This window comes from Bacillus sp. FSL H7-0578 (assembly GCF_038630855.1).
Taxonomy (GTDB): Bacteria; Bacillota; Bacilli; order Bacillales; family Bacillaceae; genus Bacillus; species Bacillus safensis.
Genome location: NZ_CP152045.1, coordinates 2,477,651 through 2,535,321, shown reverse-complemented (window position 1 = coordinate 2,535,321; position 57,671 = coordinate 2,477,651). Strand labels below are relative to the sequence as shown.

Genomic DNA, 57,671 nt, shown 5'->3' with positions numbered 1-57,671 from the left:
CTTACGTCTGCTGGAAGAAGCGAAAGAACGCGATCACCGTAAGCTTGGAAAAGAGCTGAAACTGTTTGCGAATTCTCAAAAGGTTGGTCAAGGACTTCCGCTTTGGCTGCCAAAAGGCGCTACAATCCGCCGCGTCATTGAGCGTTACATTGTCGATAAAGAAGTGCGTCTTGGCTATGAACATGTGTACACACCAGTTCTTGCAAGTGTTGAATTGTATAAAACATCAGGACACTGGGCGCATTATCAAGAAGACATGTTCCCAGTAATGGAAATGGACAACGAAGATCTTGTTCTTCGTCCGATGAACTGTCCGCACCATATGATGATTTACAAAAACGAGCCGCACAGCTATCGCGAATTGCCAATTCGTATTGCAGAGCTTGGTACAATGCACCGCTATGAAATGTCAGGTGCCTTATCCGGCCTTCAGCGTGTTCGCGGTATGACATTAAACGATGCACACATCTTTGTTCGTCCAGATCAAATCAAAGACGAGTTCATCCGTACAGTTCGTTTAATTGAAGAAGTGTATCAAGACTTTGGCTTGAATGACTACACATTCCGCTTATCTTATCGTGATCCAGAAGATACTGAGAAGTATTTCGATGACGATGCGATGTGGAATAAAGCACAATCGATGCTGAAGGATGCAATGGACGAGCTTGGTCACGACTACTATGAAGCAGAAGGCGAAGCGGCATTTTATGGGCCGAAGCTTGATGTACAAGTGAAGACAGCTCTTGGAAAAGAAGAGACATTATCCACTGTACAGCTTGATTTCTTACTTCCAGAACGCTTTGATCTCACATATATCGGAGAAGATGGAAAGCACCATCGTCCAGTCGTGATTCATAGAGGCGTTGTTTCTACAATGGAACGTTTCGTTGCCTTCTTAATTGAAGAATACAAAGGAGCCCTTCCAACATGGCTGGCACCTGTACAATTCCAAGTCATCCCAGTTTCACCGTCTGTTCATTTAGACTATGCGAAAAAAGTACAAGAACGTTTGCAGCTTGAAGGTCTTCGTGTAGAGCTTGACAGCCGCGATGAAAAAATTGGGTACAAAATTAGAGAAGCGCAAATGCAAAAGATTCCGTACATGCTTGTCGTCGGAGATCAAGAAGCAGAAAATGGCGCTGTCAATGTAAGAAAGTACGGGGAACAAGATTCAGAAACAATGGATCTTGAAGCCTTTGTGAAACATGCAGTAGCAGAAGCAAAGAAATAATAAGCACAGCCAGTGATTCTCTTTAGGTCACTGGCTTTTTTCTTTTTGGAAAACACCTCCACTAGTGATCCAATTCCTAAAAAGAGACGTTTAGATAGTACAAAAGTAAGGGTAAGTATGTACTATTGGTTCGAGACAAATTGGGGGAATGAAAGCGATGATGCAAACAACAAACAATTTATCGTCACATGTATTGGAGCAATCAGCTGTTCTTCGTGCATTAGAGCACTCGCTGGCAATGATTGAATTTAATGTGACAGGTGAAGTTCTATGGGTGAACAATATTTTTGCAAAAGCCATGGGATATTCTAAAGAAGAGATGATCGGTCTTCAACATAGACAGTTCTGTCCTCCGCATATTACAGAACACACGAGCTATCACATGTTTTGGAAGCGTTTGAGAGAAGGTCAAGTTTTTCAAGAAAAAGTGCAGCGGATCACGAAAAACGGCAGCAGCTTATGGCTTGAAGCGACATATTCACCTGTTCGAGATGAAGAAGGAACTGTAGTAGGTGTTGTGAAAGTGGCGACAGATATTACGGAGAGAGAACATACAATGAAGCAAGTCGTAGAAGACTTAAAGGAGATGTCTGCAAAATTAATGGAACGAGCAGAAGTTGGCATTCAGCATAGTCAAAGTGTCAATGCCTCCTTTGATCATATAGCAAACGAAACCGATCAAAATATGAGCTTGCTAAAAGGATTAACCGAGCGGGTAGAGTCCATCAGCTCCATTGCTGCAAGCATTAACAGCATTTCTTCACAAACCCAGCTGCTCGCCTTAAATGCGGCAATAGAAGCGGCACATGCGGGTTCCTATGGAAATGGCTTTAGTGTAGTGGCAGCAGAAATTCGAAAGCTAGCGACAAATTCAAAAGAAGCGATCGTCAAGGTAGATCAATACGTGAAGGCGATTCATGCAGAAGTAGAGAAAGTCAGCAGCGGAACAAGCCGGGCAAAGACAACCGTGTTTACTAACCGGGATCTTGTAAAGCAGGCAAGTGAGGAATTCATCATTGTAGGAGAAGCAGCACGCGGCTTAGACCGGCAAGCGCAAAGTCTAGCGGCAATCATATAGCTCTAAGACTACAAAAACACCCAATCTCGTCGTCAGGAGAAGGGTGTTTTTTTGTTCTATTTTAATATATCAAACAATTCATGTAAGTCTTTGATTTCATAATCAGGCGTCACATCTGTTTCGTTTTTCTTGCCATGGCGATTGATCCAAACGGTTTGGATGCCAGCGCGAGATGCGCCGAGAATATCTGTTTTCGGATTATCTCCAACCATGATCACTTCGTCTTTTGTTAAGTTTAACAGCTGAAGGCAGTGCTCAAAGATACCCGGATCAGGTTTGCCTTTCCCGTAGTCTCCTGAAATCACAATTTCGTTAAAATAAGGGGCAAGCTCAGGAACACCTGCCAGTTTTTCCTTTTGAAGGCTAGGATCTCCGTTTGTTAAAAGGAGCAATTCGTAGCTGCCTTTCAGGCGGTTTAAAACAGGGTATGTTTCTTCATAGACATATGGGCGTTTTCTGCGCTCTGCTGCAAAGAAATCAGCCAAATATTGTCCAAATGCCTCATCGTCAATTCCCGCTGCCCTTAAGCCATTGGTCCAAGCGTTTTTGCGATACTCAGGTGCAAGGGCGTTCAGCTTTTGAAAGCCTTCGCTAATCGGTTCACTAAAATTCGACCACAGTCCTTCGAAAGGATTAATGCCGATCATGACAGTATAATCATATGTTTCATAGGAAGAGTACAGCTTTCTTGCTTCTTCACGTACAAGCTGTTCAAACGATTCTGGATCAAGTCCATATTTCTTTTCCGCTTCCCGGCAAGTTTCCTGAAAAGTTGTGTGAATGCTTTTTTCATCCCAAAGCAAAGTATCATCTAAATCGAAAAATACGGCTTTCATGATCTTCTCCCTTGTTATGTATGTGTTACCTTCAATTGCAAGTGACAGGCTCATGTTCATTTTACAATAGAAGAAGAGGGCAATAAAGAAAAGATTTGAGAGATATTTGATCATTGACCGCACATGATAGAATAGAAAGACAGTAGATATGACATACATCATTTGAGGTGGCCAGTTTGCTTCATTTAATTATCATGATGATCGAGCGTGTGGGGATCATCGTTATTTTAGGATTTGTGCTTGCCCATGTGAAGGGTTTTCGCAATCTATTGCTACATAATCAAGGGGTTCGGAAAAAGGCAATTCTTGTCTTCATTTTTGCTTCTTTTAGTATTATCAGCAATTACACAGGAATTGAAATTCAGCAGCAAATTGTCATGAATCATGAGTTTTCTTATCACCTTGGCTCGTCAAGCTCTATCGCCAATACGAGAATTATGGGGATCGAAATGGGTGGTTTAATCGGGGGGCCGTTTGTAGGGATTGGCGCAGGGCTTTTAGCTGGAATTCATCGCTATTCCTTAGGAGGAAGCACCGCGCTCAGCTGTGCGATTTCTTCCATTTTAGCGGGTGTCATTGCAGGCTATGTCGGCAGCAGGTTTAAGCGGAGGAATCGAATGGTGACACCTCGCCAAGCAGCTCTTTTTGGGGTGGCGATGGAATCATTACAGATGATCATTATCCTTCTGTTTGCAAAGCCATTTGCGGATGCATGGGGGCTTGTCAGTATCATCGCCCTGCCGATGATCTTTGTGAATGGAATCGGCAGCTTTATCTTTTTATCTATTTTACAGTCAGTCATTCGGCAAGAAGAGCAGGCAAAGGCGATGCAGACACATCGTGTATTTTCGATCGCCGATCAAACACTGCCTTTTTTCCGCCAAGGGTTAAATGAACAGTCATGTAAAAGTGTGGCGGAGATCATTCATCGGTTGACTGAAACAGATGCGGTCTCCTTAACAGACACAGAAAAGATTTTAGCGCATGTCGGAGATGGAACAGATCATCATATTCCATCTAAAAGCCTGATTACAGGGCTGTCGAAACAGGTCTTGATGAGCGGCAAGATTATGAAGGCGCATTCGAAGGGCGAAATCAATTGTTCAGTCGCCCATTGCCCTCTTGAAGCGGCCATCGTGCTGCCGCTCACTTCTAACGGTCAAACGATCGGAACGTTAAAAATGTATTTCAATTCTCCGGTCGGATTAAGCAGGGTGGAAGAGGAGCTTGCAGAAGGTTTGGCGATGCTGTTTTCCACACAGCTTGAGCTGGGGGAGGCGGAAACTCAAAGCCGCCTCTTAAAAGATGCAGAGATCAAAGCACTTCAAGCACAAGTGAACCCGCACTTTTTATTTAACGCTATTAATACCATCTCTGTTTTATGCAGAACCAATGTGGAGATGGCAAGGAAGCTGCTGCTTCAGCTAAGTATTTATTTCCGTTCAAATATGCAAGGCGCCCGCCAGCTGCTGATTCCAATGCAGAAGGAGATTCAGCATGTGGAGGCATATTTATCACTCGAACAAGCAAGGTTTCCAAATAGATACCATGTGACCTTTCAAATCGAAAAGGAGCTGGAGCAGGTGATGATTCCGCCCTTTGTGCTTCAGGTGCTTGTTGAAAACGCAGTGAGGCATGCTTTTCCTAAACATCAAAAGAATTGTGAAGTCATCGTATCCGCTTTGATGAAAGATGGGCATGTTTATATGAAAGTGACAGATAATGGACAAGGGATTGATGATGACAAGATGGCTCAGCTATTAAAAGCGCCTGTCGAATCACTAGAAGGAACAGGAACAGCCCTTTTTAATTTAGATCAGCGGTTAAGAGGGATTTTTGGCAGACAAGCCGCTTTATCCATTCATAGTGACAAAGGCACTGACATCTCATTTCGCATTCCGATGGACTATGTAAAAAAGGATGATTCTCGTTGATGAAAGTATTAATCGTAGATGATGAAGTGTTAGCAAGAGATGAATTAAAATACTTATTACGAAGAACGAAAGAGGATGTTCAAATACAGGAAGCAGAAAATATAGAATCTGCTTTTGACCGGATGGTCGATCATAAGCCGGATCTGCTCTTTTTAGACATTGATTTATCTGGTGAGAACGGATTTGATATTGCGAAAAGGCTCAACCGGATGTCTGATCCGCCAGCGGTTGTATTTGCGACAGCCTTTGATCAATATGCGCTGAAGGCGTTTGAGGTAAGTGCCCTTGATTACTTAACAAAACCATTTGATGAAGAGCGGCTGCTCCAGACCATTCAAAAGTTTAAAAAGTGGAAATCTGTTGAGACGCAAGAGCACCAGCTGTCAGATGAGAAAGCGCCCCACCAGCAAAAATTAGCGATCTCAGTCGATGACTCAATTGTGATCCTGCGAGTTGAAGAGATCATGTATGTAGGACTCAGCGAGGGGAAAAAGGTCGTGAAAACAAAGGATCACATGTATGAGGTCTCAGAACCGCTGGTGGTCATTGAAAAGAAACTTCCTGAGGCTTACTTTATGAGGGTCCATCGCAGCTATATCGTGAATACCTCTCATATGAAAGAAGTACAGCCTTGGTTTAATTCGACGTATAATCTGCATATGACAGACGGGTCGATCATTCCTGTCAGCCGCACATACGCCAAAGAATTAAAGAAGTCACTCCTGCTAGAGTAGGAGGGCTTTTTTTGTTTGTATTTCAATACTCGTATTTTGCATTTCAGTCATTGAATCCAGCGAGTTTTATTGTAAACGCTTTATTCGTTTATTTCATGCCTTATACTGAGGGCAGTCGAAGAAAGAGGTGAAGCGGCATGAGTGCCACGAAAGTATATGGATTTCTATCTCAAGCATTTATTTTTGCAACCGTAATGTTTGTTTCTAATCTCATTTCAATGTATTTACCGATTCCGATGCCCGCATCTGTCATTGGTTTGGTTCTATTATTTGTTTTGTTAACAACGAAAATCGTTAAACTGGAGCAGGTGGAGCAATTAGGAACATCATTGACAGGACTCATTAGCTTTCTATTTGTTCCCTCTGGAATCTCAGTCATTCAATCACTAGGTGTCATGCAAGAAGTAGGTGTGCAAGTAGTCGGCGTCATTATCATTGCAACCATTATGCTACTTGCAGCGACAGGGCTGTTTTCGCAGCTTCTCATGAAATTATCAGAAAGACCGCAGAAACGTAAAGAGACAAAGGAGAGTAAATCTGCTCCTTCTCATTCAAATAAACCAGCTTCAAGTACGCATTAAAGGAGAGATGCAAAATGGGTACAAGTACAATGAGTCCTTATTTTGGCATTGTCGTCTCATTAGTCGCCTTTGGGATAGGGACATTCTTATTTAAAAAATCAAAAGGTTTCTTCTTGTTCACCCCGCTGTTTGTGGCGATGGTACTAGGCATTTTATTTTTGAAAGTTGGCGGTTTTTCCTACGCAGATTATAATGAGGGCGGCAAGATTATCAAATTTTTCTTAGAGCCTGCCACGATTGCTTTCGCTATCCCGCTTTATAAGCAGAGAGCCTTGCTTAAAAAATATTGGTGGCAAATTTTATCTGCCATTTTTGTCGGTTCACTTTGTTCCATTACGATCGTATATCTCGTAGCGAAAGGGATTCATTTAGATGCGGCTGTGATGAAAAGCATGCTTCCACAAGCAGCGACAACAGCGATTGCTCTTCCGATTGCAAAGGATATTGGCGGAATCGCAGATATCACAGCCTTTGCGGTCATATTTAACGCAGTCATTGTCTATGCACTAGGTGCCTTCTTCTTAAAATTATTTCGCATTAAAAACCCAGTGGCAAAAGGTCTTGCACTTGGTACATCAGGACATGCGCTTGGGGTTTCTGTTGGAATTGAGATGGGAGAAGTAGAAGCAGCGATGGCAAGTATCGCCGTTGTGGTCGTAGGAGTTGTGACCGTTATCGTCATCCCAATCTTTATGCAGTTGATTCTTTGATGGTGTCATTGTGTGAAAAAGTCTTGCCCAATTCGTCTCATCATGTTAAACTGAAAAAGTTGTTTCAAGAGTTCGGTTACTTGACGGACGAATGAAAATTGTGTAGAATAATTAACGAATTGAATAGATATCACAAGCAGAAGCACCCGCTTCTCACCTGATTGACACATGTTTGTAGTTGACAGGTTGACCGTACATTTATTTTTTCATGCAAATGTTCGCAGTGTGGGTGTTTTATATGCCCACACTTTTTGTTTGCCTGTAAAACATACAACGAAATGGTCAAATGAATTGTGAACTCAATTCAAAATCTCATGGAGGTGGCTCACTATTAGCAAAGATCAATTAGTTAATGAAGGTATTCGTGCGCGTGAAGTTCGTTTGATCGGACAAAATGGCGATCAGCTTGGGATTAAAACCCGCCAGGAAGCTCTGGAAATTGCTGCTAAAGCCAATCTTGACCTTGTGTTAGTTGCTGCAAATGCAAAACCACCTGTTTGCCGAATCATGGACTATGGTAAGTTCCGATTCGAACAGCAGAAGAAGGAAAAAGAGGCACGTAAGAATCAAAAAATCATTAGCTTAAAAGAAGTTCGGTTGAGCCCGACAATCGATGAACATGATTTTAACACGAAGCTCCGTAATGCAATCAAATTCCTTGAAAAGGGAGATAAAGTGAAAGCTTCTATCCGCTTTAAAGGCCGTGCGATTACGCATAAAGAAATCGGACAGCGCGTGTTAGACCGTTTCTCTGAAGCCTGCGCTGAAGTAGCAACAGTAGAAACAAAACCTAAGATGGACGGACGCAGCATGTTCCTCATGCTTGCACCAAAAGTCGAAAAGTAAAGTAACAGAGGGAGGAAACATCCAATGCCAAAAATGAAAACTCACCGCGGATCTGCTAAACGTTTCAAAAAAACAGGTTCTGGTAAACTTAAACGTTCTCATGCGTACACAAGTCACTTGTTCGCTAACAAATCTACAAAGCAAAAACGTAAATTGCGTAAGAGTGCAATCGTAAGTGCTGGAGATTTCAAACGTATCAAACAACAACTTGCAAACATTAAGTAATTTGGAATAGGAATCATAGGAGGGAATTACAATGCCAAGAGTAAAAGGCGGAACTGTGTCGCGTCAGCGTCGTAAAAAGGTTCTTAAATTAGCAAAAGGTTATTTCGGTTCAAAACATAGATTATACAAAGTAGCAAACCAACAGGTGATGAAATCTGGAAACTACGCTTTCCGTGACCGTCGTCAGAAAAAACGTGACTTCCGTAAACTATGGATCACTCGTATCAACGCTGCAGCTCGTATGAACGGTCTTTCTTACAGCCGTTTAATGCATGGCTTAAAGCTTTCTGGTATCGAAGTAAACCGCAAAATGCTTGCTGATCTTGCTGTGAATGACCTAAGTGCATTCAATCAGCTTGCTGATGCTGCAAAAGCACAACTAGACAAGTAAGTTCTATAAAAGATCATTCCTTCGAGGGGTGATCTTTTTTTCTCATCATGTGAGGTGAAATGAATGAATATGGCTTTGATCCTGCTGCTTATTTTGGTGAATGGCTATGGCTTTTTTCTCATGGGTGAAGACAAACGCCGGGCCAAAGCACATAAATGGAGAATTTCAGAGGCGCATTTATGGAGTGCTGCGGTTCTTTTTGGCGCTGCCGGGTCGTATCTAGGAATGCAGTATTTCCGGCATAAAACAAAGCATCCTGCCTTTCAAATCGGCATGCCTTTATTAATTATTTTGCAGTTGATCCTATTGGGATATATCCAAGTTATTTGAAAAAGGAGCAGACGCCATTAGGACGGCGTGTCTGCTCCTTTTTTTTGTTTGATTTTTTTTATGGGCTGATCCCAATCAATTTTTGTTTGAGGATAACGCTCGATAATGTTTTCCTCCAGTTTTTCAAAGTCTTCTAATGTAAATTCACTCAGCTTCTCAGGTGACTCCGTCCAAACGTAAATGGAGTGGACAAACAGAGGATGATCCTTAGAAGGAACATGCTTCTCCCCTTCAAACAAGACACCTTTATAGACGAAATTAAAATTTTTGCGCGCATTTTGCTGTTCGTCCATAAAATAAAAGCCTTCTTTTAATTGTGCTTGTTTCAGCTTTCTTCTCGGATTTGAGAAGAATTTTACCGCCATGTAGAAGATGTAGACAAGCAGTGCAACAAGAGCTAGTCTCATGAGGATTACAAACATGACAGGATGCACCTCCAATACCGTTATCTGATGTACTACGAATGAAAACGCCAAAAGGTTTCAACTTTTTTTAAAAAAATATTTCGTAAAACGAAAAAATATTCATAAAAAGATCGTATTGAACGAAAGAGGTTTTGTATAATAAGAATGCACCATGAAGATAAAGGAGGATAAATGGAATGACAAAGCTCGATCAAACATTAACTATGCTCAAAGACCTAACGGATGCAAAAGGGATTCCAGGAAATGAACGTGATGTCAAAAAAGTCATGCAGACATACATAGAATCATATGCAGATGAAGTCTCTACAGACCGCCTTGGCAGCTTGATCGCTAAAAAGGAAGGAAACGCTAACGGACCTAAAATTATGCTCGCTGGTCACTTAGATGAAGTAGGATTCATGGTGACAAAAATTGATGACAAAGGCTACATTCGTTTTCAAACAGTCGGCGGCTGGTGGTCACAAGTCATGCTCGCCCAGCGTGTCACCATTGTGACGAAAAAGGGAGAGATCACAGGGGTAATTGGTTCAAAGCCACCACACGTCTTGTCACCTGAAGCTCGTAAAAAGTCAATTGAGATTACGGATATGTTTATTGATATTGGGGCGTCAAGCAAAGAACAGGCAATGGAGTGGGGCGTGCTGCCTGGAGATCAAATCGTTCCTTACTTTGAGTTTACAGTCATGAATGATGAAAAAATGCTCCTTGCAAAAGCATGGGACAACCGCATTGGCTGTGCAGTCGCCATTGATGTCATGAAAAATTTGCACAATGCTCAGCATGAGAATATTGCTTACAGCGTCGCAACTGTCCAAGAGGAAGTAGGCCTGCGCGGAGCTAAAACAGCAGCGGCTACGATTCAGCCTGATATTGGATTTGCCATTGATGTAGGTGTAGCAGGAGATACACCGGGCATCACTGAGAAAGAAGCAACTAGCAAACTTGGCAAAGGCCCAACGATTGTTGTATTTGATGCTTCAATGGTCTCCCATAAAGGACTTCGTGATTTTGTTGTCCAAACAGCTGATGAACTGAACATTCCTTATCAATATGACTCAATGCCTGGCGGCGGGACAGATGCTGGCGGTATTCATTTAACAGGCCATGGTGTTCCATCACTATCTATCGGAATTCCGAGCAGATATATTCATACCCATGCCGCAATGATTCACCGAGATGATTATGAAAATGCAGTGAAGCTTTTAACAGAAGTGATCAAAAGACTTGATCAAAAAACCGTTGAACAGATTACGTACGGTTCTTAAGTAAGAAAGCCTTTCCTCAGTACAGGGGAAAGGCTTTTTTATTGAATTTCCCAGGAAATGAACGGTGTGTTCAAAGAGAGTCAAAAGAACTGTTTTCAGTAAAAGAGGAGAATGTTTCCTAGTGAATAAGGCACATGTGATCGAGCGTTTATTTTTGTAAGATGAAAGCAATAAAAAGGACAGAGCCATAGAATGCCCTGTCAAAAGAGAGTTTATGGAAGTAGGTGAAGCTACCTTAAGAATAAACATATTATTCTTATTTGTCAACTTGGTTTTAAAAGAAAGAAAAATCAATCAATTTATGTTATATTTGTAACAAATTGTTTATACAAAGGGGATGGTTAAATGAATGCGGTTACAATTGTCATAGGATCTATGTGTATTTTAGCGATTGCCTATCGTCTTTATGGCACATTTATGATGGTCAAGGTATTAAAGGTCACAGATGATCATCCTACACCGGCTCACACGCTAGAGGACGGGAAAGATTATGTGCCGACAAATAAATGGGTCACATTTGGGCATCACTTTGCTGCCATTGCAGCTGCTGGTCCGTTAGTGGGTCCGATTTTAGCCGCTCAATTTGGGTATTTACCTGGTCTCCTTTGGCTTTTAATTGGAGCAGTCATAGGCGGAGCTGTACATGATCTAGTCGTCTTATTTGCATCGATGCGAAAAAAGGGGAAATCATTATCAGAGGTAGCGAAGGAAGAGCTGGGACCTGTTGCCGGGTTTTGTACAGGGCTTGCGATGCTGTTTATTATTACCATCACAATGGCAGGTTTGTCTATGGTTGTGCTTCATGCTTTAGAACGTAACCCTTGGGGGACATTTGCAGTTGGAATCACGATTCCGATTGCGATGGGGGTTGGTCTGTATTATAAAAAAACAGGCAATTTAAAGCTGGCGACATCTGCGGGATTTATTTTGCTGATGTTTGGGGTATTCCTTGGTCCAAATATTCAAGGAACGGCACTAGGTGATTTTTTAACACTTGATACAAAAACGCTTGCTCTTGCCCTGCCGATCTATGCCTTTTTTGCTGCGGCTCTGCCAGTTTGGCTGCTGCTTGCACCGAGGGACTATTTAAGTAGTTTTATGAAAATTGGTGTATTCATTGCGCTGATTGCTGGTATCTTTGTCGTGAATCCGTCCATTCAATTCCCCGCGTTTACAGAGTTTGTGAATGGAGGAGGACCTGTATTAGCTGGTCCTGTCTGGCCATTTATTTCGATTACCATTGCTTGCGGTGCCATTTCTGGTTTCCACGCATTTGTTGGTTCAGGGACAACACCTAAGATGCTGGACCGATGGAGTGATATGAAGCCTGTTGCGTTTGGCGCAATGCTTGTGGAATGCTTAGTTGGGATTATGGCTTTAATTGCAGCTACTGCTCTGCATCCAGGAGATTATTTTGCGATAAACAGTACACCCGAAGTGTTCCGTACACTCGGTATGAGTGTCGAAAACCTTCCGCAGCTGAGTAAGGAAATCGGCCTTGACTTAGAAGGAAGAACGGGTGGTGCCGTAACATTAGCGGTAGGGATGGCGTATATCTTTACGGGGATTCCGTTCTTTAGTCATTTGGCTTCTTACTTCTTCCAGTTCGTCATTATGTTTGAGGCTGTCTTTATTTTAACTGCTATTGATGCGGGGACACGTGTGGCACGCTATTTGATTCAAGACTTCTTAGGTGAAGCATATAAACCGCTTAAACGAACTGACTGGATACCTGGTTCGGTGTTTGCAAGTGCGCTTGCTTGTTTTATGTGGGGATACTTACTTTACTCAGGGGACATCGGGTCTATTTGGGCGCTGTTTGGGGTTTCAAATCAGTTAATGGCCTCGGTTGGGTTGATCATCGGGGCAACCGTTGTATTAAAAATTGCAGATAAAAGACGATATATGCTGACTTGTTTAATTCCGCTTGCTTACTTATATGTGACGGTGAATTATGCAGGCTATTGGATGGTAGCAAATGTATATCTCAATCCTGAAGCATCCGGTTACAGCGTGCTGAATGCGGTACTGTCGATCATCATGCTGATCTTAGGTTTTGTGATTATTGTGTTTGCGATAAAAAAATGGGTCGAAATCTGGCGTGATCCAGCGCTTCGAATGGAAACGCCTATCACTGGCTAAATGAAAAAGGCCGGTTTGCTTATATAAGCAAACCGGCTTCTTTTATTGCTGCTGCTGAGGCTTTAAGCCTTGCTCTAATGTTTCAAGGATCTCATTTTTCTCGTTTTCTGATGCTTCTTGCCATAGCACTTCGAACAACACGCCAAGGCCTGGCAGCATTTTTTCCTCGCCGCTTTGAATAGCATCTAAAATCGTATGTTCAAGCTGTTCTTGATTATGGCCAGTAATGTTTTGAATGACTGCGCCTCTTAAATTAAAATCCATTGCCCACACTCCTTTTTTGATGGTAATAGCCCTATTCTGTCTCAAAGACAGGTTTATTATGTAGGGTGCATGAGATATAATAAATTCATGATAATTAAAGGAGTTAACGTCGCTTGAAATATATAGAATCAGCTAAAAACACAAACATTAAACAGTGGAAGAAGCTCCATACGAAAAAAGAACGAACGAAAACGGGGCTGTTTCTCGTTGAGGGAATACATTTAGTCGAAGAAGCATTAAAGAGCGGGATCGTGAAGGAATTAATGGTCACCTCGCCCGATATGCTTCCTTCTCATATCCAGCCTGACATTGAGCTTTATGAACTGAGCGAAGAGGCCTTTTCTGCCATGACAGAAACGGAAACGCCTCAGCACATTGCCGCAGTCTGTACAGTTCCTGTTTTTGAAGAAAAGAAGGTTGAACGAATTCTTCTATTAGACGCAGTGCAGGACCCGGGGAATTTAGGCACACTCATTCGAACAGCAGATGCCGCTGGTCTTGATGCTGTGATCTTAGGAGAAGGAACAGTTGATGCGTTTAACGGAAAAACGCTCCGTTCGGCACAAGGGTCTCATTTTCACCTGCCTATCTTAAAGCAAACTCTTCAACAGGCGATCACCGAACTGAAAGAACGAGGCATACCTGTATACGGGAGTGCCTTAAAAGATGCGAAAGAGTATAGAAGCGTAACGGCAGAAGGTCCGTTTGCATTAATTGTTGGAAATGAGGGAGCAGGTATTGATCCAGCGATTCTGCAAATGACAGATCAAAATTTATATGTGCCAATGTATGGGCAGGCAGAATCATTAAATGTCGCTGTTGCAGCAGCTGTTCTTGTCTATCATTTGCGCGGATAGTGTTGCATCAAGTGCTCATTTTCACTATAATGAAACTAATATTTTAAAAACCATGATAGAGGAAGATTGTTTCAAGAAGCGGCCTTTTAGGGAGAATGCATCGTAGACTGAAAGTGCATTTAAGGAATGCTGAAACAGGAATTCACCTCTGGAGTTGTCACCGGGACCGCAGGCTTTGCGTAAAGGTGAACCGGATTCGTTTGATTCCGTTATGTCAATGAAGCTTATTCGCACATGCATTTGTGCTTAACAAGGGTGGTACCGCGACCACAACTCGTCCCTTCTTTTATGGAGGAACGGGTTTTTTTATTGTCTTCAAACGATCAAACAGCCGTTTATCCGAGCGGTTTTGTATATCAAAAGGAGGATTACACTCATGCAAGAAACGTTAAAACAGCTTGAAACAGAGGCGATAGCGAAGGTTGAAGCAGCTAGCTCGCTCAAAGAGGTCAATGACATTCGTGTTCAATACTTAGGGAAAAAAGGACCGATTACAGAAGTACTTCGCGGAATGGGCAAGCTCTCCGCAGAAGAAAGACCGAAAATGGGTGCACTTGCTAACGAAGTAAGAGAGCAGATTGCTGGTGCCATTGCTGAAAAAAATGAACAGCTGGAAAAAGAAGAAGTGAAGAAAAAACTTGCGTCTCAAACGATCGATGTTACTTTACCGGCAAGTCCAATCAAAATGGGAGCAAGACATCCATTAACGATTGTTGTCGAAGATATTGAAGATTTATTTATTGGCATGGGCTATACCGTTGAGGAAGGTCCTGAGGTAGAAACGGATTATTATAACTTTGAAGCGCTGAATCTTCCAAAGGAGCATCCGGCACGTGATATGCAGGACAGCTTCTATATTACCGAAGATACACTGATGAGAACACAAACATCACCAGTACAAGCACGTACACTTGAGAAATATAAAGGACAAGGTCCTGTGAAGATCATCTGTCCTGGGAAAGTATATAGACGTGACAGTGATGACGCGACTCATTCACATCAATTTATGCAAATTGAAGGGCTTGTCGTCGATCACAATATTAGCATGAGTGATTTAAAAGGAACACTGGAGACAGTCGCAAGAAAAATGTTTGGTGAAGATCGTGAAATTAGACTGCGTCCAAGCTTTTTCCCATTCACAGAACCATCTGTCGAAGTCGATGTGTCTTGCTTTAAATGCGGCGGGAAGGGCTGCTCTGTATGTAAAGGAACAGGCTGGATTGAGATTTTAGGTGCAGGAATGGTTCATCCGAATGTCCTGAAAATGAGCGGGTTTGATCCAGAAACTTACCAAGGCTTTGCTTTTGGAATGGGTGTGGAACGGATCGCGATGCTGAAATACGGCATTGATGATATTCGCCATTTCTACACAAATGACATTAGATTCACAAAGCAATTCAAGCAGGACTAAGAGGAGGAAATCAACATGTTTGTTTCATATAAATGGTTAGAAGACTATGTCGATTTAGAAGGCATCAAGCCGGCTGAATTAGCAGAAAAAATCACAAGAAGCGGAATTGAAGTGGAAGCCGTTGAATATAAAGGCGAAGGCATCAAAGGAGTTGTCGTTGGACACGTCATTGAACGTGAACAGCATCCGAATGCAGATAAATTAAACAAATGTCTTGTTGATATCGGCGAAGAAGCACCAGTGCAAATTATTTGCGGGGCTCCGAATGTGGAGAAAGGACAGTATGTGGCCGTCGCAACGGTGGGCGCAGTCCTTCCTGGCAACTTTAAAATTAAAAAAGCAAAACTGCGCGGTGAAGAGTCTCATGGCATGATTTGTTCTCTGCAAGAATTAGGCGTAGAGAGCAAGCTCGTACCAAAAGAATATGCAGAAGGCATCTTTGTTTTCCCGAACGACGTGAAACCAGGAGATGATGCCCTTCAAGCACTTCAATTAGATGATGCGGTGCTTGAGCTTGGCTTAACACCAAACCGTGCCGATGCCCTGAATATGCTAGGTGTCGCTTATGAGGTTGCGGCCATTTTAGGAAGAGACATCAAGCTTCCTGATACAGCACATGACACTTCTTCCGAAAAAGCAGCAGACTATATTTCTGTTAAAATTGAGGATCAAGAAGCGAATCCACTTTATGCAGCAAAGATCATTAAAAATGTAAAGGTTGGACCAGCACCGCTTTGGATGCAAACAAGATTGATGAATGCAGGCATTCGTCCAATTAACAACGTTGTGGATATTACAAACTTTGTACTGCTTGAATACGGCCAGCCGCTTCATGCCTTTGATTATGACCGCTTTGGTTCAAAGCAGGTGGTCGTTCGTAAAGCGTCTGACAGCGAAATCATTCAAACACTCGATGAGCAAGAGCGTACATTGTCATCAAAGCACCTTGTCATCACGAATGGAACGAAAGCACACGCGGTAGCAGGCGTCATGGGCGGCTTTGAATCAGAGGTACGGGATGAGACGACGACGATTCTTTTAGAAGCGGCATATTTCAACGGTCAAACAGTCCGTCAAGCATCTAGAGACTTAGGGCTTCGCAGTGAATCAAGCACACGATTTGAAAAAGGCCTCGATCCGCAGCGTACGAAACCGGCAGCAGAAAGAGCAGCTCAATTGATCAGCATGTATGCAGGCGGTGAAGTGCTAAGCGGTACAGTTGAGGAAAATCACCTTGAAGCAAGTATGAATGTCATCCACGTATCAACTGAGCGTGTGAACAAGGTGCTTGGAATGAGCATTTCAAAAGAAGATATGATTCAGATTTTCAACAAACTAGGATTCACAGTGGGCGAATCAAATGATGTTCTTGTCGTAACAGTTCCTTCCCGCAGAATGGATATTACGATTGAAGAAGACCTCATTGAAGAAGTGGCAAGATTATATGGCTACGATAATATTCCATCTACACTGCCTAGGACAGCTGGCACCGTTGGCGGCCTCACGCCATACCAAGTGAAGCGCAGAAAGGTGAGACGTTTCTTAGAGGGGGCAGGACTTTCTCAAGCGATTACGTATTCATTGACGAATCAGCATAAGTCCACAGCTTTTGCACTGCATCCAGCCTATGAAACGAGACTTTCTCTGCCAATGAGTGAGGAACGCAGTGTGCTGAGACAAAGTCTTCTGCCAAACTTACTTGATTCTGTTGCATATAACTTGGCAAGACAAGCTGACTCATTTGGATTTTATGAAACGGGCTCTGTTTTTTTAGCAGAAGCTGAAGGGGCAAAACCAGTGGAAAAAGAACATGTCGCTGGTGCGCTGACAGGCTTATGGCATAAAAATCTTTGGCAGGGCGAGAAAAAAGCCGTCGATTTTTATGTAGCGAAAGGAATTGCTGAAGGATTGTTCGAAAAGCTTGGTGTGTCAGACCAAATCACTTATGTTCAAGCAGAGCGTGAGGGTCTTCACCCAGGGCGAACTGCAGATGTTCACTTAAATGGTCAAGTCATTGGCTTTGTTGCCGCACTGCATCCAGTCGTTGAAAAGGAATTGGATTTAAAAGAAACGTATGTCTTCGAGTTTGATTTAACAGATGTAATGACATCTGAAACGAAGGATATGAAATATACAGCGATCCCGAGATTCCCTGCTGTGACAAGAGACATCGCACTTGTTGTCGATCAGCATATCTCAAGCGGACAGCTGGAGCGTGTCATCTATGAAGCAGGCGGTCATCTACTCACAGACCTATCTGTATTTGATGTGTACGAAGGGGAACATATGGAAGAAGGCAAAAAATCTGTTGCATTCTCTCTTCAATATTTAAATCCTGAACAAACGTTGACCGAGGAAGAAGTTACAGCTGTTCATACAAAAGTTTTGAAAGCACTAGAAGATACGTATCAAGCCGTCTTACGCGGTTAAAGGAAAAAAAGCTAGGACCTCATGGGCTCTAGCTTTTTTTATAGCATTTTTTTCGCTTTTTGTGTGTTGGCAAAATGCAGCTTTGTAAATTGACGTAAAGCATCTTCACCGTGCAGCTTGATGAGCTTGGCGGCGGCCTTGTCTACATGAGGACCGGCTCCTTTTGGGATGTCAAAGCCTGCAGCCTGTGATAATTTGTCCATTTCAATTAAAAAGGCGTACCTTGCGATAATGGAAGCTGCAGCGACTGACAAATGGATGCCTTCTGCTTTTGTACTAAAATACGTCCGCTCCCGGATGATTTTTTTCCCGGCAAGATGCTTGAAATAAATCCCTGGTTCTGCAAATTGGTCAATCAAAATGGCTTCAGGCTGCTGTCCGTCCAGTTTTTCTAGCACAGAGGTGATGACTTGGTTATGAAGCAGTGCCTTCATTTTTCCTTGACTCATGCCCTTTTCCTGCATCGTATTGTACTTTTCATTTCGGAGAACGAGAAGGCTGAACGGAATGGTTTTGATGAGATCCTTGGCAATGTTGATAATTTGCGGGTCCTTTAGCCCTTTTGAGTCTTTTACGCCAAGCTCTTTCATTAAAGCAAGCTGGCTGGCATCAACATAGGCCGCACAGACTGTGATCGGTCCGAAATAATCACCTGTACCTACTTCATCTGAACCGATGACCGACATGGAAGCAATGCCGGGCGGCGGACTGTATTTTGTAACAGCAGGTGATTTTTGACTTTTCGTATCAGCTGCTTGCAAGTGGCTGAATTGACTGGCTTCAGCTTCTGCCTTTTGTCCTTGAAACAATACTTTTCCAGATCGATAGGCTGTAATCGTACAGCCAGGGACTTTTGCTTGAAAGAGGGCGCCTGGTGGCAAATTGTCTGTTAAATGCTGCGCATACGCGCTCTTCATTTTTTTAAGGTCTTCTGATGTTGCTTTTAAAACGGATTGGGGCACAGTGGATAACTCCTTTTTACCTTGATATCATTGATTTCTAAAGTGTACCATAACAGGGAAGGGCTCGTCTTTCCATTCAATGTCTAAACATGTTATGATAGAGACTAGGATTCTCGTGGAATGGAGGAGAAACGTTGTCTGACGGCGGTAAAACGAAAACAACAGTTGAGATTTACGGACAGTCCTATACGATCATCGGACAAGAAACGAAGATGCATATGCGACATGTTGCGTCAATTGTTGATGATAAAATGAGAGAAATAAATGAAAAAAATCCATACCTTGATATAAACAAATTAGCTGTACTGACAGCAGTCAATGTCGTCCACGACTACTTGAAATTAAAAGAGCAATACGAAAAATTAGAGATTCAGCTAAAAGAAAAGGAATGAAATTACCGTGATCGATATCATCATTTTGTTTTTGCTTCTTATGGGAACGCTTGTCGGTCTAAAGCGCGGGTTTATTCTTCAATTTATTAAATTGATCAGCTTTGTTGTTTCTATCTTAGTGGCTTCTATGTTTTATCAGTCACTTGCACCACAGCTTACGTGGATTCCGGCACCTAATTTTAGCGGCGGTCAACCGCAGCTCGCTTTCTTTAGCGGGAATCTAGAAACAGCTTATTATAATACCATTGCGTTTATCATTCTGTTTATCTTGACTAAAATCCTGCTCGCCATCATTGGCGGATTGCTCACAACCATTGCAAGTATACCTGTGATTAAACAGGTGAACAAACTGCTTGGCGGTGTTTTAGGATTTCTTGAAACCTATTTATTTGTGTTTATTCTATTGTTTGTGGCTGCACTACTTCCAGTAGATGCGCTGCAAACAATGATGAGCAAATCAATGTTAGCAGATGTGATCGTAAACAACACCCCTTACCTGTCCGGTCTTGTCAAAGACCTATGGTCGACGTATGGAGTTTAAAAACTTCTCCTTTTCTGGAGAAGTTTTTTCTCATTACATGACAGAAAGTTGTAGGATGAAGGGAAAGTTTGTATATTTATATAGGAAGATGCCAAAGCGGCTGGAGGATGAGAGATGAATAAAAAAGATATTATCAAACTTCTTGAAACAATTGCAGTATATATGGAACTAAAAGGAGATAATCCTTTTAAAATTTCTGCCTTTCGTAAAGCAGCAGCGGCACTGGAACAAGACGACCGCAGCCTTTCTCAAATAGATGATTTATTAGCATTACCCGGCATTGGAAAAGGAACCTTTGCTGTGATCACAGAGTATATCGAAAAAGGACAATCAGAAACACTCGAACAATTAAAAAAGGAAGTGCCTGAAGGGCTTGTCCCGCTCTTAAAATTGCAAGGGCTTGGCGGGAAGAAGATTGCGAAGCTTTACCAAGAGCTTGGCGTCCATGATGCACAGTCATTAAAAGAAGCATGCGAAGCGGAAAAAGTACAAGCGCTTGCAGGCTTCGGTAAAAAAACCGAAGAAAAGATACTCGCCGCTCTTGAGGAGGCTGGAAAACAGCCAGAACGACTGCCAATTGGCTTTGCATTAGATGTGGCAGAGCGGATTGATCATGCGCTTGAACAGATGAAGGGGATTCTTCGTTTTTCTAGAGCTGGCAGTTTAAGACGTGCACGAGAAACTGTCAAAGATTTAGATTATATCATTGCGACCAGCGATCCTGAACAAGTCAGAGAGCAGCTCGTTGCACTTGATGATGTCAAAGACGTCATCGCAAGCGGTGATACGAAGGTATCTGTCATTCTTGCCCTTGATTTTGAGATCAGTGTAGACTTCCGGCTTGTGACAACAGACCAATTTGCAACAACGCTGCACCATTTCACTGGCTCAAAAGATCACAATATTCGCATGCGACAGCTGGCGAAGGAACGCGGAGAGCGTATTAGTGAATATGGTGTGGAAACAATTGAAACTGGAGAAGTCAAAACGTTTGAAGACGAGGCCGCTTTTTATGCGCATTTTCAACTTCCGCTCATCCCGCCAGAAATTCGTGAAACCGGAGCGGAGATTGATACGTATAAAGAAAGTATGCAATTTGTAGAGTTAAAAGATATCAAAGGCGACCTTCATATGCACTCAACATGGAGTGACGGCGCATTTTCTATTCGCGAAATGGCAGAGGCATGTATCGCAAAAGGCTATGAATACATGGCGATTACAGACCACTCGCATTATTTAAAAGTAGCAAACGGTTTAACAAAAGAACGTTTACGTCTGCAAGCAAAAGAAATTGACAAGCTGAATCAAGAATTCGAGCATTTTCACATTTTCAAAGGGGTCGAAATGGATATTCTCCCGGATGGATCATTAGATTATGATGATGACTTTTTAGCAGACATGGATTTTGTCATTGCGTCTATCCACTCGAGCTTTTCTCAGCCGGAAGAAGTCATTATGGAGCGCCTTGAAAATGCCCTGCGGAATCAGCATGTGGATTTAATTGCACATCCAACAGGCCGTTTGATCGGCAGACGGGACGGTTATGCCTTAAATATAGATCAGCTCATAGAGCTTGCGAAGAAAACGGGAACTGCACTAGAGCTCAACAGCAACCCGTCAAGACTTGATTTAAAAGCAGAGCATTTAATGAAAGCAAACGAAGCAGGTGTGAACATCATGATCAATACAGATGCACACAATATCACCATGCTGGATCATATGGAAGTTGGTGTAACAGCTGCAAGAAAAGGCTGGACACCAAAAGCAAATGTCGTGAATACTTTTTCTCTAAACGAGATCAAAAAGTTTTTAACGCGTGACAGGTAGTCGTTAGGAGGCTGGACCATGCTGCAACAAAAAGTGTTAGCATCATTAGAATTTCATAAAGTAAAAGAAAAAGTCATGTCCTATACCGCATCCTCATTAGGAAAAGAAAGAGCGCAGGATTTAACGCCGCTGACGGATATAGAAACCATTCAGCATTTGCTGGAAGAGGTAGCAGAAGCACAGGATGTCATCCGCTTAAAGGGATCGGCGCCATTTGGCGGGCTGACGGATATTAGACGCGGGGTCAAACGGGCAGAAATCGGCAGTACATTAAGCCCATCTGAGCTCATGGAAATTGCAGCGCTGTTATACACTGCGAAAAATATGAAGCACTTTCTCACGTCCCTGTATGAAGATGGTGTAGACATACCTCGCCTTCATACATATGCAGAGACGCTGATATTACTGCCTGAAGTCAGAAAAGAAATCGAAAGCTGTATTGGTGATAATGGAGAAGTGCTTGATCACGCAACTCCGGCGCTACGAACAATACGTACGCAATTACGTTCATTAGAATCAAAAGTTCGAGATAAATTAGAATCCATGATTCGCTCACAATCTGCTTCAAAAATGCTGTCAGACACGATTGTCACCATTCGTAATGATCGGTTTGTGATTCCGGTAAAGCAGGAGTACCGCTCGAATTACGGCGGAATTGTTCACGATCAATCATCATCTGGGGCAACCCTTTTTATTGAGCCGCAAGTGGTCGTGGATTTAAATAACACCTTGCAGCAAACCCGTTTAAAAGAAAAACAAGAGGTCGAAAAGATCCTGCAAATGCTGACAGCGAGCGTGTCAGAACACATTGAGAAACTGCTTCACAATGTAAAAGAGCTTCAGACGTTAGATTTTATTTTTGCTAAAGCCAAATATGCAAAGGCAGAAAAAGCCACAAAGCCTGCTGTGAATGATCAAGGGGAGATTTATTTAAAGCGGGCAAGACATCCTCTATTGCCTAGGGATCAGGTTGTGGCAAATGACATTGAGCTCGGCAAAGATTTTTCAACCATTGTTATTACTGGCCCAAATACAGGGGGTAAGACAGTTACCTTGAAAACGCTTGGTCTTCTTACGCTGATGACGCAGGCAGGCCTTCATATTCCAGTTGAAGAAGGCTCGGAAGTGGCTGTATTCGACCAAGTCTTTGCTGATATTGGAGATGAACAGTCTATTGAGCAAAGCTTGAGTACGTTCTCATCTCATATGGTCAATATTGTAGATATCTTAAAGAATTTGACATCTAACTCACTCGTGTTATTTGATGAATTAGGGGCAGGAACAGACCCTGCAGAAGGTGCCGCGCTGGCCATGAGTATCTTAGATGAAGTGCATCAAACAAATGCACGCGTCATCGCAACGACCCATTATCCTGAGCTGAAGGCTTACGGATATAACCGGGAAGGTGTCACAAATGCGAGCGTGGAGTTTGACATTGAAACCTTATCACCAACGTACCGCTTGCTCATCGGTGTGCCCGGACGAAGTAATGCATTTGAAATTTCTAAACGTCTTGGGTTGCCAGATCACCTCATTGACCGTGCAAAAGCGGATATGCATGCCGAGCATAATGAAGTAGACCAAATGATTGCTTCATTAGAAGACAGCAAGAAACAAGCAGAAGAAGAGCTGCATGAGACAGAAGTCTATAGAAAAGAAGCAGAAAAGCTTCATAAAGAATTGCAGAGACAAATTCTTGAATGGAATGAGCAAAAGGACAAACTGCTTGAAGAAGCTGAAAAAAAAGCGGCAGAAAAAATTGAACAAGCCTCAAAAGAAGCAGAAGACATCATTCAAGAGCTTCGTTCGATAAAAAATGAGCATCGATCATTTAAAGAACATGAACTCATCGATGCGAGAAAGCGTCTTGAAGAAGCAGTCCCTGAGTTTGACCGGAAGAAAAAGCCAGAGCCGGTGAAAAAAGCAGCAAGACAGTTAAAATCAGGCGACGAAGTGAAAGTGCTCACCTTCGGGCAAAAAGGAACGCTGCTTGAACAAACAGGTGACAAAGAATGGAGTGTCCAAATGGGCATTCTGAAAATGAAAGTAAAAGAAAAAGACATGGAATTTATCAAATCAGCACCTGAATTTAAGCAGGAGAAAGCCATTACGGCAGTCAAAGGAAAAGACTATCATGTATCGCTTGAGCTTGACTTAAGGGGAGAGCGTTATGAAAATGCCTTAAGCAGAGTCGAGAAATATTTAGATGATGCTGTCTTAGCTGGTTATCCGCGTGTGTCAATCATTCACGGAAAAGGAACTGGCGCCCTTAGAAAAGGGGTTCAGGAATTACTGAAACAGCACCGAAGTGTGAAAAATGCTCGTTTTGGGGAACAAGGCGAGGGAGGATCAGGCGTTACCATCGTCGAATTAAAGTAAAAAGGAGAAAACGCATGAAAGCCTTTTGGGAAAATGAACTTGTGGAAATTGCCGCCTATTACAGCGTGGCCGTCCTATGTCTTGTCTTATTTCTAACCATTTTTGAACTCGTTACCTCCTATAAAAACTGGGAAGAGATCCAGCGGGGGAACTTAGCTGTTGCCATGGCAACAGGCGGAAAGATTTTTGGGATTGCGAATGTGTTTCAGCATTCTATCGCACAGCACAATTCCCTTCTGCAAATGATTGGATGGGGCGTATACGGCTTTGTGATGCTGCTTGTCAGCTATTTCATTTTTGAATTTTTAACACCACGATTTAAAGTAGACAAAGAAATTGAGAATGATAATAGAGCGGTCGGGTTTATTTCACTCATTATTTCAGTTGGGCTGTCTTATGTAGTAGCAGCCGGCATTTAAGGAGACGACATGGAAAAGCTAGCAAAAGTATTAATCGTAGTTGCCTGCACTTTTGCGGTCATTGGTGCCGTTTACATGTTCCTGTGAAATGAAGAAGACAAAGTGAGAAAGCTGTCAGGGATTCCTTGGCAGCTTTTATCTCACCAGAAGGCGGTGAATCACATGAAGCAAATTCTGCAAAAAGACGAACTCATAAAGCGAATTGATACTTGTCTCCAAATGACTTCCCTGCCAAGAGACATATACGAACCGTATATTGCACGTCCATTTCAAACGACTGGATTTTTTGATGATTTGAGCCCTTATATTCAAATCGATCCGAGTGGCTATATTCTTATTCAATATGAACGAGGAATCCAAATGCTGCATAAAAGAACAAAAGCGGCGGATGAAGTCATTTACTGGATTTTAGAAGACACAATCTTTCTTACAGTCTACATAGATATGATGAGGCAGTATCAAGTCGACAACATCCAGACGCATTTACCTAATGACCCGAGTATCCATCAACAGATCGTGGAGAGAGTAAATGAGTCATTTCGTGCAATCGGTGGATTATATGAACAGTGGCATCATGAAGGAAAAAGAGCATCGATCGAAACACCGGCAAAGAAGTAAAGATGCCATGGAACCAAGCTCTATTTGAAAAAAGAAAACTGCCTTAAGGAAAAGTTTGCTATAATAAAATAGTACGAAAGTTCAGGAAGGAGGGTTTTTATGCAGTCAGATAAACGTTGGCTTCTGCATTACCCGAATCAAATTCCCCACGAACTCACCATTCCAAATGAGACGTTACAATCTTACTTATTCAGCTCCGCAGAGGCTGCACCTGAGCATACAGCCATTCATTTTCTAGGAAAAAACATCACCTATGAACAGCTCCAGGAAGAAGCATTGAAACTAGCTGGTCACCTGATGAAAATTGGCGTGAAAAAAGGCGACAGAGTAGCAATCATGCTGCCAAATTGTCCTCAATCTGTCATTTCTTATTATGCTGTTTTAATTGCAGGCGGCATCGTTGTTCAAACGAACCCGCTTTATACGGAGAAAGAACTGGCATATCAAATGGAGGACAGCGGCTCAAAAGTGCTGATTACACTGGATTTATTGTATCCAAAGGCCTATAAAATGAAAGCGCTGACAAGTATGGAGCACTTGATCATCACCAAACTGCAGGATTATTTACCATTTCCGAAAAACATTCTGATTCCTATCGTCCAAAAAAGAAAAAATAAAATGGTCATCCAAGTAGAGAAAAGCGAGACCATTCATCACTTCTCACAAATTATGAAAGAATCGTCAGAAGAACAGATTCCGGCGCTTGCCTTTGAACCGAAAGAGGATGTCGCTGTTTTGCAATATACAGGCGGAACGACTGGTTTACCAAAAGGGGTCATGCTGACGCATGAAAATATTTTAGCGAATACTGAAATGTGCGCTTCTTGGATGTATAAAACGACAAGAGGAAAAGAACGAATCCTTGGCATCATTCCGTTTTTTCATGTATACGGAATGACGACCGTATTAAACCTTGCTGTGAAAGAAGGGCATTCAATGATTCTCCTTCCGCGATTTGACGCAGCTGATACCCTCAAAACGATTGAAAAACAGAAACCGACACTCTTTCCAGGTGCACCCACCATGTATATTGCCTTGCTGCATCATCCGAACATTGAAAAGTATGATCTGTCGTCCATCACTGCATGTTTAAGCGGCTCGGCGGCTCTTCCTGTTGAAGTCAAACAGAGCTTTGAGAAATTAACAGGAGGGCGTTTAGTTGAGGGGTATGGTCTTTCAGAAACTTCGCCAGTGACCCATTCTAACTTTTTATGGGGAGCGAACAAAACAGGCAGCATTGGCTGTCCGTGGCCTGGGACAGACGCAGGCATTTATTGCGAGGAAACGGGTGGCCTTAAAGAGCCGTATGAGCACGGAGAAATTATCGTCAAAGGGCCGCAAATTATGAAAGGCTATTGGAATCAGCCAGAGGAGACAGCAGCTGTATTAAGGGACGGATGGTTTTTCACTGGAGATATTGGGTATATGGATGAGGACGGTTTTTTCTATATCGTTGACCGGAAAAAAGATGTCATTATTGCGAGCGGTTATAATATTTACCCAAGAGAGGTCGAAGAAGCCCTTTATGAGCATGAGCTTGTACAAGAAGCCGTTGTCGCAGGCATACCAGATCCTTATAGAGGAGAAACAGTAAAAGCGTTTGTTGTGCCGAAAAAGGATGCTTATTTAACAGAGGATGAACTCGATCGCTTTGTCAGAACGAGAATTGCTTCATTTAAAGTACCGCGCGTGTATGAATTTAAAGAATCACTGCCTAAAACGGCTGTCGGAAAAATTTTGCGCAGAGTATTAATTGAAGAAGAAAAAAGAAAGCAAGCTTCATCATCTGAGACACCTGTCGATCAATTGAAGAAATAACGACCTTCATCATCCGGTCGAGCGGCCGGATGATTTGAATGATGACCGTCTGCTCTGGTATGATAAAGGTTGAAAAGAAAGAAGAAGATCTCTTGACAAATCACCCGTTTCTTTTTAACATAAAGTTATGAATGAATGCTCATTCAATTTAGAAAGGGACGAAGCACATTGAAGCAGAAAAGACCGAAGTACATGCAAATTATTGATGCAGCAGTTGTGGTGATTGCGGAGAACGGCTATCATCAATCACAAGTTTCAAAGATTGCGAAACAAGCAGGGGTGGCAGACGGAACCATTTATCTTTATTTCAAAAACAAAGAGGATATTCTCATCTCATTGTTCAAAGAAAAAATGGGACAATTCATCGAACGGATGGAAACAGATATCCAAAAGAAGCCATCTGCCAAAGAAAAGCTTCTACTGTTGATTGAGGAGCATTTTCGCATGCTGGCGCAAAATCATCATTTGGCTCTTGTGACACAGCTTGAACTCAGGCAGTCAAACCTTGAGCTGCGTCAAAAAATCAATGAGGTGCTAAAAGGGTATTTAAATATGCTCGAGTCGATTTTAACAGAAGGAAAGAAAACAGGAGAATTTAGACAAAATTTAGATGTCCGCTTAGCGAGACAAATGGTATTTGGGACGATTGATGAAACCGCAACAACATGGGTTATGAATGATCAAAAGTATGATCTGCCTGCACTCGCAGAAAATGTACATGATCTGCTGTTAAACGGAATACATCAATCCTAAAGACAATGTGAAAAAGGATGATTGACATGGAAAAAATACTCAGCTTACATCATGAAGGACAGACAGCGCTCATCACGATTCAGAACCCGCCTGCAAATGCCTTATCCTCTCAGCTGCTCACTGAGCTTAATGACATGTTCGATGAGCTCGAACAGAATGAAGAAGTAAGAGCGATTGTGATCCACGGGGAAGGCAGATTCTTCTCAGCAGGTGCTGATATTAAAGAATTTACGACTTTACAGGAAGAGTCTGATTATGCAAGCCTCGCTGATAGAGGACAGCAAGTCTTTGAACGGATTGAACAGTGTCCAAAGCCAGTCATTGCCTCGATTCACGGAGCAGCATTAGGCGGAGGCCTTGAGCTTGCCATGTCTTGTGATATCCGAATCGCAACAAAAGATGCGAAGCTTGGACTGCCAGAACTAAATCTTGGCATTATTCCAGGATTCGGCGGCACGCAGCGCCTCCCGCGCTACGTTGGTTCTGCTAAAGCACTTGAAATGATGGGAACAGCTGAACCGATTACAGGTGAAGAAGCATTTACGTGCGGCCTTGTTACAAAGCTGGCAGAAACAGAGGAAGAAGCGCTCGAAGCGGCCAAAACACTTGCGGGGAAATTTGCGGCAAAAAGCCCTAAATCACTTGAATATGTGCTTGATTTATTGAACGCAACAAAACTGTATTCATATGACGGCGGAATGAAACTGGAAGCCAAAAAATTTGGTGAGGTTTTCCAATCAAATGACGCCAAAGAAGGCATTCAGGCCTTTATCGAAAAGCGCAAACCGAACTTTAAAGGGGAATAAAGGATAAGTACGACACAAGGGGGAGAAATAAATGAATATATTTGTTTTGATGAAGCGTACGTTTGACACGGAAGAGAAAATTTCGATTCAGTCTGGTGCAATTCAAGAAGATGGAGCAGAGTTCATTATTAATCCTTATGACGAGTATGCCATTGAAGAAGCCATTCAGCTTCGCGATGAGCACGGGGGAGAAGTGACCGTTGTGACAGTTGGCGGTGAGGATGCAGAGAAACAGCTGAGAACAGCGCTTGCTATGGGCTGTGACAGGGCCGTCTTATTAAATGTGGAGGATGACTTAGAAGAGTGGGACCAATATTCTGCTTCTACCATTCTTTATCACTATTTAAAAGACAAAGAGGCTTCCTTGATCTTAGCAGGGAATGTAGCAATTGACGGCGGCTCTGGACAGGTAGCCCCGCGTCTTGCTGAATTACTCGGTTTTTCATATGTGACTACGATAACAAGTATCCAAATTGACGGCGGCTCTGTATCGATTGAACGAGATGCAGAGGGGGATGTGGAAGTCATTTCTGCCGAACTCCCGCTTGTCGTCACAGCTCAGCAAGGACTCAATGAGCCTCGCTATCCATCATTACCAGGCATTATGAAGGCAAAGAAAAAGCCTTTAGAAGAATTGGAACTTGATGATTTAGATTTAGATGAAGACGATGTACCATATAAAATCAAAACAATTGAACGTTTCTTACCGGAGAAAAAAGAGGGTGGCAAGGTGCTGAGCGGCGAGCTTCAGGATCAAGTCAAAGAACTGACAGATCTACTCAGAAATGAAGCAAAAGTCATCTAAACATCCACTTTACGATATCACGAGAACAAGGAGGAGCTTGAAGATGAGTAAAAAAGTTGTTGTACTTGGAGAAAGTCGTGACGGTAAATTAAGAAATGTGACATTTGAAGCCATTGCTGCCGCTCACAAAGTGGCAGAGGGCGGCGAGGTCATTGGCGTGTTAATAGGGGATGACGTCAAAGGCCTAGCAGATGAACTGCTTTACTATGGAGCGGATCATGTCATGATTGTGGAGCATCCGCACCTTTCATATTATACGTCAGATGGTTTTGCGCAGGCGCTTCAAGCCATATTAGATCAGGTTGATCCAGATGCTGTGCTCTTTGGCCATACATCTATCGGAAAAGACTTGTCGCCGAAAATAGCCGCACGTCTCCAGACTGGCTTGATTTCAGATGCGATTGATGTAAGCGTTACCGGTGAACATCTTGTTTTCACTAGACCGATTTACTCTGGAAAAGCCTTCGAAAAAGTCATTTCGACAGACCGTCTGCTTCTAGCAACCATCCGGCCAAATAACGTGGCACCACTTGAGCGGGATACGTCACGAGGCGGAGAAGTCACACCAGTTTCTGTCGACATTCAAAACCTTCGGACGATCGTGAAGGAAGTCATTAAAAAAACGTCAGAAGGTGTAGATTTATCCGAAGCAAAGGTCATTGTTGCTGGAGGGCGCGGGGTTAAGAGCAAGGAAGGCTTTGAACCGCTGAATGAACTCGCTGAGACGCTGGGGGCAGCAGTCGGAGCTTCGCGCGGAGCCTGTGACGCTGATTATTGTGATTATGCTTTGCAAATTGGTCAAACGGGAAAAGTCGTCACACCTGATCTTTATATTGCATGCGGGATATCAGGAGCGATTCAGCATTTAGCGGGAATGTCTAACAGTAAAGTCATTGTGGCAATTAACAAAGACCCAGAAGCGGAAATCTTCAAAATCGCCGATTATGGAATTGTTGGTGACTTGTTTGAAGTGGTCCCGCTTTTGAATGAAGAGTTAAAAAAGATGAATATCCACTCGTAACGCTCATACACTCAGAATGCCTAGGTATTCTGGGTTTTTTTGTATGTGATCAAGAAGAAAAGGAGCGGTTGACAAGTGAAGGGGACAGTAAAAGTCAATGACGTGATTGGACGCATTTCTAAACACATTTATGGGCATTTTCAGGAGCATTTAGGAAGAGGAATTTATGACGGGATTTGGGTAGGAAAAGACTCAGAGATTGGTCATATTGAAGGGATTCGTACCGATGTACTGAAGGCCCTTCAAGCATTACATATTCCGGTGCTGAGATGGCCGGGGGGCTGCTTCGCAGACGAGTATCACTGGGCAAATGGTGTAGGTGAGCTGAGTGAACGAAAGCCAATGGTCAACACCCATTGGGGTGGTACGGTTGAATCCAATGCATTTGGTACGCATGAATTTATGGCATTGTGTGAGCTGCTTGAATGTGAACCTTACATTTGCGGCAATGTGGGAAGCGGGTCTGTTCAAGAATTAGCCGATTGGGTCGAATACATGACATTTCCAAAAGGGACACCTATGTCAGATTGGCGCATTAAAAATGGAAAACAAGAACCTTGGAAGCTGACCTATGTTGGTGTAGGCAATGAAAGCTGGGGCTGCGGCGGGAATATGACACCTGAATACTATGCAGATTTATATAAACGCTATCAAACGTACGTAAGAGAGTTTGCAGGGCAGCGTATTTACAAAATCGCCTGCGGCGCGAACTCTAATGACGTGAATTGGACGAAAGTATTGATGGAGCGGGCTGCACCGTGGATGGATGGGCTCAGTTTACATTATTACACCGTACCTGGTACATGGGAGAAGAAAGGATCAGCGACTGAATTCGATGAGGATGAATGGTTTATCACGCTGAAAAAGGCCTATGAGATGGAACGGCTTGTCGAAGACCATGGAGAAATCATGGATCGTTATGACCCAGACAAGCGAATCGGGATGATTATTGATGAATGGGGGACATGGTATGACCCAGAGCCAGGGACAAATCCTGGGTTTTTATATCAGCAAAACACACTAAGAGACGCCCTTGTGGCCGCACTCCATTTTCATATTTTTCATCGCCATTGCGAGCGGATTCATATGGCAAATATTGCTCAGACGGTCAATGTGCTGCAAGCGATGGTATTAACAAAGGACGAAAAGATGCTTCTGACACCTACGTATCATGTATTTCACATGTTTCAAGTGCATCAAGAGGAAGAAGCGCTTGAAGTGGAGTTCGTTTCACCGCCGTATGAACGAAGAGGTGAAAAAATTCCTCAGGTCAGTGTGTCAGCCTCGCGTTCATCAGGTAAGATGCATATTAGCTACTGTCACTTGAATCCGCATGAACAAACAGAGATATCCCTTGCCATTGCAGGGATTGAAGAACAAACGAAAGTCACTGGACGTGTACTGACGGCTGATCGCATGAATGCCCATAATACATTCGATGATCCTCATTCTGTTCAGCCAAAAGACTTTGAGCAAATGGCTGTAAAGTCCGGCGAATTAACGGTGGAGCTGCCGCCAATGTCAGTGGTCATGATAACTGTCGACCTCGCTTAATTGCATATTTCGATGTTTGATGAGAAGAATGTTGGGGCATCATACATTGTAAATGAAGCGGAAAGGGTGTCATGTCATATGCTTAGAACCATTCTTATGATCATCGGTGCGATTGTTGTTATTGGTGCGATTATACGGTTTGTTTTTTAATTCATTTCCTAAAAAATGATTCGTAAGCATTTCATTCGCAAGTCACATTGGTAGATGCTATACTAAAAAGCATAATTTACATTGGAGGAATGAATAATGGCAATCGTAAAAGCTACTGACGCAACATTTTCACAAGAAACTGCAGAAGGTGTTGTTCTTGCAGACTTTTGGGCACCATGGTGTGGACCTTGTAAAATGATTGCTCCAGTTCTTGAAGAACTTGATCAAGAAATGGGCGACAAAATGAAAATTGTAAAAATTGATGTAGACGATAACCAAGAAACTGCTGGTAAATACGGCGTTATGAGTATCCCGACACTTCTTGTTTTAAAAGACGGTGAAGTTGTAGAAACTTCTGTTGGTTTCAAACCAAAAGAAGCACTTGCTGAGCTTGTCAACAAACATCTATAAACCAATCTATGCTCAAGCGGCATAATCATTGAAGCGGTTCTCGTAAAGACGAGAGCCGCTTTTCTTTCAACATGGTATAAAACAAATGTTCGTGATACACTAGAAGGAGTGAAAGAGGAAAACAAGGACGGATGAAAAGATGAACAAACTAATCAAAGAAAAGCTGTCAGTCCTGCCGGATCAACCAGGCTGTTACTTAATGAAAGATAGACAAAATACGATCATTTATGTGGGAAAGGCAAAGGTTTTAAAAAATAGGGTGCGCTCTTATTTCACTGGATCACATGACGCCAAAACGCAGCGGCTTGTCAGTGAAATTGAAGACTTTGAATACATTGTCACCTCTTCTAATATCGAGGCGCTCATTTTAGAGCTGAATTTAATCAAAAAATATGACCCAAAATACAATGTCATGCTCAAGGATGACAAGACGTATCCTTTTATAAAAATTACGAATGAACGCCATCCCAAGCTGATCGTCACCCGCAATGTAAAAAAGGACAAAGGGAAATATTTCGGTCCATACCCAAACGTACAAGCAGCTCGAGAAACAAAAAAGCTGCTCGACCGCTTATATCCACTGAGAAAATGCGCCACCCTTCCTGACCGCGTCTGTCTTTATTATCACCTTGGACAATGTCTTGCGCCATGTGTGTATGACATTTCCGAAGAAACGAATAAGCAGCTCGTGGATGAAATCACAAGGTTTCTAAACGGAGGACATCAGCAAATCAAAAAAGAACTCACCGAAAAGATGCAGGAAGCTGCTGAAAATTTAGAGTTTGAACGGGCAAAGGAACTAAGAGACCAAATCGCATATATCGACTCAACGATGGAAAAACAGAAAATGACGATGAGTGATTTATCAGATCGAGATGTCTTCGCCTATGCCTATGATAAAGGCTGGATGTGTGTCCAAGTTTTCTTCATCAGACAGGGGAAATTGATTGAACGTGATGTCAGCCTGTTTCCAATGTATCAGGACCCTGAGGAAGAGTTCCTCACGTTTATGGGGCAATTTTATGAAAAGAACAACCATTTTCTGCCGAAGGAAATTTTGGTGCCTGACAGTGTCGATCAAGAGATGATTGAGCAATTGCTTGAGACGAACGTTCACCAGCCGAAAAAAGGAAAGAAAAAGGATTTACTTTTACTTGCCCATCAAAATGCCAAAATCGCCTTAAAAGAAAAATTTTCGCTCATTGAGCGTGATGAAGAGCGGACAATTGGTGCGGTGAAACAGCTCGGGGATGCACTTAATATTTATATGCCATACAGAATCGAGGCATTTGATAACTCAAATATTCAAGGAGCAGACCCGGTTTCTGCCATGGTCGTCTTTCAGGACGGGAAGCCCTATAAAAAGGAATACCGAAAATACAAAATTAAAACTGTCTCAGGGCCAGATGATTATGCATCCATGCGTGAGGTCATTAGAAGACGATATACCCGCGTGTTAAAGGATGAACTGCCGCTGCCAGATTTAATTTTAATTGACGGAGGAAAAGGACAGATCAACGCAGCCATCGATGTGCTTGAAAATGAATTGAATCTGTCTGTCCCAGTCGCAGGTCTTGTAAAAGATGAAAAACACCGGACATCGAATCTCATGATGGGAGATACACTTGAAATTGTTGCGCTGGAGCGGAATAGCCAGGCTTTTTACTTATTGCAGCGCATTCAAGATGAAGTGCACCGGTTCGCCATTAGCTTTCACCGGCAGCTGCGCGGAAAAAATGCATTCCAGTCTATTTTAGACGATGTACCGGGTATCGGAGAGAAGCGTAAAAAGCAGCTCCTCAAACATTTTGGCTCTGTGAAAAAGATGAAAGAAGCCTCTATCCAAGACTTTCAGGAGGCTGGCATTCCGAAACAGACGGCTGAACTTTTAATGGAAGCATTAAAAAAATAGATTGTACTTTTACCAAAAGTCTGTTAAGATGTGACTAATTTAATAAATGAACGTGTTGTTTGTTGAAGATAGAGGTGCGAACTTCAAGAGTAAGCCTTCGGAGATCGATGGGATCTAAGAAGAGGGCTGAAAGGGGAGCGTCGCCGAAGTGAATAAAATCCACTCATTTTATTCGCTGGCTGTACATTGAAGAAATGTAGGGCTGTCAAGAATTGATTTCTTGGAGGGCTATCTCATTGTTTGCATCGTTTAATGATGATTTTAAAGCAATGGGAGATTTGTTCTCTCATTGCTTTTTTATTTGCAGTGAGCGGGCAGTCTCCAAAGCTGCCTCTTCTCTCACACGTGAACTTTTGAAAAAGGGTGGTAGACATGGGACTAATTGTACAAAAATTTGGCGGAACTTCCGTTGGGTCGGCAGAAAAAATCCGCAATGCCGCAGAGAGAGTGATCGCTGAACGCGAGGCAGGACATGATGTGGTTGTGGTTGTATCAGCGATGGGCAAATCAACGGATGTTCTAGTAGACTTAGCGAAAGAACTCACAGACGATCCAAGCAAAAGAGAGATGGATATGCTGCTCGCAACTGGTGAGCAGGTGACCATTTCATTATTAGCGATGGCGCTCCAAAGAAGAGGTTATGATGCCATTTCCTTTACAGGCTGGCAGGCTGGTATGAAAACAGAGCATGTACACGGAAATGCAAGAATCGTGGACATTGATGAATCAAGAATAAAAGAGGAATTAAGTGCGGGGAAAGTTGTTGTTGTGGCAGGCTTCCAAGGAATTGCAGATGACTTACATATCACAACTCTTGGCCGCGGCGGATCAGATACAACAGCTGTGGCACTGGCTGCCGCACTGAAAGCTGATAAATGTGATATTTACACAGATGTACCAGGAGTGTTTACAACAGATCCGCGTTATGTACCATCTGCGCGGAAACTTGCAGGCATTTCATACGATGAGATGCTTGAGCTGGCTAATTTAGGAGCTGGCGTTCTGCATCCAAGAGCTGTTGAATTTGCGAAAAATTATCAAGTCCCGCTAGAAGTCCGTTCTAGTATTGAAAATGAATCGGGTACGTTAATTGAGGAGGAATCATCCATGGAACAAAATTTAGTCGTCAGAGGCATTGCATTTGAAGATCAGATTACACGTGTGACCGTGTGCGGACTTTCAAGCGGTTTAACAACATTATCGACCATTTTTACGACGCTTGCGAAACAGAATATCAATGTTGATATCATCATTCAGTCTGTCACAAGCACCAACCAGACGTCGATCTCTTTCTCTGTCAAAACGGATGATTTGTCCAAAACAGTTGAAGTATTAGAAGAATATAAAGGGGCGCTTGGCTACGAGCAGATTGAGACAGAAAGCAAATTAGCGAAAGTATCCATCGTGGGATCTGGAATGGTCTCAAACCCAGGCGTAGCTGCTGAAATGTTTGCTGTGTTAGCGCAAAAAGACATTCAAGTGAAAATGGTCAGTACGTCTGAAATCAAAGTCTCAACAGTGGTCGGCCGTGATGATATGGTCAAAGCGGTTGAAGCGCTGCATGATGCGTTTGAATTATCAAAGGTGAGCGCCGCTGCTCATTCTTAAAAAGGTAAAGAGGTGCTCTCATGAAAGAGGGTCGCCTCTTTTTTCTATATGGAGTCGGCTGAAACGGGCGTAAACCCATTCATTAAGTATGCTATGATAGAGATGTAGACATATAAAAAAGGCGTGACCTGAAGTCCGCGCCTTTTATCAAGAGTATTAGCTAGGGTCTCTTAAATCCCATTTAACGGTTAAAATGACTTTCTCAGCACGCTTTTTCACTTGTTCATAGGATTCAGCCACGTGCTCATTCAGAAGCTGAATTTGTTCAGCAATAAAACCCGCTTCCATCTGAAAGCATGGCTCCTTTTGATAGGTGAGTCGATTTGATACTAGTGGACCTTCGAGCTCAAACTCAATTTCCTGTTTTTTCGAATGGACCATTGTGAGAGTCCCCCATCCGGCATCATGGAAAAATTCGGGGATCTTCTCCCATGACTCTTGAGGAAATTTACGAGCAAGCAGTTTACCCGCAAAATACATCATAGATGAATGGTCCTGACCAAGAATATCAGGCAGCAGAACTTCGCGTATCAGCTCGTAGGCAAATCCATTGACTTCAATTTCTTTTAGCTGTTCTAAGTTAGATTCGAATTTATTCATTGTACGGCTCCCCTCTTTCAACAATTTATTATAGCTTATGTGGGCATATGATGACAGAGTTTTCCCTGAAGTCTAAGAAATTCTTATTGTAGTAAAACGAATTTTGATTTAAAACTTTTAAATTTCGGAAAATTTTAATTTATGTACGCGGTTTCTTGACGCTTTTTTGACATAGGAGTAAAATGAAATTGTCAATAAATTTGAATAAAGTGCTTACAATTGAAAGAAGCGGGGGTAAGACAATTTTCAAGCAATTGCACTTTTTTTACTAGGGGGTAAAGTAATGTCGGGGAACAAAGAATTTTTTTATCGGAGATTGCATTCTTTGCTTGGCGTCATTCCGGTCGGTCTATTTTTAATACAGCACTTAGTGGTTAACCACTTTGCGACGAATGGACCTGAGGCGTTTAACAAAGCTGCACACTTTATGGAACAGCTTCCTTTCAGATATGCACTTGAGCTGTTCGTGATTTTCTTACCACTGATCTATCATGCTGTTTATGGGGTGTACATAGCCTTTACGGCACAAAACAACACGTCTCGCTTCAGTTACTTAAGAAACTGGCTGTTCAGACTGCAAAGGATTTCAGGTATTATCACATTGATTTTTGTCTCTTGGCACGTATGGGAAACACGAATTCAAGCTCAGCTTGGAGCTGAAGTCAACTATGACATGATGGCGAATATTTTAAGCTCTCCATTTATGCTAGGCTTCTATATTGTCGGCGTTTTATCTACTATTTTCCACTTTGCTAATGGCTTGTGGTCATTTGCTGTCAGCTGGGGAATTACTGTTTCACCACGCTCACAACGAATCTCCACATATGTGACATTAGGTATATTTATAGCGCTTTCATATGTAGGGCTAAGAGCAATTTTCGCTTTTGTTTAAGAGGAAATAGATTAGTAGAAGAGGGAGAGGGGCTACAATGAGTAATTCTAGCATCATCGTTGTCGGAGGCGGCTTAGCTGGTCTCATGGCAACTATTAAAGCAGCAGAAGCGGGAACAGCTGTTCAACTATTTTCAATCGTACCTGTGAAACGTTCGCATTCTGTATGTGCACAGGGCGGAATCAACGGAGCGGTTAATACAAAAGGTGAAGGGGATTCACCTTATGAGCATTTTGATGACACGGTATACGGCGGAGATTTCTTAGCCAACCAGCCGCCAGTAAAGGCAATGTGTGAAGCAGCGCCGTCCATTATCCATTTACTTGATCGTATGGGTGTTATGTTTAATAGAACACCAGAGGGATTATTGGACTTCCGCCGTTTCGGGGGAACACAGCACCACCGTACAGCGTTTGCTGGAGCTACAACAGGCCAGCAGCTATTATACGCACTGGATGAGCAGGTTCGCCGCTATGAAGTAGCAGGACTTGTCACGAAATATGAAGGCTGGGAATTCCTTGGCGCTGTTTTAGACGACGAGGAAGTGTGCCGCGGGATTGTCGCGCAGAACTTGACGACAATGGAAATTGAATCCTTCCGTTCAGATGCAGTCATCATGGCAACAGGCGGTCCTGGAATCGTGTTCGGTAAATCAACGAACTCCATGATTAACACTGGATCTGCTGCGTCCATCGTCTATCAGCAAGGTGCGCATTATGCAAATGGAGAATTCATTCAAATTCACCCGACAGCGATCCCAGGAGATGACAAGCTTCGTCTCATGAGTGAATCGGCTCGTGGTGAAGGCGGACGTGTTTGGACGTATAAAGACGGGAAGCCTTGGTACTTCCTTGAAGAAAAATACCCAGCATACGGGAACCTTGTACCGCGTGACATTGCAACGCGTGAAATCTTTGACGTATGTGTCGAGCAAAAGCTTGGCATCAACGGAGAGAACATGGTATATCTCGATCTTTCTCACAAAGATCCAAAAGAGCTTGATATTAAGCTTGGCGGAATCATTGAAATCTATGAAAAATTCATGGGTGACGACCCGCGTAAGCTGCCGATGAAAATCTTCCCAGCTGTTCATTACTCAATGGGCGGATTATGGGTCGATTATGATCAAATGACGAATATCAAAGGTCTATTCGCTGCCGGAGAATGTGATTACTCAATGCACGGCGGAAACAGACTTGGTGCAAACTCACTTCTTTCTGCGATTTACGGCGGAATGGTCGCTGGACCAAATGCGGTGAAGTACATTAGCGGTCTTGAAAAATCTGCGGAAGACCTTTCTTCTGCACTATTTGACAGCGCCGTGAAGAAAGAGCAGGAGAAATGGGACAACATCCTCAGCATGGACGGAACAGAAAATGCGTACGTGCTTCATAAAGAGCTTGGAGAATGGATGACGGATAACGTGACAGTGGTTCGTTACAATGACAAACTCTTAAAAACAGATCAGAAGATCGAAGAACTAATGGAGCGCTACAAGAAGATCAACATCAATGATACCGCATCATGGAGCAACCAAGGCGCTGCCTTCACACGTCAGCTTGACAACATGCTTCAGCTGGCAAGAGTCATTACGATCGGGGCTTATAACCGGAATGAAAGCCGAGGCGCACACTATAAACCGGAATTCCCAGAAAGAAACGATGAAGAATTCCTTAAAACAACGATGGCTACGTTCAAAGGGAAAAATCAAAAGCCTGCATTCCACTATGAGGACGTCGATGTATCGTTAATTGCACCTCGTAAACGAGATTACTCGAAGAAAAAGGTGGAGAAATAAGATGAGTGAAAAAAACACAATTCAATTCATTATCACACGTCAAGATACAGCAGATGGAAAGCCTTATGATGAGGAATTCGAAATCCCTTACCGCCCAAATATGAACGTCATTTCCGCACTCATGGAAATTAGACGTAACCCGGTCAATAAACAAGGTGAAAAAACAACGGCGATCAACTGGGACATGAACTGTCTTGAAGAGGTGTGCGGAGCTTGTTCCATGGTCATTAATGGAAAACCGCGCCAGTCATGTACAGCCTTGATTGACAAGTTAGATCAGCCGATCCGTCTTCAGCCGATGAAGACATTCCCGGTCGTGAGAGACTTGCAGGTTGATAGAAGCCGCATGTTCAACTCCTTGAAAAAAGTAAAAGCATGGGTGCCGATCGATGGCACATATGATCTTGGACCTGGACCAAGAATGCCTGAGAAAAAACGTCAATGGGCGTATGAGCTTTCTAAATGTATGACATGTGGTGTCTGCCTTGAAGCTTGTCCAAACGTAAATGATAAGTCTTCCTTTATGGGCCCTGCACCGCTTTCGCAAGTTCGTCTATTTAACGCACATCCGACAGGTGCGATGAATAAGTCTGACCGTCTAGAAGAAATTATGGGAGACGGCGGTCTTGCGAACTGCGGGAACTCTCAAAACTGTGTGCAGGCTTGTCCGAAAGGAATCCCGCTGACAACGTCAATTGCAGCACTTAACCGAGATACAACATTACAAGCTTTCCGTAACTTCTTCGGAAGCGATCACGCAGAATAACATCACATTCAGTCCTCTTTGCCAATCATGATGAGTGTTTACAAGAGGCTGGATGGAACACAAAATAAACGCCTCTTCCAATATGGGAGAGGCGTTTGTTGATGAATAAGGAGATGATGAAGTGAGACTTCCATCATATATTGAGGAACCATTTGAAGAATGGAGAGCATCCTTTCGATTTTATGTCGAAACGACTGTCCGTTTTTCAGAAACAGATATGTTTGGCCATATGAACAATGTCACCCCTTTTGTATATTTTGAAGAAGCACGGATTGCCTTTTTTCAAAAAACGGGAATTGTTGATAAACGAATGAAACGAGTGAAAGAGACGATTACAGTCGTGGCAAACCTGCAATGTGATTACATCAAACAGGTGGAGATAGGGGAGCGGCTTCGTGTGTATGTAAAGCCGGAAAAAGTCGGATCAAGCTCACTCATCCTTCATTATTTAGGAGAAAACGAAAAGCAGGAACCATGCTTTACCGGCTCAGTCACCATGGTGCAAATTAATAAAGAAACAGGCGCACCTGTCCCATTTACAGAGGAAGAAAAAGAGACATTTCAAGCTCAACGAAATAAATAACATAGAGCCCTCATCATCGTGTAAGCTTCATTTTGTTATAATAAAAGGATCATATCAAGAAGAAACAAAAGGAGAACACATGAAGATTTTTCAATATGACACCATTGATAGTACAAATAATGAAGCAAAAAGGCTTATGCAAAAAGGAGAAAAACCTTCATTTGCTGTCTATGCACATCAGCAGACAGCAGGAAGAGGCAGGCTAGGGAGACCGTGGGAAACGCCTGCAGGGAATGTCGCTTTGACCATGACGGTTTTGCTGCCAGAAGAACTCTCCACCCAGTCAACGATTGCTCCGCTGACGGCACTAGCGATCTACGATGTACTCAAACCTCTCATCAGGGCTGAGGATCAGCTGGCGATCAAATGGCCAAATGATATTCTCATCAATGAAGCAAAGGTATCAGGCACATTGATTGAAGCGGACCGTACCGCCATTTATATCGGGGTTGGCATCAATGTGAAGACAAAGCCGGAGCATGTTCCGTACAAAACCATTTGCCTATCAGAGCTTACAGAGGTAAAAGCCGATCAGCTTGTGAAGGAACTTGCCGCCGCTTTTGAAAAATATCATACACGCTGGAAGAATGAAGGGTTTGAAGCACTCACTTCCCTCTATAACAAACGGTTATATCGTCTTCATAAACCGCTGCGGATCTCGTTAGACCGTGAAAAACAAACATGGGAAGAGGGCATTTGCTGCGGAGTCAACCGCTACGGTCATCTCCAGCTCAAAGATGAGAAAGGGCAGATAAAAGCTCATTCTGCCGGAGATATAGATGCACCGCTTCAGCATTAAAAAAAGCAGACGAGAACATCGTCTGCTTTAAGCTTCTCTTTTAATCTGAGGCTGAATCACATAATCTTGTTTTGTGAAAACAACTCCGTCTAGAATTTCTCTTGCGGTTCGAATGACTTTGACTCTGTTTTGAGAGATGTCAATTTCCGTTTGCATAATCCCGGCAGGATGCCCAATACGAAGGGTGTCATCTTGACCTTGGAACAGCTGAGAAGGAAGCGTTTCACCCAGGAAACAGCTGGCTGTCACGCAGACAGAGCCGGTAATGGCAAGTGCTTGGTGTGGTCTTTGCATTGATAGCATACGAACGATGATGTCCATATCTTCTGCTCGTCTCAAGATTCCATTTGTATCTACATAATCAGCAGGCTCGCTGATGAGCGCAAGCTTTGGAACAGCTGGAGACTGTAATGTGGCCATTTCTTTTGGTGCAAAGTGACACATTTCAGCAGCGAGAGAACGAATTTCTTCTAAATCATCCAGTAATTCATCTGTAAACTCTTCAGGTAATTCAGTTCCTTTTAATTGAATATCTTTCGCGCGAATAAAGGCAATTGGATTTGCAATGTCAACGATCGAGATTGGAATCTCCCCAAACTTTGTTTGAATCGTATCCATTTTGTTTCCAGTCGGATAGGTTTTACCTGTGACAGCGCCTTCAGGTTTCTCAAAGGATAAATAAATGGGAGAACCGGTTCCTTTTACGCCTGGAATTTCTGCCTGTCCTTCAAATTTTACTTCCCCATTTTCAACTTCGACCTCTGCCGTAATGACTTTATTTGTATTGGTATTGAGGATACGTACAGTCGTAATGGGCTCAACTGCTTGAACAAGTCCTTTAATGATCGCATACGGTCCAACGGCTGATGAGATGTTCCCGCAGTTTCCTTTAAAGTCGACATATCTCTCATTAATACTGACCTGTGCAAATGTATAGTTCACATCCACATCCGGGCGTGTGGCTTTATCGATAATGGCCACTTTACTTGTTAAAGAATTACCGCCGCCGATCCCATCGACCTGCAGCCGGTCAGGACTGCCCATAATGTCTAATAGAAATGCCTCGAGCTCATCGTGTTCATATGGTGCATTGTCAGCGTGAATGAATACTCCTTTGCTTGTACCGCCTCGCATGATTGTGATTGGAACTTTTCTCATGACTCTCACCCTCAATTTTTAATTAACTGTTTATCTAACCAAAATGGTAAAGTATAATAAGAAATAAGTTAAATACATTATTTTAAGAGAAATCAATAAAAATATTTTATAATTAGTAAAAAAGGAGGGCATACAATGGATGAAAAAGATTGGCGGTTTTTAAAGGTACTTTATGAAGAAAAGAACATCACAAAAGCGGCAGAAAAATTATTTGTCTCTCAGCCTGCCTTAAGCTATCGATTGAAACAGCTTGAAGAGGAGTTTGATATGAAGCTTTTCTTTAAAAGAAAACGAGGAATTGAATTTACATCAGAGGGCGAATACTTGGCTAAATACGCAAATGACATGCTCAAACAGCTGCAGCAAACGAAAGATGGCATGCTCAATATGCAAAAAAAGGTCAAAGGAACGATCCGGTTAGGGGTCTCAAGTAACTTTGCCCAGTATAAACTGCCAGAAATATTAAAAGAATTTTCTAAGCAGTATCCACATGTTCAATTTATGGTCAACACAGGCTGGAGCACAAAGGTAATGGATTTATTAGGAACATCAAGTGTGCATTTAGGGATTTTAAGAGGTGATTATGACTGGAATGGAGAGCGTTTTTTGCTCGATAAAGAGCGTCTTTGCATTATTTCAAAATCAGAAATTCAGCTAAAAGATCTCCCGAATCTGCCGCTCATTGACTATCATACAGACAGTTCATTAAAACGGCTGATTAACAGATGGTGGCAGGAAACATTCACAATGCCTCCGCTTGTGACGATGGAGACAGACCGTCAGGATACATCAAAAGAGATGGTGAAGCATGGTTTAGGCTATGCCATTGTCCCAGAAATTTGCCTCAGACCAAGTGATGAGTTATTTGTAAAAGGACTTTCGTATAAAGATGGACAGCCTGTTTTAAGAGATACATGGCTCATGTACCAGCCAGACTCACTTCATTTGTCTGTGGTGAAAGCGTTCATTGAGTTTTTAAGAAATCAGCAAGGTTGATTATAAAAGAAATTTATTGAATATACGAAAAAATCGATATTTTCATTATAAAAAAAGCTATTATATCCTTGAAATAGAAAGCGCTAACATATAGATCGCAAGTGCAAGGGGGCGCTTGCAGATCATGTAAAGAAGAGGATGGAGGGATATAAAGTGCTAGCTATTTTAGGGATCTTGATGGTCTTGACATTTACATTTCTCATTATGACAAAACGTATGCATCCGGTGGTGGCTCTAACCGTTGTACCTATCATATTTGCATTGATCGGTGGCTTTAACAAAGGATTAGGGGACATGATGCTTGATGGACTGAAAACTGTTGCACCATCAGCTGCTTTATTGTTATTTGCGATTTTATTCTTCGGTGTCATGCTGGATGCTGGATTGTTTGATCCTCTGATTAAACTCATTCTACGTATTGTAAAAGGTGATCCTGTCAAAATTGCTTTTGGGGTAGCGATTTTGTCTATGCTTGTTGCATTAGATGGTGATGGAACAACAACGTACATGATTACCGTATCAGCTATGCTGCCACTTTTCTTAAGAATTGGGATGAACCCATTAATTTTAGGAACAATTTCATTATTATCATTAGGAATTATGAGCGGAATGACGCCATGGGGCGGTCCAGCTACTCGTGCAATCGCGGCGCTTGGATTAGATGCAGGCGAATTTTTCATTCCATTACTCCCAACGATGGTTGGAGGCGGTCTTTTTATACTTTTTACTGCTTATGTACTTGGGAAAAAAGAAAGAAAACGGATTGGGATTGCAGAGATTCAGTACAAAGAAGAGCCGTCCATTTCTCCTGAATTGGCTGCGTCAATTGAAGATGGAGTAGCCGATATCAAGAGACCGAATCTGATTTGGATTAACTTCTTCCTTACAGTTGCTGTCATGGTCACACTCGTCATGGATATCATACCAATTCCTGTACTCTTCTTAATTGGATTTGTCATCGCTCTGATGATCAACTATCCAAAGGTTGAAGATCAGCGCGAGCGAATTTTATCTCATGCAGGAAACGCATTAACGGTTATCACACTTGTATTTGCCGCAGGGATTTTCACAGGGATTTTTTCTGGAACAAAAATGGTTGAGTCTATTGCCAATTTGGTAATTTACATGATTCCGGATTCCTACAGCTCATTTTTCCCGCTGATTGTTGCTTTGACGAGTATGCCATTTACATTTGTGCTCTCAAACGATGCTTACTATTTCGGAGTGCTGCCAATCTTGGCTGAAGCCGGCGCAGCTTATGGGATTGATCCGGTGGAAATTGCACGTGCCTCTATCATAGGGCAGCCTGTTCACTTACTGAGTCCGCTTGTAGCTTCAACACTGCTGCTTGTCAGTATGCTGAACAAAGATATTGGTGATTTGCAAAAATATGCACTGCTATGGACCGTGTTAACTGCCCTTTTTACAACACTTATTGCATTGTTAACAGGCGCCATTTCAATCTTTTAAATACCACGCAAAAAAGGACGATGTCTCGGGGAGGAGACTCGTCCTTTTTTGCGTGGAGGAAAGCGCAGAATTTGGACGCTGATATGCGGGATTTCTTGATTTTAACGTCACCTACCTCAGGCACCCGGCATATGATATCTCGACTATACAGAATCCCATTCTATAGAGACTAGAGCTCTCACCTTAGCAAGGAGGGTTACAATACTTGAAGGAGAAAGAGTTTCAATCCAAGCCGCTATTAACCAAAAGAGAAAGAGAAGTATTCGAATTGCTCGTCCAAGATAAAACAACAAAAGAAATTGCAAGCGAGCTTTTTATTAGCGAAAAGACTGTTCGAAATCATATTTCGAATGCCATGCAAAAGCTAGGAGTCAAAGGCCGTTCACAGGCCGTAGTCGAGCTTCTGCGTATGGGTGAGCTAGAGCTCTAAAGTCAGCCGGTTTTCCTTCCATATTGGGGAGGAACCGGTTATTTCTATATGGTTTCCATGAGTCTCTTCTTGCATTTTCTTTAAAAAACGAGGAAAATAGACATATACGTTTTAATCAAAGTGAGATGCTATAGTGAGGTATCAATAAAATGGAAACGAATGAATCAGGCCATGTTGCAGAGATTGAAAAATCATTACGCCACATTGCCGCAATTATTAAGCAAAAAGGCAGAGAAATCCTCAATCAATATACGATTACACCTCCACAATTCATCGGGCTTCAGTGGCTTTATGAATTCGGAGATATGACAATAGGCGAGCTGTCACAAAAGATGTACTTGGCTTGCAGCACAACCACTGATTTAATTGATAGAATGGAAAAAAGTGAACTTGTCGAACGGGTGAAAGATCCATCTGACCGCCGCGTGGTTCGCATTCATTTATTGCCTGAAGGCGAGCGGATCATTCAAGAAGTGATTGCTAAACGCCAAGAATACGTCAGTGAACTTCTAGGGGCTTTCTCAGAAGAAGAAGCCATCGTTTTCAACCAATCCTTAACGAAACTACAGCAGCAAATGAAAAGAAAATGAGGCGATTTTGTTGGATCAACCAATCGGCGTCATTGATTCCGGCGTCGGCGGTTTAACCGTTGCAAAGGAAATCATGAGACAACTGCCAAAAGAAAAAATCATTTATGTAGGCGATACAAAACGATGTCCATATGGCCCGCGGAAAGAAGAAGAAGTTCTTCAATATACGTGGGAAATGGCACACTACTTACTAAAACACCACCATATTAAAATGCTCGTCATTGCATGCAACACAGCAACGGCGATCGCACTGGATGAAATCAAAGCAACGCTTGATATTCCGGTCATTGGCGTCATTCAGCCTGGCGCCCGTACAGCGATCAAGGTGACAAACAACCAGCATATTGGCGTTATTGGCACAATCAATACGATCAAAAGCGAGGCATACAAAGAAGCGCTGCTGTCACTAAAAGCAGGTCTAACGGTTCAAAGTCTGGCGTGTCCGCTCCTTGTTCCATTTGTGGAAAGCGGTACGTTTTTAGATCAGACAGCAGAGGCAGTGGTCAAAGATTCCCTTGAACCGATGAAAGAAACAGGAATTGACACTCTTATTCTTGGCTGCACACACTATCCGATTTTAAAAGAGCCGATTCAGCGCTTTATGGGCAGTGATGTCAGCATTATTTCATCAGGAGATGAGACAGCGAGAGAAGCAAGTACGATTCTTTCATATAAAGGGCTATTAAATACCTCTAAAGAAACGCCTGTCCATACATTTTACACAACAGGGCAGCAGCAAAATTTTCAAAACATCGCTCGTGACTGGTTTGGCTACCTGCCAGGGAAGGTCGAAACCGTGTCACTTGAACACATCTACCAGCAATAACCCGCTTCTATTTGAAGTGGGTTATTTTTTTATGAAAAGGGTCTAATCCTCTGGGGGAGCTCGTATACATAGTAGTACAAACTACTAGAGGAGGGTGAAGTATGCTGAAAAAAGGATCTACAGCAGCTGTTACGTGTATCGCGTCAGCCATGCTTTTGTCAGGATGCGGATTGTTTCAAACAGACCAAGCGAAAACAGAGATTGATCCACCACAAAACGTCACATATGTGAAAGAAAATAAAGAAGATAAACAAACAGCCAAAGAAGGAAAAGAAGAGAAGCAGGCAGATACGGTCATGAGAGAATTATATTTAATTGATAAAAACGGGTATGTCGTATCTCAATCCATTCCACTGCCGAAAAATGAAGGAAGTGCCAAACAAACCCTTGAATATCTCGTGGACGGGGGACCTATTTCTAACTTAATGCCGAATGGCTTCAGAGCAGTGCTGCCAGCGGATACGCGCGTATCTGTCGATATTAAAGACGGAACGGCGGTTGTCGATTTTTCAAATGAATTTAAAAACTATAAAAAAGAAGACGAGCAGCGCATTTTGCAATCTGTCACTTGGACGTTAACTCAGTTTGATTCCATAGCCAAAGTCAAATTGAAGATGAATGGACATGAACTAAAAGAAATGCCAGTGAACGGTACACCTATCTCAGATGATTTAAGCAGAGAAGACGGTATTAATATCCAGCACGAGGCTGCTGCTGATATGACAGCGACAAAGCCAGTGACGGTTTACTATTTAGCTGAATCTGATGAACAGACGTACTACGTTCCGGTGACCAAAAGAGCGCCAAAAGACGAGGATGATCCGATTACAGCAGCAATTGATGAGCTCGTCTCTGGACCAAGCAAAAAAAGCCATCTGCTTACAGACTTTGATCAAGATGTGAAGCTGAATGATGTACCAAAAGTAAAAGATGGCCATGTGACACTTGATTTCAACGAATCTATTTTTGGCAGTGCGGATGAAAAGAAAAAGGTTATTTCACAAAAAGTTCTTGATAGCATTGTGCTCACATTAACCGAGCTGCCGAACGTCAAAAGCGTATCTGTCAAGGTGAACGGCAAGGCTGAGCTTGTGAACGAAAAAGGAGCAGAGCTCACAAAGCCGGTTTCACGACCAGAACAAGTGAATACAGGTAGTTTTTAACGTCACACATTGATATAATGGAGAAAAAGAGGCATGCATATTCGCTGCCTCTTTTTTATTCCAAGCGATTAGAACGAGCTGAGGTTGTCAAAGTTAGTAGGAGAACCCCGCTGGCACTCGCGAGGAATGTATATCGTAACGGAGGTAAAACATGAGATTAGATGAAAGACAATATGACGAATTGAGAAAAATTGAAATAGAGGCAGGCTACATCACGCATCCAGAAGGCTCTGTCTTAATCTCAGCGGGAAATACGAAGGTGATTTGTAACGCATCGATCGAAGACCGCGTACCTCCTTTTTTAAGAGGAGAAGGAAAAGGCTGGATTACAGCAGAATATAGCATGCTTCCAAGAGCAACTGCACAAAGAACGATAAGAGAATCATCTAAAGGAAAAGTCACAGGACGTACCATGGAGATTCAGCGTTTAATTGGACGAGCACTCCGCGCAGTCGTTGACTTAGAAAAGCTTGGCGAACGCACCATTTGGATTGATTGTGATGTTATTCAAGCAGACGGCGGCACACGCACAGCATCCATCACAGGTGCTTTTGTTGCCATGACACTTGCGATTCAAAAGCTGCGAGCTGAAGGAGTCATCAAAGAAAACCCGATTACTGATTATTTAGCGGCGATATCCGTCGGAATTGATTCTCAGCAAGGTCTTCTGTTAGATTTAAACTATGAAGAAGATTCTTCTGCTGAAGTAGATATGAATGTCATCATGACAGGCGCTGGTCGCTTTGTTGAACTTCAAGGAACAGGCGAAGAAGCGACATTCTCAAGAGAACAGCTAAACGGACTGCTTGATTTAGCCGAAAAGGGCATCAAAGAATTAATCGAAAAGCAAAAAGCAGTAACAGGAGAAGTCATCGAATAAAGAGAAGGGTTTGATCAGGATGAAAACAGCCATCATTGCAACGCACAATGCGGGCAAAGCGAAAGAATTCAAAGCCATTCTTGAGCCAAAAGGATTCACGGTCAAAACACTAGCAGACATTGGCTTTACTGAAGAAATTGAAGAAACAGGACAAACCTTCGAAGAAAATGCCATCATCAAAGCGGAGGCCATTCAAGCCAAAGCAGGTGAAATGGTCATTGCAGACGATTCCGGTCTGTCGATTGATTATCTGGGCGGAAAACCTGGCGTGTATTCAGCGAGATACGCAGGTGAGCATAAAGACGATGCGGAGAATGTGGAAAAAGTGCTGAGCGAACTTCAAGGCATTGAAAAAGAAGACCGCACAGCCAGATTCAGATGTGCCCTTGCTGTCAGCATACCGGGAAAAGAAACAAAGACGGTAGAAGGATCAGTAGAAGGCTTCATCGCAGAAAAACCAATCGGCGAAAATGGCTTCGGATACGACCCAATTTTCATCGTCAAAGACAAAGACCAAACGATGGCCGAATTATCACCAGAGGAGAAAAACAAGATCAGCCATCGAGCGGTCGCGCTTCAAAAGCTTTCATCACTGCTAGACGCAAATGAATAAGGGGGAATGAAGCCATGAAGATACTCATCATTAGTGACAGTCATGGACTCACAGACGAACTTCAAACCATTGCCAAACGGCATGCGGCTGAAGTTGACATGATGATTCACTGCGGAGATTCAGAACTCGAAACGAACCACCCAGCACTTGAAGGATACAAAGTCGTCAAAGGAAATTGTGACTTTATGGGCGATTTTGAAGAAGAGCTCCTGCTCCCACTTGATGGAGGCGGAAAACTATTTCTCACTCACGGACATCTGCATGGCATCAAACAATCCTTGCTTCAAGTCTACTACCGTGCAGAAGAGCTGGGCGCAGACATTATCTGCTTTGGCCACTCGCACATTCCAGGCAGTGAAATGCTAAGAGGAAAACTCCTCATTAACCCAGGCAGCGTGCACTTGCCAAGAGTGCGAAAAGAGCGCAGCTATGCTATACTGACACTAGATGGAAGCGAAGCAAACGTACAGTTTTTCACGGACGAAGGTCAGGTCATACAAGACCTCGAAAACACTGTCACATTGGAAGGTATTTCATAAGGGTGCAGCATTTGCCCCTTATGAAAAAACTTTCGAAAAACCGTTGACTTTAAAGAACAATAGTAATATAATAAATCTTGTCGCTGAGGTAATACACCAAAGCACAATACATAACAACATGTCCCAGTAGCTCAGCAGGATAGAGCAACGGCCTTCTAAGCCGTCGGTCGGGAGTTCGAATCTCTCCTGGGACGTAATTAAATCGGGTGCTAAAACCCGTTAAATTAACCTCTTATATCGTTTAGTGAAACTGTCAGTATAGCGGTCATGTAAGAAATTACACCGTATATCGACTTGCTAACGATATAGGAGGTTTTTTGTATGACCAAAGAAAAGGTTTGTTTGATGTTAAGGCGTTATTCGTAATTAGAAGAATTGCTTAATTCTGGCTCAGCCGCTCCTAAAATAAAGGATAAAATCAATTTACTTTGCTAATCATACTGAATCAATCTTAATCTCACAGGCACTAGACATCATCACATGGCAAATGAGATGAAACCGTACAATAAGTGATTATGTCCTCCATGTAGAACATTTTCAAAGTGTAACCCATGTCCAGTATGTTGAGGATATTACAGCTAATACGATATATAAATGGTTAGACAGAATGATTGTAAGCAACCAGACTATATTAACTCCTTTAAAATGCTTAATAAAAGTCTTTTTATCCAGGTGCTTTGATAATGGATTGATTGATATAAAGTTTTGGAAGGTCATCAATATAAAAGTGGAGCAAAAAGTGAAAGAGGGAGCTACAGAGCATGAAATTAATGGCTACTTTCAATGCTAGACTTAAATGATTTTGTGCAGTTGGGAGATGCTATAGCCGTTCAAATGATTTTTAGAACTGCTTTAGGAGCGGCATATTGACTTCCGTGCAACTATATTAAATCTAGAGGCAGCATTATGAAAAACAATTCACTCTTTAGGATAATAACGAAACAGAATTCCATTATTCGAAAAGAATATAATAAGGAAAATAGTTTGGTTTTTATTACGAAAATGGTGATAGGATAGCAACATCACCTAACCATAACAATATTCAGAAGCGGTTAAATAAATATTCTAGATTGTATGGGTTAAAGAATATTAATCCTCACGCACTGATAAGGGGTTTGCTAAATAATGCAGAGTTTAAATTTCTCTGTTACATAATGTTTGAGTTATGTAAAATTCGAGTTTAGTTACTTAGAACGTCCTCCCTCTTTTTACAGGTCCCCTCTGACTTTTATTCATACTAACCCCTCGAAAACTCCAGAATAATATTTTAGCAAGTAATTTAAAAGACATGTATAATCATGTCTATTTTATTTTGTTGCTTCTCATATATTGATATATTACAGATGGTAATAATCGTAATTTATATGATATAATTGGATGGAGGTGTGTTTAATTGCATTTTTTAAATGAAGGGAGAATGGGAATGGCTAATTTGAAAACCCACCAAGAGACTACTGCTGCGGAGGACAAGTCCATTGGTTTCGAATATCAGTATTACTATTTTCTTTACTTGATTTTAGGGCTAGAAACAGGTGAAACAATTGGATTAGAAATTAAAGATGATATTCATATAGATTTTCAAAATGGAAATCAAACGCTTTTGCAATTAAAACATTCAATCCAAACTGACGCAAACGGGAAAATAATTAATCTAAGAGAAAGTGACAGTGACCTTTGGAAAACGATTTATAATTGGATAAAAGTTATTAATGATAAAGTAGAGGGGAGAACTAATTTAGGAGCACAACTAGAATTTATAGAAAAAACTAAATTCATATTGGTTTCAAACAAATCGTATAATACAACTAACCAATTTATAGTTAACTTAGAAAAATTTAAGAGTGGTCTCATTAGTTTAGAGGAATTCAAAGAATATATAGAGAAAAAATATAAGACAGAAATATCTAAGAAGAGTAAAGAAAGTGATGAAAAGGGAGAAAGTAAGTTTCTTATCTATATAAAAGAATTGAAAAATCAAGATAACAAATGGTTAGAGGCGTTTTTAAAAAATACTAATCTTAGTTTAAATGAAGATGATTTAATTGAACGTATTAAATTAAGAATTAAAGAGAAATTTGTACCAGAAAATAGAATTGAAGATGTTTTTAGTAGTTTGGACAGTAATATAAGGAGTGAAAATTATATAGCTATAAAACAAAGAGAGCGAATTGAATATAGCTTTGATAAGTTGTATGAGAAGTATACAAGATGCTTTTTATTAGGAAGAACACAGAGAAAAATAATAAGAAGGCATAAGCCAATCATTTCAGGGAATCCAGAGGAACAATTATTTATAAAGCAATTAGAGGATATAGAAGTTATTTCGAAAACAGATGATGATTATCAGGAGCAAATTATTAAACGCACTATTGCTAAACTACTTATTTACAATAATTTAGAACAATGGAAACAAGATGGGGAGTTAATGAGTACGGAAATAGAAGGATTTGATAGAGAATCAATCTATGAGTGGGAAGTTGTATTTGATAAAACATATAGAAAATTAAAAAGAAAACTTAATAGTATTAAAGAGGTTGATGAGAATGAAATAATTGATTTAGCTAATAATTGCTTAGAGGAAATTTTAAGTAAAAAGTTGAGTTTTGATGATACTCCATTAGATTTAGAGTTAAGCAACGGGCAATATTATTTACTTTCTGATAATCCAAAAATAGGTTGGAGATATGATTGGGATAAGAGGTATAAAAATGAATAAATCTATTTATCATAATGAATTGATAGGTATCATCTCATTATTGTCAATACTTCAATACCATAAAGAAATGAGTTTAGGAAAAGCTTGTTTGATACTTCCATTTTTTGCACATAAAAGTACTCTAGGTATTTTAAAGAGGAAGAATAGTAAAATAAGGAGTTTGGAAGAGTTAATTGTTAAATATCCATCAAGTTGTTCAAATTACAATGAAAGGTTCCAATCTCTTCTTCCGGTTACTTTAAACTCAATTATACTTTTAAAGAGGATGGGATTAGTTAATTTAAAAGATGGTATCTTATCATTAAATAAACAGAATAATTTTGAACTGGAGAATAAGAGCCTTGGAAATCGAGCTAAAGATATAGTACAAGCTAGTAAAAAATTAGCTGATATACTTGTGGATGATACTTCTAATTTATATCTTCAATTAAGGGTGGAATTATGAGATTTTACATAGAGACTATTACGTTGTGGTTAAAAGATAATCGTATTAGAACATTGAGTTTTAAACCAAACAAGGTTAATGTAATTACTGGTGCAAGTGGCACAGGGAAGTCTGAAATTATGTCTATTATTGATTATTGTTTTTTTTCAAGTAGCGCCGCTATTTCAGAGGAAAAAATTAATGAGAATGTAGAATGGTATGGACTATCATTTAGTATAAACGGGAAGCATTTTACTATTGCAAGAGAAAAAATTATTAACAGAAAAGGTTCCTCGAATTATTACTTTTCCTCTATGGGAAAGATTCCAGAAAAACCATCTAGTAACATGTCTGAAAATGAGTTGAAAGAAATAATCCAAGCCGAGTTTTCAATTAGTAGTAATCTAGTCATACCATATAGTGGTAATAGTTTGAAGGCAGGAAATAAAATATCATTTCGGTATTTCTTATTATTTAATACTCAATCAGGTAATGTTATTTCAAATAATGAAGTGTACTTTGATAAACAGAATATAACAAGATATAGAGAGGCTCTAGAAAGAATATTCGATATAGCTCTTAAAATAGAAGATATTGAAAACATATTAATTAAAGAGAAAATAAATACAATTGAAAAAGAAATTGCTAAGACTAATAAAAAACAGTCTATATATGATAAAGAAGAACATATATTTAAGACTAATATTAATAATGATATAAAAAAAGCGAGGGAGTACAATTTAATTGACGACCAATATATTGCGCCTGAACAATATATTACAATTTTGAAAGAATTAGTGAATGAAAAAGCATCGTTAAATGTATCTGATTCATTTTTGGAAATGGATGAGCTAAACAAGCAGCGAGACGATTTAATTCGCCAAATCCGAAATTATAGAAGATTAGAAAACCAATATACTAATTTTCTTCAAATAGAGAAAAATAATTTTGATAGTCTAAAACCAATCAAATATATAAAAAATAACTTTGAAGAACTTTTATTATTGCCAGAGATTTCATCATTATTAGATGAATTGGAATCAGAATTTAAGTTACTAAAACAGGTTATAAAAAATAGAAAACCATTTAATCTGAACATAAATGATGAAGTAAGTACTCTTAAACAAAAATTATTACAAGTTGAAGAAAAACTTCAACAATATCCTCAATCAAATAATATTCTTGCAAATAATGAAATGGAAAAGGTATTATTTATTGGAGAATTGAAATATAAACTGTCGCTATATGAAGATAAAACTGAAAAGGTTGATTATACTGAATATATAAAGAAAAAAGAAAAGGAATTAGCAAACTTAAAAGGTTTAATAAAAGATGAAATAATGAACAGAGAAGCATTTAAAAGTATGCTAGAAACTATAGTACAAAATTATTTGGATGAAGTCGGCAGTGCTTTAGGGAACTATGAAGGGTATAAGGCATTATTTAACTTTAAGGATAAATCATTATCATTAAGACCTGCCGATTCAATTTACGCTTCTCATGTTGGTAGTAGTTCTAATCATTTATTTATGCATTTATGTTTATTTCTAGGTTTACATGAAGTAAGCATAATACAAAAGTCTCCATACATACCACAAATCTTGATATTGGACCAACCAAGCAGACCTTATTATGGAGAAGAAGAGGACAATTGGAGTAAAGTTGAAGTTAGTGATAAAGGAAAAATAACTACTGCCATGAGGATATTAGATGGATTTATTAGCCATGTAAATAAAGAGTATGGTCAGGAATTTCAGTTTATAGTTTTAGAGCATATTCCAGTAAATGTTTGGGAAGGTATGGAGAACTTTCATTTGGTTGAAGAGTTTAGATATGGAAATGCTTTAATTAATGAAAACTAATATAAACTTTAGTGACGTTCAAAATACTAAGAATGATAAATAAACAATAATAAATAGCGATATATATAAGGTAGCTCAGCTGGATAGAAACGATCTTCTAAGCCGTCGGTCGGGAGTTCGAATCTCTCCCGGGACGTATCGAAAATCGGGTGCTAAATCCCGTCAAATCAACCTTCTATATCATATAGTGAAACGGACAGTATAACGGTCATGTAAGAAATTACACCTGTTATTGGCTTATATCACTTTCGGTATAGGAGGTTTTTTGTTGTGATCAAATGAACAGGACGATTAGATGTTAAAATTGATATAAATGGGCTACTCGAAGGGCCGGTCAGTCATCATTACACAACGATTTAATAAAACTGTGATTTTATGAAGAGTAACCACCTTTTACTCATTTGCCCATACTTGCCCATTTACCCGTAATTTCTGAAATGAAGAAAAAATTTCTATTTTTGTCTGCGATTTATTTAAATGATTGGATCATTCAGTTCGTAATTTGGGTAGCAATAATAAGGCGGTCTACGTCCAATTTTAGGCATTAGCCATGAATGCTCCATATAAACCATGGTGACTTTTTCCATTGAATGGTTCATAAGTAATAACTCTACTTCTGGATTAAATTCATATCTCAATCCAATGACCTCCTTATATTAGGAATGTGTGGATTCCCCGCCGTCAACATGCAGCACTTGACCTGTAACAAAACGTGAATCATCAGAAGCTAGATAAACAAATGTTGGTGCGAGTTCAAATGGATGCGCAACTCGTTCCATTGGATTAAATGCTCCATATACAGCCACTTGGTCTGACGAGAAGCTTGCTGCAATAAGCGGCGTCCAGATTCGACCTGGAGCAACGGCGTTTACACGAATTCCTTTTTTTACAACATTTTTAGCCAAAGCACGTGTCCAACCAACAATTGCACCTTTTGTGGCTGTATAATCAATCATTTGTTGCTCACCTACATACGTTACGACTGAAGAAGTACCGATAATAGAACTGCCTGGTTTTAAGTAAGGAAGCGCTGCTCTGGTTGTGTAAAAATGTGAGTATATGTTGACTTTAAAGGTGTCATCGAATTGTTCGTCTGTAATGTCAAGAAGGCTTGGTTGTTGAAATTGGATACCAACGTGGTTACATAGAACATCTAGACGTCCGAAGGTTTTGACTGTTTTCTCTACAATGGTGATACATTGCCTTTTATCTCGCAAGTCTCCTGGCATCAATAAACAACGTTGCCCAAGTTCTTCGATTCTTGCTTTTGTTCTATTAGCATCTTCGTGTTCATCTAAGTATGCAATCGCAACGTCAGCACTTTCCTTTGCGAAGGCAATAGCTACGGCTGCACCAATACCACTATCCCCTCCTGTAATAAGAGCAACTTTTCCCGCTAACTTACCACTCCCTTTGTAATTTGTATTTTCAATAATTGGAAGTGGTACCATTAAACCTTCTACACCAGGATGACGAAGTTGACGTTGTTCAGGTAAATTAATTGGGATTTCTTCATAGCGTGTGATTTTTCCGTAATTAGGGTACATGGGATAAGGTTGAGTTTTCATTTTCTCTAAAAACATCTGTTGCATTTGTTTTATTTGTTGCAACTTACGCTCATCAGAATCTTGTGCCATTTAATTCCCTCCAAACGTACTTATTCCCTTTTAATATCTATGTTGTTTACTGCTAATCCAAGTATTAATAATGAATAAACTTGTGAGGGAGTTATTTGAAGGGTTGCAGTAAGCTTTTATGAGTAGGTTGGAATTTATAGGTGTTTAAACACGCGTCAGCAATCTGAACGTAATAACAAAAAAGCCTGAAACCCTTTACTATAAAGGATTTCAGGCTTTTTTGTTTGTTGGAACTTAAGTGGCTGAACTATCGTAGTAGAAATTCCGTCTCATTCCAATCTATATAAGCTTGTACAATGAGACGGTAATAAGTTTAATTTATTACGTAGCAGCAATCTTGGTACATAACTTCACATTTATATGGACATCGGCATTCCTCTAATTGAAATGTTTCCTAATAAAGATAAATATCAGCTGTTTAAATAATGCCTTTAAAGAAATGGGTTGAATGTATTATTTTGTCGAATTGGAAAAAGTCTACTAGTTAGACATATTTCAAGCATAAGTCCAAGACGCAGAGCAGAAATAAAGGCGCCAGATGACAAGTGAAAGCTTACCAAAAGACTTATATTGAAGTAAAGCCCTTCCGACATGGAGGGGCTTTTCTTAGTTATTCATCACTGGCCAATTCCCATATTTTTTGACCGTCTGCCATATAAACTGCACTTGGTGTATCTTCATAAAGAGAGATCTCAAACAAAGTGTTTCCCTCAATTAACCAAGTATATAAACTGTCTTTTTCATTATTAAGGGGAGGCGATAAAATTTTATTTACTTGAAAGACTGTAGCGTAATATTCTTTATAATTGATGTTATCATCTTCTAGACCGTTATCAGTTTCAAAAAATGTATCAGTTCTACCGATTAGCCTTAATCCATTTTCATATTCCAATGTAAGGTCTCTATTTTTGTATTTTGATAATGTTTTAAATAAAGAATCAGGTTCCATGTCAATCCTCTTTTCTCATATTTATGATGGTTGTGAAGGCACGATGTGAGCGCCGTTTTTACTATAATGTATAATGCCTCTTGTAGTCTCTTCATACTTATTGGTCTCTGTATTGTAATGTTTTCCTATGACTTGACCAAAATCCACTCTTTCTTTATTTTTTGTTTTTAACATATCACCAGTACCTGCATGTTTATCAAGCAATTTTTGTGCTTTTTTATTATCTCCAAAGAAGATACTCTTTGTTTTACCATTAGCTATCTCCTGTTTATAGTTAGGTGCATCAGGAATATGTTTTTCTTGAGCGCCTGGTT

Annotated in this window: 56 protein-coding genes, 1 tRNA gene, 1 riboswitch and 1 other annotated feature (2 of these 59 running past the window's edge); of the genes, 48 read left to right on the top strand and 9 right to left on the bottom strand. The window is 41.3% G+C overall.

Features of this window, described 5'->3' with window-relative positions; translation table 11 throughout:
• Both thrS and MHB41_RS13010 read left to right on the top strand, forming a co-directional pair.
• Positions 1-1,231, top strand: partial view of a threonine--tRNA ligase gene (gene thrS, locus MHB41_RS13015; protein ID WP_024426134.1) — the 3' portion only. The gene continues 710 nt to the left of window position 1, outside the view; only the last 1,231 of its 1,941 coding nucleotides appear in the window; its start codon lies beyond the left edge, outside the window; it ends in the stop codon at positions 1,229-1,231.
• A gap of 157 nt (positions 1,232-1,388) precedes the next feature.
• Positions 1,389-2,309 carry a methyl-accepting chemotaxis protein gene (locus MHB41_RS13010; protein ID WP_120208772.1) on the top strand — a complete coding sequence of 307 codons (921 nt, stop codon included), beginning with the start codon at positions 1,389-1,391 and terminating at the stop codon, positions 2,307-2,309.
• 56 nt (positions 2,310-2,365) lie between these two features.
• Here the strand turns inward: MHB41_RS13010 and MHB41_RS13005 are convergent, their stop codons facing one another.
• The gene (locus MHB41_RS13005) at positions 2,366-3,145 is read right to left on the bottom strand and encodes an HAD family hydrolase (RefSeq protein ID WP_340890225.1); all 780 of its coding nucleotides are present in this window, start codon (positions 3,143-3,145) and stop codon (positions 2,366-2,368) included.
• Between the two features lie 176 nt (positions 3,146-3,321).
• On the opposite strand from MHB41_RS13005, the gene MHB41_RS13000 reads away from it, so the two are divergent.
• The 8 genes from MHB41_RS13000 to MHB41_RS12965 all read left to right on the top strand — a co-directional run bounded on the left by MHB41_RS13000 (position 3,322) and on the right by MHB41_RS12965 (position 8,896).
• Positions 3,322-5,079 (top strand): sensor histidine kinase, encoded by a 1,758-nt coding sequence (locus MHB41_RS13000; protein ID WP_120208767.1) that lies wholly within the window; start codon positions 3,322-3,324, stop codon positions 5,077-5,079.
• Positions 5,076-5,813: a LytTR family transcriptional regulator DNA-binding domain-containing protein gene (locus MHB41_RS12995; RefSeq protein WP_120208765.1), complete on the top strand. Its 738-nt coding sequence runs from the start codon at positions 5,076-5,078 to the stop codon at positions 5,811-5,813. The genes MHB41_RS13000 and MHB41_RS12995 overlap by 4 nt, the downstream gene beginning before the upstream one ends.
• Before the next feature lie 137 nt (positions 5,814-5,950).
• A complete protein-coding gene (gene lrgA / locus MHB41_RS12990) occupies positions 5,951-6,394 on the top strand; it encodes an antiholin-like murein hydrolase modulator LrgA (RefSeq protein WP_058838298.1) in 444 nt (147 codons plus the stop codon).
• 14 nt (positions 6,395-6,408) lie between these two features.
• Positions 6,409-7,104: an antiholin-like protein LrgB gene (gene lrgB, locus MHB41_RS12985; protein ID WP_024425719.1), complete on the top strand. Its 696-nt coding sequence runs from the start codon at positions 6,409-6,411 to the stop codon at positions 7,102-7,104.
• Positions 7,105-7,232: 128 nt separating this feature from the next.
• Positions 7,233-7,364, top strand: a sequence feature (ribosomal protein L20 leader region).
• A 70-nt stretch (positions 7,365-7,434) separates the two neighbouring features.
• Positions 7,435-7,950, top strand: coding sequence for a translation initiation factor IF-3 (gene infC / locus MHB41_RS12980; RefSeq protein WP_024425720.1), 516 nt, complete (start codon positions 7,435-7,437; stop codon positions 7,948-7,950).
• Between the two features lie 24 nt (positions 7,951-7,974).
• Positions 7,975-8,175 carry a 50S ribosomal protein L35 gene (gene rpmI / locus MHB41_RS12975; RefSeq protein WP_003216324.1) on the top strand — a complete coding sequence of 67 codons (201 nt, stop codon included), beginning with the start codon at positions 7,975-7,977 and terminating at the stop codon, positions 8,173-8,175.
• 31 nt (positions 8,176-8,206) lie between these two features.
• Positions 8,207-8,566 carry a 50S ribosomal protein L20 gene (rplT, locus tag MHB41_RS12970; RefSeq protein WP_003216409.1) on the top strand — a complete coding sequence of 120 codons (360 nt, stop codon included), beginning with the start codon at positions 8,207-8,209 and terminating at the stop codon, positions 8,564-8,566.
• 63 nt (positions 8,567-8,629) lie between these two features.
• On the top strand, positions 8,630-8,896 hold the full coding sequence (locus MHB41_RS12965) for a DUF1294 domain-containing protein (protein ID WP_034279690.1): 267 nt from the start codon (positions 8,630-8,632) through the stop codon (positions 8,894-8,896).
• A gap of 17 nt (positions 8,897-8,913) precedes the next feature.
• On the opposite strand, the gene MHB41_RS12960 is transcribed toward MHB41_RS12965, so the two are convergent.
• Positions 8,914-9,318 (bottom strand): hypothetical protein, encoded by a 405-nt coding sequence (locus MHB41_RS12960; protein WP_024426127.1) that lies wholly within the window; start codon positions 9,316-9,318, stop codon positions 8,914-8,916.
• 179 nt (positions 9,319-9,497) lie between these two features.
• Between MHB41_RS12960 and MHB41_RS12955 the strand changes: the two genes are divergently transcribed.
• A complete protein-coding gene (locus tag MHB41_RS12955; protein WP_024425723.1) occupies positions 9,498-10,586 on the top strand; it encodes a M42 family metallopeptidase in 1,089 nt (362 codons plus the stop codon).
• Between the two features lie 345 nt (positions 10,587-10,931).
• A complete protein-coding gene (gene cstA / locus MHB41_RS12950) occupies positions 10,932-12,728 on the top strand; it encodes a carbon starvation protein CstA (RefSeq protein ID WP_046312019.1) in 1,797 nt (598 codons plus the stop codon).
• A gap of 42 nt (positions 12,729-12,770) precedes the next feature.
• On the opposite strand, the gene sspI is transcribed toward cstA, so the two are convergent.
• Positions 12,771-12,992 carry a small acid-soluble spore protein SspI gene (sspI, locus tag MHB41_RS12945; protein ID WP_024425725.1) on the bottom strand — a complete coding sequence of 74 codons (222 nt, stop codon included), beginning with the start codon at positions 12,990-12,992 and terminating at the stop codon, positions 12,771-12,773.
• A gap of 113 nt (positions 12,993-13,105) precedes the next feature.
• On the opposite strand from sspI, the gene MHB41_RS12940 reads away from it, so the two are divergent.
• The 3 genes from MHB41_RS12940 (at position 13,106) to pheT (ending at position 17,690) form a co-directional block, all read left to right on the top strand.
• Positions 13,106-13,849, top strand: a complete 744-nt coding sequence (locus tag MHB41_RS12940; RefSeq protein ID WP_046312017.1) for an RNA methyltransferase — start codon at positions 13,106-13,108, stop codon at positions 13,847-13,849.
• 376 nt (positions 13,850-14,225) lie between these two features.
• Positions 14,226-15,260 (top strand): phenylalanine--tRNA ligase subunit alpha, encoded by a 1,035-nt coding sequence (pheS, locus tag MHB41_RS12935; protein WP_034279699.1) that lies wholly within the window; start codon positions 14,226-14,228, stop codon positions 15,258-15,260.
• Between the two features lie 15 nt (positions 15,261-15,275).
• The gene (pheT, locus tag MHB41_RS12930) at positions 15,276-17,690 is read left to right on the top strand and encodes a phenylalanine--tRNA ligase subunit beta (RefSeq protein ID WP_061109450.1); all 2,415 of its coding nucleotides are present in this window, start codon (positions 15,276-15,278) and stop codon (positions 17,688-17,690) included.
• A gap of 38 nt (positions 17,691-17,728) precedes the next feature.
• Here the strand turns inward: pheT and rnhC are convergent, their stop codons facing one another.
• On the bottom strand, positions 17,729-18,652 hold the full coding sequence (rnhC, locus tag MHB41_RS12925) for a ribonuclease HIII (protein ID WP_081279468.1): 924 nt from the start codon (positions 18,650-18,652) through the stop codon (positions 17,729-17,731).
• Between the two features lie 134 nt (positions 18,653-18,786).
• Between rnhC and zapA the strand changes: the two genes are divergently transcribed.
• From zapA to MHB41_RS12850, 15 genes are all read left to right on the top strand, one after another.
• Positions 18,787-19,044, top strand: a complete 258-nt coding sequence (gene zapA / locus MHB41_RS12920) for a cell division protein ZapA (RefSeq protein ID WP_012010831.1) — start codon at positions 18,787-18,789, stop codon at positions 19,042-19,044.
• Positions 19,045-19,051: 7 nt separating this feature from the next.
• On the top strand, positions 19,052-19,585 hold the full coding sequence (locus MHB41_RS12915; RefSeq protein ID WP_024423226.1) for a CvpA family protein: 534 nt from the start codon (positions 19,052-19,054) through the stop codon (positions 19,583-19,585).
• A 114-nt stretch (positions 19,586-19,699) separates the two neighbouring features.
• On the top strand, positions 19,700-21,412 hold the full coding sequence (gene polX, locus MHB41_RS12910) for a DNA polymerase/3'-5' exonuclease PolX (protein WP_061109449.1): 1,713 nt from the start codon (positions 19,700-19,702) through the stop codon (positions 21,410-21,412).
• A 21-nt stretch (positions 21,413-21,433) separates the two neighbouring features.
• Positions 21,434-23,791, top strand: a complete 2,358-nt coding sequence (locus tag MHB41_RS12905; protein ID WP_061109532.1) for an endonuclease MutS2 — start codon at positions 21,434-21,436, stop codon at positions 23,789-23,791.
• Between the two features lie 14 nt (positions 23,792-23,805).
• Positions 23,806-24,210, top strand: coding sequence for a DUF350 domain-containing protein (locus tag MHB41_RS12900; RefSeq protein WP_008345990.1), 405 nt, complete (start codon positions 23,806-23,808; stop codon positions 24,208-24,210).
• A gap of 162 nt (positions 24,211-24,372) precedes the next feature.
• Entirely contained in the window at positions 24,373-24,828 is a 456-nt protein-coding gene (locus MHB41_RS12895; protein WP_034280732.1) for an immunity 63 family protein, read from the top strand.
• A 99-nt stretch (positions 24,829-24,927) separates the two neighbouring features.
• A complete protein-coding gene (locus MHB41_RS12890) occupies positions 24,928-26,646 on the top strand; it encodes an AMP-binding protein (RefSeq protein ID WP_061109448.1) in 1,719 nt (572 codons plus the stop codon).
• Positions 26,647-26,814: 168 nt separating this feature from the next.
• Complete coding sequence (locus MHB41_RS12885) at positions 26,815-27,399, top strand: TetR/AcrR family transcriptional regulator (protein ID WP_024423221.1); 585 nt, start codon at positions 26,815-26,817, stop codon at positions 27,397-27,399.
• 26 nt (positions 27,400-27,425) lie between these two features.
• Positions 27,426-28,205 (top strand): enoyl-CoA hydratase, encoded by a 780-nt coding sequence (locus tag MHB41_RS12880; RefSeq protein WP_061109447.1) that lies wholly within the window; start codon positions 27,426-27,428, stop codon positions 28,203-28,205.
• 31 nt (positions 28,206-28,236) lie between these two features.
• A complete protein-coding gene (locus tag MHB41_RS12875) occupies positions 28,237-29,010 on the top strand; it encodes an electron transfer flavoprotein subunit beta/FixA family protein (RefSeq protein ID WP_024427173.1) in 774 nt (257 codons plus the stop codon).
• A gap of 43 nt (positions 29,011-29,053) precedes the next feature.
• A complete protein-coding gene (locus MHB41_RS12870) occupies positions 29,054-30,031 on the top strand; it encodes an electron transfer flavoprotein subunit alpha/FixB family protein (protein ID WP_041115051.1) in 978 nt (325 codons plus the stop codon).
• A 75-nt stretch (positions 30,032-30,106) separates the two neighbouring features.
• Positions 30,107-31,585 (top strand): alpha-N-arabinofuranosidase, encoded by a 1,479-nt coding sequence (locus MHB41_RS12865; RefSeq protein ID WP_061109446.1) that lies wholly within the window; start codon positions 30,107-30,109, stop codon positions 31,583-31,585.
• A 246-nt stretch (positions 31,586-31,831) separates the two neighbouring features.
• Entirely contained in the window at positions 31,832-32,146 is a 315-nt protein-coding gene (gene trxA / locus MHB41_RS12860; RefSeq protein WP_007501629.1) for a thioredoxin, read from the top strand.
• A 139-nt stretch (positions 32,147-32,285) separates the two neighbouring features.
• The gene (gene uvrC, locus MHB41_RS12855) at positions 32,286-34,058 is read left to right on the top strand and encodes an excinuclease ABC subunit UvrC (RefSeq protein WP_024423216.1); all 1,773 of its coding nucleotides are present in this window, start codon (positions 32,286-32,288) and stop codon (positions 34,056-34,058) included.
• Between the two features lie 61 nt (positions 34,059-34,119).
• A riboswitch (Lysine riboswitch) is annotated at positions 34,120-34,297 on the top strand.
• Between the two features lie 133 nt (positions 34,298-34,430).
• Positions 34,431-35,666, top strand: coding sequence for an aspartate kinase (locus tag MHB41_RS12850; RefSeq protein ID WP_061109445.1), 1,236 nt, complete (start codon positions 34,431-34,433; stop codon positions 35,664-35,666).
• A gap of 156 nt (positions 35,667-35,822) precedes the next feature.
• Here MHB41_RS12850 and MHB41_RS12845 read toward each other — a convergent pair whose 3' ends face one another.
• Complete coding sequence (locus tag MHB41_RS12845; RefSeq protein WP_024423214.1) at positions 35,823-36,266, bottom strand: YslB family protein; 444 nt, start codon at positions 36,264-36,266, stop codon at positions 35,823-35,825.
• Positions 36,267-36,549: 283 nt separating this feature from the next.
• On the opposite strand from MHB41_RS12845, the gene MHB41_RS12840 reads away from it, so the two are divergent.
• The 5 genes from MHB41_RS12840 to MHB41_RS12820 all read left to right on the top strand — a co-directional run bounded on the left by MHB41_RS12840 (position 36,550) and on the right by MHB41_RS12820 (position 41,104).
• Positions 36,550-37,158, top strand: a complete 609-nt coding sequence (locus MHB41_RS12840) for a succinate dehydrogenase cytochrome b558 subunit (RefSeq protein ID WP_024423213.1) — start codon at positions 36,550-36,552, stop codon at positions 37,156-37,158.
• A gap of 37 nt (positions 37,159-37,195) precedes the next feature.
• A complete protein-coding gene (sdhA, locus tag MHB41_RS12835) occupies positions 37,196-38,956 on the top strand; it encodes a succinate dehydrogenase flavoprotein subunit (RefSeq protein WP_034279746.1) in 1,761 nt (586 codons plus the stop codon).
• Position 38,957: 1 nt separating this feature from the next.
• The gene (sdhB, locus tag MHB41_RS12830; RefSeq protein ID WP_034279749.1) at positions 38,958-39,722 is read left to right on the top strand and encodes a succinate dehydrogenase iron-sulfur subunit; all 765 of its coding nucleotides are present in this window, start codon (positions 38,958-38,960) and stop codon (positions 39,720-39,722) included.
• A gap of 121 nt (positions 39,723-39,843) precedes the next feature.
• Complete coding sequence (locus tag MHB41_RS12825) at positions 39,844-40,305, top strand: thioesterase family protein (RefSeq protein WP_061109444.1); 462 nt, start codon at positions 39,844-39,846, stop codon at positions 40,303-40,305.
• A gap of 79 nt (positions 40,306-40,384) precedes the next feature.
• On the top strand, positions 40,385-41,104 hold the full coding sequence (locus MHB41_RS12820) for a biotin--[acetyl-CoA-carboxylase] ligase (protein WP_061109443.1): 720 nt from the start codon (positions 40,385-40,387) through the stop codon (positions 41,102-41,104).
• Between the two features lie 27 nt (positions 41,105-41,131).
• On the opposite strand, the gene MHB41_RS12815 is transcribed toward MHB41_RS12820, so the two are convergent.
• Positions 41,132-42,262, bottom strand: coding sequence for a PrpF domain-containing protein (locus MHB41_RS12815; RefSeq protein WP_340900053.1), 1,131 nt, complete (start codon positions 42,260-42,262; stop codon positions 41,132-41,134).
• A 135-nt stretch (positions 42,263-42,397) separates the two neighbouring features.
• On the opposite strand from MHB41_RS12815, the gene MHB41_RS12810 reads away from it, so the two are divergent.
• From MHB41_RS12810 to MHB41_RS12750, 13 genes are all read left to right on the top strand, one after another.
• On the top strand, positions 42,398-43,258 hold the full coding sequence (locus MHB41_RS12810) for a LysR family transcriptional regulator (protein ID WP_024423208.1): 861 nt from the start codon (positions 42,398-42,400) through the stop codon (positions 43,256-43,258).
• A gap of 153 nt (positions 43,259-43,411) precedes the next feature.
• The gene (locus MHB41_RS12805; RefSeq protein WP_024423207.1) at positions 43,412-44,728 is read left to right on the top strand and encodes a citrate:proton symporter; all 1,317 of its coding nucleotides are present in this window, start codon (positions 43,412-43,414) and stop codon (positions 44,726-44,728) included.
• Positions 44,729-44,933: 205 nt separating this feature from the next.
• Positions 44,934-45,158 (top strand): spore germination transcription factor GerE, encoded by a 225-nt coding sequence (gene gerE, locus MHB41_RS12800; protein WP_003184172.1) that lies wholly within the window; start codon positions 44,934-44,936, stop codon positions 45,156-45,158.
• Between the two features lie 149 nt (positions 45,159-45,307).
• The gene (locus tag MHB41_RS12795; RefSeq protein WP_024423206.1) at positions 45,308-45,748 is read left to right on the top strand and encodes a MarR family transcriptional regulator; all 441 of its coding nucleotides are present in this window, start codon (positions 45,308-45,310) and stop codon (positions 45,746-45,748) included.
• A 10-nt stretch (positions 45,749-45,758) separates the two neighbouring features.
• Entirely contained in the window at positions 45,759-46,574 is an 816-nt protein-coding gene (gene racE / locus MHB41_RS12790; protein ID WP_024423205.1) for a glutamate racemase, read from the top strand.
• A gap of 101 nt (positions 46,575-46,675) precedes the next feature.
• Entirely contained in the window at positions 46,676-47,737 is a 1,062-nt protein-coding gene (locus MHB41_RS12785; RefSeq protein ID WP_206534399.1) for a GerMN domain-containing protein, read from the top strand.
• A gap of 151 nt (positions 47,738-47,888) precedes the next feature.
• Complete coding sequence (gene rph / locus MHB41_RS12780) at positions 47,889-48,617, top strand: ribonuclease PH (protein WP_024427165.1); 729 nt, start codon at positions 47,889-47,891, stop codon at positions 48,615-48,617.
• Positions 48,618-48,627: 10 nt separating this feature from the next.
• Complete coding sequence (locus MHB41_RS12775; protein ID WP_162860205.1) at positions 48,628-49,230, top strand: XTP/dITP diphosphatase; 603 nt, start codon at positions 48,628-48,630, stop codon at positions 49,228-49,230.
• A 14-nt stretch (positions 49,231-49,244) separates the two neighbouring features.
• Complete coding sequence (locus tag MHB41_RS12770) at positions 49,245-49,769, top strand: metallophosphoesterase (protein WP_268421476.1); 525 nt, start codon at positions 49,245-49,247, stop codon at positions 49,767-49,769.
• Between the two features lie 120 nt (positions 49,770-49,889).
• Positions 49,890-49,963: transfer RNA gene (locus MHB41_RS12765), tRNA-Arg, on the top strand.
• Between the two features lie 1,229 nt (positions 49,964-51,192).
• The gene (locus tag MHB41_RS12760; RefSeq protein WP_025092467.1) at positions 51,193-52,485 is read left to right on the top strand and encodes an ABC-three component system protein; all 1,293 of its coding nucleotides are present in this window, start codon (positions 51,193-51,195) and stop codon (positions 52,483-52,485) included.
• A complete protein-coding gene (locus tag MHB41_RS12755) occupies positions 52,478-52,930 on the top strand; it encodes a three component ABC system middle component (RefSeq protein ID WP_098677019.1) in 453 nt (150 codons plus the stop codon). Before MHB41_RS12760 ends, MHB41_RS12755 begins: the two co-directional genes overlap by 8 nt.
• A 23-nt stretch (positions 52,931-52,953) precedes the next feature.
• Positions 52,954-54,771, top strand: a complete 1,818-nt coding sequence (locus MHB41_RS12750; protein ID WP_236626568.1) for a DUF3732 domain-containing protein — start codon at positions 52,954-52,956, stop codon at positions 54,769-54,771.
• A 656-nt stretch (positions 54,772-55,427) separates the two neighbouring features.
• Here MHB41_RS12750 and MHB41_RS12745 read toward each other — a convergent pair.
• From MHB41_RS12745 to MHB41_RS12735, 3 genes are all read right to left on the bottom strand, one after another.
• Entirely contained in the window at positions 55,428-56,408 is a 981-nt protein-coding gene (locus tag MHB41_RS12745; RefSeq protein WP_098677018.1) for an SDR family oxidoreductase, read from the bottom strand.
• A gap of 610 nt (positions 56,409-57,018) precedes the next feature.
• Positions 57,019-57,357, bottom strand: a complete 339-nt coding sequence (locus tag MHB41_RS12740) for a hypothetical protein (RefSeq protein WP_098677017.1) — start codon at positions 57,355-57,357, stop codon at positions 57,019-57,021.
• Between the two features lie 21 nt (positions 57,358-57,378).
• Positions 57,379-57,671 carry the final stretch of a T7SS effector LXG polymorphic toxin gene (locus MHB41_RS12735; protein WP_340900055.1) on the bottom strand. Its footprint extends 1,264 nt past the window's final position, so the window shows 293 of its 1,557 coding nt (coding positions 1,265-1,557); its start codon lies beyond the right edge, outside the window; its stop codon occupies positions 57,379-57,381.

What these genes read in the sequence shown, in the direction of transcription:
- MHB41_RS13010 (WP_120208772.1), top strand. Translation starts at nt 1,389, where the DNA reads ATGATGCAAACAACAAACAATTTATCGTCACATGTATTGGAGCAATCA.
- MHB41_RS13005 (WP_340890225.1), bottom strand. Translation starts at nt 3,145, where the DNA reads ATGAAAGCCGTATTTTTCGATTTAGATGATACTTTGCTTTGGGATGAA.
- lrgA (WP_058838298.1), top strand. Translation starts at nt 5,951, where the DNA reads ATGAGTGCCACGAAAGTATATGGATTTCTATCTCAAGCATTTATTTTT.
- lrgB (WP_024425719.1), top strand. Translation starts at nt 6,409, where the DNA reads ATGGGTACAAGTACAATGAGTCCTTATTTTGGCATTGTCGTCTCATTA.
- rpmI (WP_003216324.1), top strand. Translation starts at nt 7,975, where the DNA reads ATGCCAAAAATGAAAACTCACCGCGGATCTGCTAAACGTTTCAAAAAA.
- rplT (WP_003216409.1), top strand. Translation starts at nt 8,207, where the DNA reads ATGCCAAGAGTAAAAGGCGGAACTGTGTCGCGTCAGCGTCGTAAAAAG.
- MHB41_RS12965 (WP_034279690.1), top strand. Translation starts at nt 8,630, where the DNA reads ATGAATATGGCTTTGATCCTGCTGCTTATTTTGGTGAATGGCTATGGC.
- MHB41_RS12960 (WP_024426127.1), bottom strand. Translation starts at nt 9,318, where the DNA reads ATGTTTGTAATCCTCATGAGACTAGCTCTTGTTGCACTGCTTGTCTAC.
- MHB41_RS12955 (WP_024425723.1), top strand. Translation starts at nt 9,498, where the DNA reads ATGACAAAGCTCGATCAAACATTAACTATGCTCAAAGACCTAACGGAT.
- cstA (WP_046312019.1), top strand. Translation starts at nt 10,932, where the DNA reads ATGAATGCGGTTACAATTGTCATAGGATCTATGTGTATTTTAGCGATT.
- sspI (WP_024425725.1), bottom strand. Translation starts at nt 12,992, where the DNA reads ATGGATTTTAATTTAAGAGGCGCAGTCATTCAAAACATTACTGGCCAT.
- pheS (WP_034279699.1), top strand. Translation starts at nt 14,226, where the DNA reads ATGCAAGAAACGTTAAAACAGCTTGAAACAGAGGCGATAGCGAAGGTT.
- pheT (WP_061109450.1), top strand. Translation starts at nt 15,276, where the DNA reads ATGTTTGTTTCATATAAATGGTTAGAAGACTATGTCGATTTAGAAGGC.
- polX (WP_061109449.1), top strand. Translation starts at nt 19,700, where the DNA reads ATGAATAAAAAAGATATTATCAAACTTCTTGAAACAATTGCAGTATAT.
- MHB41_RS12900 (WP_008345990.1), top strand. Translation starts at nt 23,806, where the DNA reads ATGAAAGCCTTTTGGGAAAATGAACTTGTGGAAATTGCCGCCTATTAC.
- MHB41_RS12895 (WP_034280732.1), top strand. Translation starts at nt 24,373, where the DNA reads ATGAAGCAAATTCTGCAAAAAGACGAACTCATAAAGCGAATTGATACT.
- MHB41_RS12890 (WP_061109448.1), top strand. Translation starts at nt 24,928, where the DNA reads ATGCAGTCAGATAAACGTTGGCTTCTGCATTACCCGAATCAAATTCCC.
- MHB41_RS12880 (WP_061109447.1), top strand. Translation starts at nt 27,426, where the DNA reads ATGGAAAAAATACTCAGCTTACATCATGAAGGACAGACAGCGCTCATC.
- MHB41_RS12875 (WP_024427173.1), top strand. Translation starts at nt 28,237, where the DNA reads ATGAATATATTTGTTTTGATGAAGCGTACGTTTGACACGGAAGAGAAA.
- MHB41_RS12870 (WP_041115051.1), top strand. Translation starts at nt 29,054, where the DNA reads ATGAGTAAAAAAGTTGTTGTACTTGGAGAAAGTCGTGACGGTAAATTA.
- trxA (WP_007501629.1), top strand. Translation starts at nt 31,832, where the DNA reads ATGGCAATCGTAAAAGCTACTGACGCAACATTTTCACAAGAAACTGCA.
- uvrC (WP_024423216.1), top strand. Translation starts at nt 32,286, where the DNA reads ATGAACAAACTAATCAAAGAAAAGCTGTCAGTCCTGCCGGATCAACCA.
- MHB41_RS12850 (WP_061109445.1), top strand. Translation starts at nt 34,431, where the DNA reads ATGGGACTAATTGTACAAAAATTTGGCGGAACTTCCGTTGGGTCGGCA.
- MHB41_RS12845 (WP_024423214.1), bottom strand. Translation starts at nt 36,266, where the DNA reads ATGAATAAATTCGAATCTAACTTAGAACAGCTAAAAGAAATTGAAGTC.
- MHB41_RS12840 (WP_024423213.1), top strand. Translation starts at nt 36,550, where the DNA reads ATGTCGGGGAACAAAGAATTTTTTTATCGGAGATTGCATTCTTTGCTT.
- sdhA (WP_034279746.1), top strand. Translation starts at nt 37,196, where the DNA reads ATGAGTAATTCTAGCATCATCGTTGTCGGAGGCGGCTTAGCTGGTCTC.
- sdhB (WP_034279749.1), top strand. Translation starts at nt 38,958, where the DNA reads ATGAGTGAAAAAAACACAATTCAATTCATTATCACACGTCAAGATACA.
- MHB41_RS12820 (WP_061109443.1), top strand. Translation starts at nt 40,385, where the DNA reads ATGAAGATTTTTCAATATGACACCATTGATAGTACAAATAATGAAGCA.
- MHB41_RS12815 (WP_340900053.1), bottom strand. Translation starts at nt 42,262, where the DNA reads ATGAGAAAAGTTCCAATCACAATCATGCGAGGCGGTACAAGCAAAGGA.
- MHB41_RS12810 (WP_024423208.1), top strand. Translation starts at nt 42,398, where the DNA reads ATGGATGAAAAAGATTGGCGGTTTTTAAAGGTACTTTATGAAGAAAAG.
- MHB41_RS12795 (WP_024423206.1), top strand. Translation starts at nt 45,308, where the DNA reads ATGGAAACGAATGAATCAGGCCATGTTGCAGAGATTGAAAAATCATTA.
- MHB41_RS12785 (WP_206534399.1), top strand. Translation starts at nt 46,676, where the DNA reads ATGCTGAAAAAAGGATCTACAGCAGCTGTTACGTGTATCGCGTCAGCC.
- rph (WP_024427165.1), top strand. Translation starts at nt 47,889, where the DNA reads ATGAGATTAGATGAAAGACAATATGACGAATTGAGAAAAATTGAAATA.
- MHB41_RS12770 (WP_268421476.1), top strand. Translation starts at nt 49,245, where the DNA reads ATGAAGATACTCATCATTAGTGACAGTCATGGACTCACAGACGAACTT.
- MHB41_RS12760 (WP_025092467.1), top strand. Translation starts at nt 51,193, where the DNA reads ATGGCTAATTTGAAAACCCACCAAGAGACTACTGCTGCGGAGGACAAG.
- MHB41_RS12755 (WP_098677019.1), top strand. Translation starts at nt 52,478, where the DNA reads ATGAATAAATCTATTTATCATAATGAATTGATAGGTATCATCTCATTA.
- MHB41_RS12745 (WP_098677018.1), bottom strand. Translation starts at nt 56,408, where the DNA reads ATGGCACAAGATTCTGATGAGCGTAAGTTGCAACAAATAAAACAAATG.
- MHB41_RS12740 (WP_098677017.1), bottom strand. Translation starts at nt 57,357, where the DNA reads ATGGAACCTGATTCTTTATTTAAAACATTATCAAAATACAAAAATAGA.